The organism is Candidatus Hydrogenedens sp., assembly GCA_035378955.1.
Classification (GTDB): Bacteria; Hydrogenedentota; Hydrogenedentia; order Hydrogenedentales; family Hydrogenedentaceae; genus Hydrogenedens.
Genome location: DAOSUS010000008.1, coordinates 1 through 57,671, shown reverse-complemented (window position 1 = coordinate 57,671; position 57,671 = coordinate 1). Strand labels below are relative to the sequence as shown.

The following is a 57,671-nucleotide window of genomic DNA, read 5'->3' as shown; positions in this document are numbered from 1 at the left end:
TGGTCAGGTAGGTAGAATTACAAAGGTGGAAACCAAAATTATTCAGGTTTTATGCGAATCAGGTTTTATCCCGGTGGTTGCTCCGCTGGCAACAGATGAATTTGGAGGAGTATGGAATATCAATGCCGATACCGTAGCCGGTGATATCGCCTCTGCAATGAGGGCAGAAAAATTAGTGTTTTTAACCGATACTCCCGGTTTGCTTCGGGACCCTTCCAATCCGGAAACATTAATTCATCAATTGCCCTCTAATGAAGTTCAGCGTTTGAAGGAAGAAAAAATAATTAGTGGCGGAATGATACCTAAAATTGAATCATGTCTTAAAGCATTAGACCATGGGGTACGCAAAACTCATATTATAGATGGACGTATTCCTCATAGTTTATTGCTTGAAATATTTACCCGAGAGGGATTAGGAACCCTTGTATATCTTTCTTGATATTTTGTCGTAATAAATATTGTTAAAAAAACTTTAAAGTTATAAATCTATCTGAAAAGGAGATTATCTAATGCCAATGGACCCTCTTGAAATTATGTTTAAAGGTGGGATTTTAATGTGGCCTATCCTGCTTTGTTCTGTGATAGGTGTTTGTATTATTATTGAGCGATTTTGGTTTCTACGAAAGGCAGGAATTGATACGAGTGAATTTATGGACACAATTCGTCAGGTGCTTCGCCAGAATCGTATCCAGGACGCCGTAGATATTTGTAATCGCGTAGATGCCCCCGTAGCGAGAATATTAAAAGCAGGAATCTTAAAGTATAAGAAATCGAAGGAGGAAATTCGAGAATCCATAGAAGATGCAGGACAGATGGAAATTCCCCGTTTGGAAAGGTATCTATCCGCACTGGCAACATGTGCAAGTATAGCCCCTTTATTGGGATTGTTGGGAACAGTGCAAGGGATGATAAAGTGTTTCGCTGCTATTCAGAATAAAAGGGGACAGGTCAATCCTTCAGACCTTGCAGAGGGTATTTCCAATGCATTAATTACTACCGCCGCAGGATTAACCGTAGCCATTCCTCTATTAGTGTTTTATAACTATTTTGTATCAAGAGTAGATAATATGATTGTAGAAATGGAGATTAGTTCTTCGGAATTAGTAGATTTGCTAACACGGCATCAGGGAGACAAGGAGATTTAATATGAAATTTAAACGGAAACAAAGTCAAAATAAATTTGTTAAAGCGACAATTGACCTGACCCCACTTATTGATGTTGTATTTCAATTACTTCTCTTTTTCATGTTGACATCTACTTTTGTAGTGCAGGCATCTATCCCTGTAGAACTATCTAAAAGTGATTCATCGGAACAATTAGAACAAAAAGATGCTGCGGTAACCCTGGCCTACGGGGAAGGAGGACCGGATAATCAGGGAGAAATTTTTTACACGGAAGATAATGAAATCCCAATTAAAAGTTGGTATGAATTAACAAGAGCCATGGAAAGTTTTTATGAGAGAAGACCCGAAGGGCTTTTGCTTATTCGTCCTGACCGTCGGGTACCTACAGAGCGATTGGTTAAGGTGTTAGGTATTGCTAATTCTGTTGGGATTAAACATTACGGGATTGCAGCCATTCCATCAACTACTGAAGAAAAAACTCAATAACACACGGATTGATACCATGAAAAGGCGCACGCGAAAATCCGTGCGCAAGCACGAGAAAAATTACGAGATGGAAGAAAATATACAGGAGAATCCTGATTTTTCTAAAATTTCAGAGTCGCTTGTCTTACCGAAGACCGATGCAGAGATATTCCAATATGATATTTCAACAAGCCATCAGGGAGATTTACTGCTCCAGATAAAAAAGGACCGTAATCGGTTTTTTAAAACGATTATTTTTGCTTTCCTTCTGCATCTTTCTGCGGTAACTCTTTTTAAGATTGTAGTCTATATTCCTCGTTCTGATCTTCAATATCTGGATATTCGTGTTGTTCAGGCAGATACAGATAAAACGACCGATTCTATTTTAACATCGAGGCTAAGATTATCTAAGAATCTGGAAGATGATAATAAAAACAACGAGTTTGACATAAATGAATTAAAACAGTCAAGTGGTTTTGAACTCCCTAAAATTGAATTTGAAGAATTAGAAAAGTTAAAACTTCGTAGAACTCTGGTAGAGGATGAATCTCCTTCAAAACCTTTGGCTGAAGAATATAGGGACAGCTGGGCACAATTTGGGGCAGGGATAAATAGAATAAGAGAATCTATTACTGCTTTAAGTCCCTTTTCTCCATCTACAGAGCTTCAAAATAAAGAATCGGAAGACCATACATCAGCCCCTTTGATGAAACAAAATATAGGGAATGGAACAGAGATTATTTTCCGTTGGATTACCCCTCCTTATAATAGAACAATTCTGTTTTTCCCGGGTTTGTTGGAAATGTCAAAAAAATCTACGGTAGAGGGTGAAAAGAATTACGATTTTATGTTAACTGTATTACCAGATGGAACAGTTTCGCGGGTGATAGATTTGAATATAATTGAAGATGAAATGTCAAGATATATAGAAGGGGAAATCAATAAAATTCGTTTTGAGCCTTTGATAAATACTGATTCTGGAGAACAGCAGGTAACTATTCGTTACCATATATCCGGAGTTTCATTATGATTGAAATATCAATAACGGGAGCATTTATCATCTATTCGTTTATTATTGCTATTTCCGGTATTATTTTATGGGGATTATCCGAAGTTAGCACACGAAGAATTTATACTGCTTTTAAAAACCAAAATGTGTGGGAATGTAAATATTGCGCTTTTGTATATCTGGATACCGAAGCAGAAGAAATATCTCAATGCCCTCGTTGTTATAGTTACAACATTAATCCTGCTGTAACAAATACAATTCGAGAAGAAAAAAATGAAGAGATTATAGAACCTCGTCGGAATCCTTCGCATAAGAAGCATCCCCATGCTCGGCATCGAGGTCCTCGAAAAAGAAGATAAGGATTTATTTAAACGAGAAAAGATTAAATATTTTTTTGAGAAATGAGAGTTTCTTTTCAGGAGATACAATAGTCATTTTTTCATGTTGAATGATATCTTTGTGTTCCAATTCACCAATAATACGCACAGCAACAGCGGTTATATTATCGGGGGCTCCTTCTTGGATAGCAATATCTATGAGAGAATTCAAACCTAAAACAAGTTTTTCAGATGATAAACCTTGTTGTATTTGTTCTTCCGTTACCATGTTACTTAATCCATCCGAACAGAGAAGTAATGTATCACCCGTTTTTATTGTGAATGCATATAAATCTGTTTCAACAATTTCTTTAATTCCTAAGGCTCTTGTTATAAGATTTTTTAATATATGATTTCGGGCTTCTTCTTCATTAATTAATCCTTCTTTTAATTGCTCGGCAACAATGGAATGGTCCTCAGTAATTTGTTTTACAGGATAATCTTTTCTATAAAGGTAAATGCGACTATCTCCAACCTGAGCAACATATCCTACATCCCCATGAATAACTAAGGCAGATAGGGTTGTTCCCATTCCAAAATAAGAAGGGTCATTTTCACTCAAATTAAAAATATTTTCATTAATTTTTTGAATAGAATTGAATAATATTTCGGGTATATTTTCTCCTTCTGACGAAAAATAAAAATCGGATAGAAGAGTAACAGCCATTTTACTGGCATGTTCTCCGGCAACGGCACCTCCCATGCCATCGGCAACGGCAGTTAATATACCCAATCGTTCACGGTAGTCATTATCATTAGCCTTTGAAAAGAGACAATGGTCTTCATTATTGGTTCTGCGGCTTCCAATATCAGAAATCATGCAGACTTCAATAGTTTCATTAGTTAAATCATAAGTGTATCTTTTCTCGTCTTTAGGTCCGATTTCTTTCAGGATATTATGTTGGAAATCGCCCACAGGTTCTTCCTTATTTCGTTGTTAAGTTCATATTCATATTTTATCATGATTTCCATCGTTTGGACTATTAATCTTCGACTTATTTCCCTTCTGTAAACCTGAAGTCCGAGCGCAAATGTATAAAGGTCTTTGTTTCACTTCATCGTATATCCGTGCTATGTATTCGCCTAAAAGAGCAATTCCTATCAAATTAATTCCTCCAAAGAAGGAGATAGATATGAGTTGAGAAGCCCATGCTGTTACGGCAAGCCCTGTTATTAACTTATGGTAAAGAGCGAAAAGAATCAGAGCAAAACATAATAGCAAACTGACAACACCTGCAAATCGGAAAAAGAATAGGGGGACATAAGAAAAAGAGAAGAAAGCATTCATGGCAAGTGTCCACAGACCACGAAAACCCACACGGGGTTTCAAATCATAACGGGCTCTTCTCTCAACAACAAGGCCCGTTTGTTTAAAGCCAACCCAACTCCGTAAACCCGGAATATAACGGTTCCGCTCAGGACATAATTTAATGGCTTCAATTACTCTTTTGTCAATCAGTGCATAATTTCCTGCATCTATCGGAAGAGATATTTGAGCACTAATGGATAAAAGTCTGTAAAAAAGCCAGGAACAAAAACGAAAAAGGACGCCCTCTTTTCGGTTTGCTCTTTTTGCAAAAACGACATCATATCCCTTTTTCCATAACTCGATAAATTCGGAAAAACATTTCGGGTCGTCCTGTCCATCCGAATCCATAATAATCATGCAATCACCAGAAGAGTAGTGCAATCCAGCAGTTATAGCGGATGCTTGACCAAAGTTTCTTGCAAGGTGAATAGCATAAACAAGTCCTGGATATGTTTCAGTCAGAGTATCCAGATGCTTCTCGGTCTCATCTGTGCTCCCGTCATTTACAAGGATAATCTCACTATTTTGGGTTATCTCTAACTTATCCAATACTTCAATAATTTCAGATACAAAATTTTTTATATAAGAACCTTCATTGAACACAGGGGCTACAATGGATAGTTTGTAGTTTATAGGTCTGTTGTTTTCCATTTGTTTTCTTATGTAACAGAAGATGATGTGCTTACAAATGCTTTTATTATTATTTCAATGGGATTTATTCCTATTAACAATTGAATACCTATTATGATAGTTAATACCATAATAACAAAATTAAATGTTCTTTCTGAAATTTTATTATGAAGCCATACCCCAAGGAATGAGCCTATAGGGATAAATGGAATTAGAAATACATCAAATTTTAATACCGACCAATCTACAAGTCCTACCGCAATATAAAAAGGTAGTTTGGTAATGTTAATGAGGGTAAAGGTCCATGCAACTGTTCCTACAAATAAAGTTTTCCCTAAATTTTTTGAGAATAGAAAAAGACTTACAATAGGCCCTGCAGCATGAGCCAGTGTTGAAGTAATGCCCGCAAGAATTCCTGCAATAATCCCGGCACGAACTCCAAAACTCTTTTTCTCTACCCATTTTAAAGAAAATTCTCTTCCATATATATAGAAGGCAAAAGTAATAGCGATGATTCCTACAAATTGCTTCAATATTTTTTCATATTCTTTAATTCCTTTTTCTCCCATATACCACCACATAAAAGAACCTATAAGAATTCCAACAATTGCAGGAATATAAATTTCCATTATAGGTTTCCAAATTTTATTTTTTCGATGTATATAAATAGCGTTTAAGTCGCATAGGATTAGAAGGGGAAGTAAGGTGGCAGCAACTTTATCCGGGGGCATTACAAGCATCATAAGTGGAACAGAAATAATACCGGCACCACCAGCAAAGCCCGATTTGCTAATCCCTTGAATAAGAACACCCAGTGCAATGAAAATCCAAAATAAAACAACAGGAATATCTGGCAAAGCGTAGGCAGTCAAAAGAGTTCTCATATTATAATCCGAAAAATATATTATTAAATTAAAAAAATTTAAGTCTATACGAACAAATAATAAAGCAAGATTATATAACATTTATAGGAAGAGATTCCCAATACTTAATGGAATATCCCATACATGTCAATTTGCTTATCGCATTATTTTTCGGTATTATGTTTTTTACAGAATTATAGAATTTAATAAGGAGACAGGCTATGCTTAATCTCGGTTATGTATTGGAAGAAACAGCGAAAACTCATCCAGATATTACTGCTGTAATTTTAAACCAGATAAAAATCAGTTATGAACAATTGAATAAATACTCCAATCGCGTAGCAAATATATTAAAGCAAAAAGGACTCAAAAAGGGAGATAAAGTTGCAGTAATGATACCGAATCTTCCTTATTTTCCTATGGTGTATTATGGGATTTTAAAAGCAGGAGGAGTTGTGGTTCCTGTAAATGTTTTATACCAAAAAATGGAAATTGAACATTATATTCGTGATTCAGAAGCCGTTGCTTTCTTCGTATATCATGGTTGTTCTGAAGAGGCAATAAAAGCATTCCAATCTGTGGATTCCTGCAAGCACCTTATTATTATTCCTCCGATGGATAATATGGGAGATTTAGAAGCCGGGGAGAATTTTAATAAGTTGCTAATGGAAGCAAACGATACATTCGACATTGTGCAAACTATGCCCGATGACACTGCTGTTATTCTTTATACTTCAGGAACAACAGGAGCACCCAAAGGAGCGGAGTTAACCCATTTCAATATGTTTTTTAATGCTTATTATGCTTCACACGAAATTGTCCGAGTAAAACCAGGTACGGTGTCTCTGGTCGTTTTACCGCTGTTTCATTCCTTCGGTCAGACTTGTGTTATGAATGCCTGTATTATGCGAGGCGGAACCATGTCCATGCTTCCCCGATTTGAAACACAAAAAGCAATGGAAGTCATAGCGAGAGACCGTATCAATGTGCTTGCTATGGTTCCAACCATGTATGCATTTATTTTGAATGCGCCCAATTGGCAGGAGTTCGATTTTTCCTGTGTTACTTTGGCGGTGTCTGGAGGTGCTGCATTGCCTGCAGATATTCATCAAAGGTTCCAAGAAAGGTATGGGATTACAATTCTTGAAGGATACGGTTTATCAGAAACAAGTCCTGTAGCATCCTTTACTGTTTTAGGAGAAGAAGTTCGTGTTGGTTCGATAGGTAAACCTATTTGGGGTGTGGACATGCGGATTATGAGAGATGATGGGACATTTGCGGGACCGGATGAAATAGGTGAGATTGTAATTCGGGGTCACAATGTAATGAAAGGATACTATAAACGCCCGGAAGCAACAGCAGAAGTTATGTTAAATGATTGGTTCCACACAGGAGATATGGGACGAACGGATAAGGATGGATATTTCTATATTGTTGACCGCAAGAAAGAATTGATTATTCGGGGAGGAATGAATATATATCCACGGGAGATTGAAGAAATTTTATATACACATCCTAAAGTTTTAGAAGCGGCTGTAGTTGGTATTCCTGACAAATTACGGGGAGAAGAAGTCCGTGTTTATGTCTCTCCAAAGGAAGGAGAAGAAATTCATCCCGAAGAAATTATGCAATTTTTACAAGAGAAAATAGCGAAGTTTAAATGGCCTAAAGATGTTGTCGTTCTGCCTCAATTACCGAAAGGTCCTACCGGAAAAATCTTAAAACGCCAATTACGAAGTATGCCTATCGTTTAATTTTTCAGACTATAATTAATTATCATCAGTTTTTTACTATTTTTGATTGGTTTTTTATTTTATTCCTCTAAAAAATTATATAAATATTTCTTATAATCTCTATAAGTTTTTCTTATAACTTATTTTATATCTTTTTCAAAAAATAAAATTTATATGTGATAGAAAATTTGATTTCATAAGTTATTGATATTCAAGAAAATATAAATAAAACTGTTTTTGAATTGAATTAATGAAAAAAATGAACATAGATAAAATAATAATTTTATATAAAAATAAAAGTATTTAATGAATAGTATAAATTATGTTGACAAAGGGTATCTATATGTAGTATAAATATTATCGGTATACACAATATAAAAGTTGTGTATACCCTGGGCAACTTACAATTTATGTAAACTAATAAAAAGGAGAATGGAAATGGCTACAGCAAAGAAGGCCGCTGCAAAGAAGGCTCCTGCGAAGAAAGCCGCCGCAAAGAAGGCTCCTGCAAAGAAAGCAGGATGCAAAAAGTAAAGTAGGACAATAGTTACTACTCTTTCAAGCGCAGGTCACATTTTGATGTGACCTGTGCTTTTTTATTGTTCCTATGAATGATTGTTTTTTTCTAAATTTGATAATTTAAAAAGTCATTTCGTAATATTGAAGTCTAAGAAAAAAACATTATATAAAAGGAAAATGATATGAAAAAGACTTTATTTTTAGTCCTTTTAACTTTTAGTTTCCTCGTGATTTCAAATATCTGTTTTTTTGCTGAACAAGGTTTTGCAGAAGAAACAATTAAAGTAATGACTTTTAATCTTCGTTATGGCACTGCAATGGATGGTCCTAACCACTGGGACAAAAGAAAAGATATTCTTGTCGAGGTAATTAGAAATTATGACCCTGATTTATTAGGAACTCAAGAGTGTCTTGATTTTCAGGCGAAATATATTGCAGAACAAATTCCATCTTATTTATATGTGGGAAAAGGTAGAGAAAAAGACGGTTCCAGTGAACAAACAGCAGTATTTTATAAGAAAGATTTATGGGAAGTTTTAGATACAAAATATTTCTGGATTTCAGAAACTCCTGAAGAACCCGGTTCGAAATCATGGGATACTGTTTGCACACGGATTGTTACATGGTTAAAATTGAAGCATAAACCTTCAGGCAAAGAAATTCTTTATATCAATACGCACCTTGACCATAAAGGTGAGATTGCTCGGCAAAAAGGGGCAGAGATTATCTGTGAGAGAGTAAAAAAGGAAGGTGAAAATTTACCTGTTATAATTACAGGCGATTTTAATGCAGTAGGTGAAAAATCAGAACCATGGAAGATTTTTATGAGTAATGGTTTTAACGATTCTTGGTTGAAAGCAGATGAAAAAATAGGTCCTTTGACTACATGGTGTGGATTTAAAGACCCGGATTCAAATTCCGATTATCGTATTGATTGGATTTTGTATAAAGGACCCTACCATCCATTAAGATGCGAGACAATTGTCTATAACAAGAATGGCAAATATCCCTCAGACCATTTCCCTGTTATAACTGTTTTCAAATGGGGTTCATAATTGTTATAATTACACATCTTTCCCCTCTATAACTATAAACATTAAAATTGTATTTAAATAACAAAAAAATATTACAAACTGGAGAATAAATTGTGGCAAAGGTTAAGGTAGTTACCTTTGATTTATGGGATTGCCTTTTTATTGATGATAGTGATGAACCCAAAAGAGCAAAGGCGGGTTTACAAACTAAAAAAGTTTCACGGCGAGAAATACTCTATAATGCGTTATCAAAAATTGCACCGATTGACCGTATTCTTGTTGATACTGCTTTCGATGTGGTGGATGCTGCCTTTCGTAAAGTATGGCATGACCAACTTGTAACCTGGACGGTAGCCGAACGGGTTTCGGTTTTATTAGAAGGATTAGGTCGTTCCCTCCCGAAGAATATTTTTGATGAGATAGTTGTATCTTACGAAGATATGGAAGTTCAATATATGCCCGACCCTGTACCAGGTGCCGTAGATGCATTAAGAAAATTGAGGGAACAATACAAGTTGGCTATCATATCAGATGCTATTTTTACACCTGGCAGAAATTTGCGAATCCTATTAAAAGAAGCGGGTATGTATCCCTTTTTTGACTACTTTGTTTTTTCTGATGAAATAGGTGTATCAAAGCCCCATCCAGCAGTTTTTGAAGCAGTAGCCCGACATTTTGATATTGAACTACAAAATATTGTCCATGTTGGAGACCGTCCGCATAATGATATTTTAGGACCGCAAGCCGTAGGAGCAAGAGGTGTGCTTTTGACAGCAGTGAAAGAAAGACCTTTAGATGGTGCCTGTCCGGATGCTATTTGTAAAAAATATGAGGACTTGCCTGACATTATTCAAGAATTAGATATAGAAAATTAAGTGATGTTTCTAATGAATATAAAAATAAAAATTGTAGTATAAGGAGTAGTTCGTATGAGTAAAGCCCCACGATTTCTTATAGTAGATGGCTATTCTGTGAAAAGCCGTGAACAATTTGAACAGGTAGGCATGAAACTTGCCGGAGTGCTTTATGCTGATTTACTTATAAAATACTTGCCAGAGGCAGAATATGATATTTGGTATAGCAGTGATGAAGGTGCTGTCCCTCCGACCGATGAACAATTAAGTCAATACACTGGGGTTATCTGGCCCGGATGTAATCTGACAATTTATCATGAAGATGACCCAAGAGTTCAAGCCCATATACGCTTGTGTCAGCGTTGTTATGAAGCAGGAATTCCACAAATTGGAAGTTGCTGGGGAATTCAATTAGCCAACTATTCTGCAGGTGGAAAGGTTGAACCTCACCCCAAAGGACGCGAAATGGGAATTGCTACAAAAATCCGACTGACGGAAGAAGGGAAAAAACATCCCATGTTTCAGGGGAAGCCTGAAGTATATTCTCATTTTGTCAGTCATGATGACCAGGTAACAAAATTAGCCGATGGCGCAATCTTATTGGCAGGGAACGATTGGAGTACTGTTCAGGCATGTGAAGTACATTATAAAAAAGGAGTTTTTTGGGCAACACAATACCACCCTGAATACAATCTTCATGAAGTCGCACGGTTGATTATTGCTCGTGAGCCAAAACTTATCCAGCAAGGGATGTTTCGAGACCATGAAGATATGATGATATATGTAACGCGTCTCGAAATGGTACATGAAAATCCCTCCCTGAAGTATATTCGTTGGCAATATAAAATTGATGACGATTTAATTGATGATAAAATTCGTGAATGTGAATTTATTAATTGGATAGAACACATTATCAAACCTCGAATTCCCAAAAAATAAATTTTAAATATTCGGTTGTAATGTTATTCTAAAAAGGATAATCTTTCCATGGGGATAGTTCTGTATCGGGTGCAGATAATATTTTAATTGGATTATGTGAGTGGAAAGATTATGTTTATTAGAGAAATACGGGTATATTTAAACTACTATTGAAAACAAGATTTTATTATCAAAAGAGATACGATAAGTTTTGCTGTAAGTATATTGATAAATGAATTAAAAAGTTCGTGGTGTATTTCTGATGTATTCGCTATATCGGCAGAGGTGGGCAATAGCTTTGGCCATGTTGGTTGGATTTTGGAAAACATAAATGTTCATTTCTTCTAATCTTTTTAGCACGGGGTTTATATTTTGACCGTGAGATAGAATAGTTGTGTCGGAAGCTACAATAATAGGTTTTTGATAGGTTTGCATGAGTTTTGCAATTTCTTCTGCATCTTTTATCTCAAATTGAGTTCCGATTTCAGATAGCTTGTTAAGTCCCAAATTTTTTGCCCGTTCTGAATTTTGTAAACGGATATAGGCACTGCCAATGTAGCCAATACCTAAAATAACCAGAATATCAATTTCCTCGTCCTGAATTAGTATTTCCATAGAATTTTTGAATAAGTCCATATCTGTCCCTGCTACCATATCTACAGGATTTGTTCGGTTCCACCATTTAGGCATAATGGCATCTAATCTTTTTAATGTGTTTTCAGATAGAGGTATAACATTTAATCCTGCTTTTGTGCATACATCTGCAGAAATCACACCCCAACCACCTCCCTGCGATAAAATACCTACATTCCTTCCTCGGGGTAGTGGAACATTAGAAAGAAGGTGGGCTGTCTCTACGGCTTCATAAACATCTTCAGTTAGTAGGGCTCCTTGTTGGACACAAATTCCACGAAATAATCGGTAATCCGTGGCTAATGCTCCGGTATGAGAGGATGCAGCACGAGAACCTGCTTGTGTTTTACCACCTTTCAATATTATTACTGGTTTTTTCTGCGTTACATGTTTTAATTCGTTGAAGAAAAGATGAATATCTTTTGCACTTTCAATATAAGAAAAAATTACTTTCGTTTTGGGGTCAGAACCTAAAAAGTTTAGGTAGTGATAGTTCTTAATGACGGCTTCATTCCCTGTACTAATAAACCTTGACAGTCCTAAATGATGCTCCATAGCCCAACTCATTGCTGTATTACCGATATTCCCACTCTGAGATAAGATGCCTAATCCTCCGGGTTGTGGATATCTTCCTATCATAGAACAATACAGTTTTTTAGGGTCTGGACTAACGACGCCGGCACAATTGGGACCGATAAGATACAGGTCATTTTCAAGGGCAATTTGTTTTAATTTATCTTGAGCGGTTTGAGCCAATTCATCATTTAATTCCCCGAAACCTGCTGTTATGACCAATACAACTTGGATACCTTTTTGAATACATTCCTGAACCGAAGGCTGAACAGCTGGAGGCGGAACAATAATAACTGCTAAATCAACTACTTCAGGCAAGGCAGAAATTGAAGGATAGCAAGGAATATTTAAGACCTCACTCCGTTTCGGATTGACACCATATATTTTTCCTGTATATCCGCCTTCCAGAGTATTAAATAGAACACGAAAACCCCATTTGATTGGGGTATCTGTTATACCAACAATGGCTATACTTTCTGGTTCAAATAGTTTTAATAATTTATTAAAATCAAGTGAGGTAATTCTCGGCTGAATATCCTTTACAGGGGTATTTCCTTTAACCGTAAGTGCATCTACGGCAATAGGTGCATCATGATGTATTAAAATGGGATTTAATTCCAATTGACTAATTTCTGTTTCATTACCTAATAGATTTTCAATAGATTTTATTATGGCAAAAAGTTTTTGTGTATCAATGGGAGGGTCTCCGCGGAAAGATTGAAAGATTTTTTTGAAATGCAATTCTGAAATCATTTCTTGTAAATCAATTTCACTGATAGGGGCAGCACGGAAAGCCACATCCTCTACCGCTTCTACAAAAATACCTCCTATCCCAATGTAAACACATAAACCATATTCATTATGTTTCATTCCTCCAACAATAAGTTCTCGTTTCCCAAAAATATGTTTTTGTAATAAAAAGCCTGATAAACAATGATTTTGGGAGTTGTTCTGTATTTCTTTTGTTGCTGTTAATAAATCTTCTTCCGATTTTAAACCTGTTTTTACCAATCCCAAATCGCTTTTATGGGCAATCCCTTCTACCATCCCTTTAATTGTTATTGGAAATCCTAATTCTTTCGAGGCTGAAATAACTTCATTTAAATTATGGCAGATGCGAAAATCAGCAGCAGGTATTTTATATTTTTCTAATAAGTCTAATGTTTGTATATCAGAAAGGATATTTGTTTGTTTTTGCTTCATTAAGGCAACTCCTATGTCTGTATTTGAAAACTGGGTTTATATTAACAAATCTTTAAAAAGGATTTATATTTAAATATAAATTTTAATTTTCTCCTTGCCTACCTCGTCTCCATCGCTTGCGAATTTGTTGATGTTCTTTAGGGTTTGCATTTTTATTATTTTCTTCCTCTGTCAACTTTTTATAAAACAGGGCTTCCTTATCTGAAAGTTTGTTAGTTTTTATCATGCTTTTAATTTTTTCAATATCGGTTGCGGTTCCTGTAGGTTTAATTGAAGTTCCTTCTGTCTGTATAGAAGATAATTCTGCTGATGATTTTTCAGGTAAGACATGGTAAAGAAGGATAACAATAAAAGTAGTGGTGTAGAGTAATGAAACAGTTAAAAAAATAAAATCATTTCTTTTCATGTTTGTAGCACCGATTACATTGAATACAGTCTATTTCTTCAGTTCTTGATATTCCAAGGTCGCAATGTGCAGGGAAAGTTCTTTGCCAGAAGAATGAAAATATCCGAAAGGATTGGATTAAACTTAAAAAAGCACCTGTGGGACAAAGCACCCTGCACCAGAAACGGTTATAAAAAAGACTTGCCAGCAAAACACAAATTCCAAATATTGTTATATAGTTTGACATATCCAGGGTGAAAAAGGAAAGTAAAGGGTCAATGCTAATGAGTTTATTTTTTCGTATAAAAAAGTATATTAAGAAAAATAAAAAGGCAAGAATAAATTTAAATTGTCGGGCTGTATACCATGTTTTTTTCGTAGGAGTTATTCTTTTATTTATCCAATTAAATTTACTTATTAGTTCCGACAGTGCCCCGAATGGACATAAATATCCGCAGTAAATATTTCCATTAATAAGAACAAGAACTGGGATGCCGATGGTTAAAAGGGTTGAGATAGTAAAATGAAATTGTAACTTGTCAGCAGATAATAATTGAACGATAGAGTAAAGTCCGTATTGAATATTTAACCAGAAGCCTAAAATGACTACTACAGAAATTAACCATAATGTTCGAAGCAAGTCTTTATAGAAAAATCGAAAGATTATTGCCAGAAGAATAAATAATAGAAAGATATATACGGAATATGTTGTTGGGGTAGAGGTCCCATAGGTAAATAATGTTTCCGAGCGATTTATGTTATTGTTCTGGATAATCTGAGCAAATTCCTTTCCCGCAAACTGAACAGCTCTTTTTACAGCATCAGAGGTTGTTGTGGCTCCGCTAACGGCATCTATTACCGATATAGTTTCGGGTCGGAATATATTTTTCCCTTTATATGAAAAGAAGTAATTTTCAACAAGAGATAGATAATCAGGAGTTTCATTGGATTGAATGACCTTAATATTTTCAATGATTCCTTCCTGTGATACTTTAACTGCAATGTCTATTTCTCCACCATATCCAATTACCTTGAAAAGAGAGGCAGTGGAAAAGATGTAGGAAATAATTTCATTCTGGTTTTCATCCTTTTTTATAACGGAATAGTAACGAATTTCCCTGTTATCAGGAAGAGTTGTTGTTTCCGGTTGGAGTTTTCCCCCATCAGATAATTCCTGTGCGATTTTTGTAAATGTATCTTCGGGTAAAGGAACTGTAGAACGGTAATATATCTCTGTAGAGATAAAGCATAATACAAGAATAGGGAATAGCGTATATCCATAAATTCTTCCCCATGACGGAGACTGGGATGTGGGGATTTTTTGAAGAAGGGGAATACATAGAAGAATTAGGAGTAGAGAAAAAAGAATATATCCGATGGCATATTGTAATCCTAAAATCGGAAGTAGAATAATAGGGAATATAAAAGCCCCTATTCCTGCTCCGAGGTGGTCCCATACCTCTAAATTTACAGCAATTTGAGCGGTTTCTGCTTCTTTATCTAAGTTATTCAGGAACAGGGAGAGAAGAAAAGATAAAGTAAGCCCCCATAAAAAGAATATAGCGAGGTAAGTATAAAAATAGGGAGGTAAAACAAACAGTATTACAAGGGTATAGCAAATACAAATAGAAACAAGAAAGAGGAGAACAAAGAAAGGTCGTTTATTATTTTTGTCTGCATACAGAAAATTAAAAATAATAGGACTTATTGAAAGTCCCAGCATAAACATAGATGATAATAGCCCGATATAAGTTGAAAGAGTCCCATAACGGTATTGAAATTGTATAAGTAGTAGGATAGTAATCCCCATGCCAATGGTGCCAATAACAAAAATAGCAAAGTATGTCTCTAATGTAGTAGAAAGATATTTTTCTTTTCCTTTCTGAATAGATTTTCGTTTATATATTCCGCGGGCTAATATGAAACATAAGGGAGATGAGATTATAAGAAAAAGGGTAATTTGTTTAATGGTAATAATTTTATCTAATAATCCCGAATAACCCTGTTTCCAGAGATATAAAAGATTACTATATAAAAAGCCGAGATATTTGTTCTCTGTGGCAATTAAGTAGTCTTCATGGATAAATTTCTTTACTTCTTCATAACGATTTTTTTGAAAAATAATTCTATCTGCGGGATATAAGTCTCTTACAATATTGGGTTTGATTTCTGAAATTTGTTGAGATATGACGGACAATCGTTGTTCAAGGGTTGGTATATGCTCGCTTATAGGGTGAGTTAAAGAGCCGAATAACCATGTTTCATTACCGGGTTTCAATGCATTAACTTTAAATACCTGCTGAAAAGTAAAGTATATGGATGCGCCAAGTGTGGCTATTTCACCACCTAAAAAATTTTCTCCCCCCGAAATTCGAATACCTCCTATACCTTTATCTGCAAGATGAGTTTTGAGCAAAGTAAAAAAACTATCCGTTAAATATTGATTAGAAGAAATAGTTTGTGGGTCACTTGTATAGACAAGGATAATGTCAAATCTATCGTCCGTATTTTTCAAAAAAGAATGGGGTTCGGCTTGTGGAAATACGAGTTTTTTATTATTAAAAAGAGAATTTTCAGATAATAATGGAATAATTTTTGTGGATAGTTCAAAGTCAAAAGGTATCCATAAAATTTTTTCTATACTGTTGATATTTATTAAATAGGGTAATGTATAAAGAAAAGGTTCTCCTATAAGTAGAATGTTTTTTGCATCATTTTTCTGGGCAAGGAAAGTAGATAGTAAATGCAAACCGTATTCCTGATTTGGAAAACTTAATACGGGCTTGAGGTTTCGTAGAAGGATAAATTGGCTATTATCATACCCGTATAAATATTCCCCTTTTTGAGTAATTATTTTCCCTTTAAAATTTTCATTTTTTGTAATATGATTCCACAGGGATTTGTTTTCCCACGATTCCAGAAGGAATGTTGATAGTAGGAGTAATGGAAGAAGAGCAATAGGTAATACTTTTTCCAAGAATGGATAATCTAATGATAATAGAGAGGAAGTAATTAGAAACCATACGGAAATACAAAAGGGTATCCAATGAGAAAGTCCCAAAAAAATACTAATAGAGGTAATAACTCCACCCAATACTGCACCTAAAGCCTCATAAGCATATACATGACGAACTATTGTCGAAGGTTGGGAATTACTTGTTTTATGGATAAAATTGTTCTCCCACCATAAGACACAATGGGTAAATAAAAATCCTGTAAAGAAACTTATCCCTGCGGGTGCTATTGCAGAATATAAAAAGAGGTCGTGGATGTTAAAGAGTTCATATGTTGGGATATCCGAGATATATCGTGAATTACGAACCAGAAAATGACCCCATAACCATGATGGAATATAGAGAAGAGAGGTAATCGGAAAAAGGTAGGAATATTTGTAAAAAAGTTTTCCAACAAGAGAGCCGGGAATAATCCATAAAAACCAAAAGAAGTAAAGAATACCTAATGTAAGTTCGTTTTCTTCGATACAATGTAAGAAATCACGCACAAGCAATGCTTGTGCAGTAATTGAAAACAAACCTAATGAAATGGGTAATAGATATTTTTTCACAATTACTCTTCGTGGAATACTTCTGCTTCAAAAACTTCAAATTCAGCACCTTCTTTATATCCATCAGGTGGTAATCCTGCTTTCATGGACAGATGTTCTAATGTCTGCTGCAAATTCCAATTTTGTTCAGGGGCTACCTGCGGTAAGAATAAAGCCTGATAATAACCTTTTTTAAGAATAATTCCGTGTTTGCCTAATTCAATCTCGTTATAATGATTTATTTTTCGGGGATGGGTAAGAAGGGATATATCAATTTTAATTTTAGGTAACTCCTCTTTTGAAATAGGGTAAAATCGAGGATCTTTAAAACCTGCATTATATGCGTTTTGAAGAACAGATTTATACATAGGTTTTGTTGCAAAAATTTCGCCGATACAACCTCGAAGGTCCTCGTTTATTTTCAAAGTAACAAAGGCGGCTCGTGGTGTTTTCATTATTTCTGTTACTTTGATGGGTATTTCGTTATCAGATGGCAATTTGTTGTGTTCTAACACATATTCAAGTGTCCAGCGTGCTAATTTTAATAAGTCTTTTTTTTCTTCAGGTGTTAATGTTGTTGAAGTATTCATAGGTGTTCTTTCCTTCTTTTCCCATGTCCCAGTGAAAGCAATCCCGAAATAACTTACGGAATTCTGATAATCGTTTACAATTTCACCGGATTGTTTATATTCTACAAGATTTACTTGAGTATTTTCGGGTAATAGATACATTAAAACTCCAATTCCATACGGACCACAAATTGTAATCCCTGTTTTTTCAATATATTCATAAAACTTCTTTACATCCCGTTTTTCTATATATTGATATGCTCCCATATCCAGTTTTTTAAGATTTTTAGGAATGTCCTCACTAAAAGGTATGTAATTATAATTCGGTCCATAATGAGTGAAATCGCTACTGGCAATGACTAATGTTTTTTCATCAATGTAGTTTTGTAATATCTGTGCTATTTTTTGTGTAGTTTCTAAATCTAATTTTCCGCAAATTAGAGGAATTAATTTAAAGTCTTTTTTAACGTATTGAAGTAATGGCAACTCAATTTCAATACTATGTTCTCCCTGTTGAGCCAAAGGGACTTCTTTAAAATACGGAAATTTTTTTAAATCCTGAATAATTTCTACATCAATAGGTATTTGTCCTAAGGGTGTTTCATAAAAATCTACGGAGGGAATACTTATAATATTCTCCAAGGGTGCTCTATGACTGGTTCCCAAGATAATTATTCTGGAATATAAAGATTTATCTGTTGCCTTAATCCCTTTGCATGCAGTTAGTCCAGAATACATATAACCTGCATGAGGTAATATAAGTCCTATTACATTTTCTATAGGTTCTATATCTGCCTTATTAAACATTTCCGAAATCTGCTGCGTAAGTTTTTGAGGAGATGCGTCATACCATTGGCCGGCTATTAGTGATTTATAAACTTTTGGAGAACCAACTTCTTTCTCCTTATTCGAAGTGGAATTTTCTCCGCATGCAAATGGAATAACAACAATGAATAGAAGGAATAAAATTATATAGGAATAATTTCTCATCGAATATCCCCTTATTGACCTTTTATTATTATATTAAATTTCAACCTATCCATGATGAAGGTTTGGGTGAAAAAATATTATTTTTATTTTTGGTAGTAAAATGAATAAGAACTTTCTTATTAGGTAGTGGTATAGCATAAGTCTGTCGAATTAAAGAAGGCTTTTTTACACCATATTTCGTGATTACAGCAGTTAAAAAATATGATAAAAATCTTCGTCTATTTATTGCCATATTCCGTATATCTCCGTGTTACATTTGGGACATTTCCCCTGTGAAATATTATTTTGAAGAACATTGAAGCCATATCGTTCAACAAGTAAACTTTTACATGATGGGCAATAGGTATTAGAACTTTCTCTATGAATAATATTCCCAATATACACAAATTGCAAACCTACATTTAAGGCAATTTGACGCGCTTTCAGAAGGGTTTCTAAAGGTGTTGGGGGTAAATGTGTCATTTTGTAACGAGGATAGAATTGGGAGAAATGTAATGGGGTGTCTTTTCCTAAATTACTTACTACCCATTCGCATAGTTTTTGAAAATCTTCATCTTTATCGTTCATTGTAGGAATAACTAAATTTGTAACTTCTAATTCAACGCCCGCATTTTTAGTTAGTTCCAAAGTTTTTAATACAGGCTTTAAAGTTCCATCGCATACCGTCCTGTAAAATTCCTCTGAAAAGCCTTTTAAATCTATATTTGCAGAATGGACAAGAGGTAATAATCTTTTATAAGGTTCTTCGTTAATATATCCTGCGGTTACAAGAACATTCTTTAAGCCTTTTTCAGCGGATATTTTACAGCACTCGTAGGTATATTCATAGTAAGCCAATGGCTCTGTATAAGTATAAGCGATGGAAGGACATTGATACTGGATAGCCAATGTAGAAATTTTTTCAGGTTCTATAAATTCTGTTTCCAATTGATAAGGTTCTGTCTGAGATATTTCCCAATTCTGGCAATTTTTACAATGAAGGTTACAACCTACAGTGGCAAGCGATAAAATAGGTGTTCCCGGTAAAAAATGATAAAGAGGTTTTTTTTCTACAGGGTCAATATGGATAGAACAGGGATGACCATATGTAAGAGTATAAAGTTTCCCCTCTATATTGACGCGGATACGGCATTCGCCTTTTTGACCATTGTCAAGAATACAATAACGCGGACAAAGTTCACATTTTACTAATGCAGTCATTTTAATCAAAGATAGTTATTTACTTTAGTTTATATTATAACGATAAAAACCACATGAAGGGAACTTTCCTTTTATTTTTGGTGTTTTATTAATAAGAATATAAAATATTTTAATAATTAAATAATAAATAAAAAAAATAATTTGATTATTAAATTATTTTATGGTAAAATAATTAAAAAACTATTACTATAAGGATTGAGTTTATGCAATGTAATTGTTCTAATGAAGAAGGTGTTACTCTTATTTACTCTTGTTCTGGTGTCGCAAATACGGGGCTGATAGCAGACCGAGTTATGAGAAATTTAGTAAGAGAAAAAGTTTGTCGTGGTTCGTGTCTTTCAGGCGTTGCATCTGATGCATCTGGTTTTATACAGTCTGCATTAGCAGCAAACAAGAATGTGGTAATAGATGGTTGCTCTGTTGCCTGTGGGAAGAAAATATTTGAGAAGAGAGAAATACCCTTTGAACATATTGTAATAACAGATTTAGGCGTAGAAAAAGGGAAAACAATTGTTACCGATGAGTTGGTTCAACAGATGACGGAAGTAATTAAAGAAAAAATTCAAAAATAGGATTTTCGCAGATTTTGGAGATAAATAATGGAACGCTATGATGAGTTAGTCTACGAAATATTCAAAACAATTCAGATGATACAACGGTGGATGCATAACAGGTTCCATTGTTGTTCTGCCGATAAAGAAAAAATAAAGTTAGGGCATGACCTGACAATGCCGCAGTTCCAGATGTTGATTACAATAAAGGACTGTGAGCCATTAAAATTAAAAGAGTTAGCAGAATATTTATATGTATCACCTTCTGCAGCAAGTTTGATGTTAGACCGATTGGTAGAATTAGGTTTAGTAGTTCGCGAACAGTCGTCGGAGGACCGTCGTGAGATACAGATACGCTTAACACCGGAAGCCAGTGAAACTCTAAAATGGCATGAAAATCAGATTTTAACGGGGATAAGTGAATTGTTAAAGGGTTTAGGCGATGAAACGGCATCTCAATGGGTTGATGTTTATAAAAAGATAAGAGAATATTTAATAACCGTTCAGAATACCAATAAATAAAGAGAGGAAATTTTATGAGTAATGATGAAGTAAAAAGATATTTAACAATAGCAAAGTTATTCTCATTTTTTATCGCTATTTTAATTTTGTTATTAGGGATTATTTCATTCGTTTTCTTTTCCTCCCTTCGCAAGCCGCCTGCACAAGCGGAACAGGAAGAAATTCCCATTCCTGTTAATGTAATTCAGGCTCAGCCCGAAGATGTCCCGATTATATTGAACGGTTTTGGAGAAGTTCGGACCTTAGCGACTGTTCCTATATCCCCGGAAGTATCAGGACGCGTTATTCGCATACATCCAAGACTTGAAGCCGGTGAAGTTATTCCGGCGGGAGAAGTTTTATTTGAAATAGACCCCAGTGACTATCAGGTGCGATTAAAGTCTGCACAAGCAGGTTTAGAGCAATCGAGACAAACATTGAAAAGAATACAGGAACAGTTTGCCTCTGATAAGGAACGACTAAAAACATTAGAACGCACAAAAGACCTGGCTTATTCAGAGTTTCAGCGTGTAAAGCAGTTATTTGAAAGAGAAAAAGTAGGGACACAATCCAATGTTGAACAAACAGAGAGGGCTTATAATCAGGCATTGGATGCTTATAACCTATTGGTTCAATCCGTTGAGTTATATCCTTTAAAAGTTAGAGAATCCGAGGAAGCAGTAAAAAGCGCAGAAGCCCAATTATCTCAGGCTGAGATTAATTTATCACGGACCCAGGTGAAAGTTCCCTTTAATGCACGGATTAAAACAGTTAATCTTGAGGCAGGGCAGTATGTGAACCCTGGTGCTGTTGTAATGACTCTTTCAGATGATTCCATTCTGGAAATATCCGTTCCCTTAGATGCAAAACAAGCGACCCAATGGCTTCCGTTTCAGAAAGATAATATAAATATTGATTCTGCATGGTTTCCACCATTAGAGCCTAAAGAATGCGAGATTTTGTGGACAGAAGACAAGGAAAATCATAAATGGAAAGGATTATTAAACCGTATCGAAAGGTATGATGAGAAAACGAGGACAGTTTATACAGTTATTCGTATTGAGAAGGAAAATATTTTTTCAATAACGGATGATAAAATCCCATTGGTTCAGGGTATGTTTTGTCAGGTAAAAATTCCGGGAAAAGTATTGTCGGGAGTATATCGGTTGCCGGATACGGCTGTAAGTTTTGAAGGGATAGTTTATACGGCAGAAAATAACCGATTGAAATCAGTTCAAGTAGAGAGGTTATATATTCAAGGCGATGAAGTGATAGTGAGTGGTCTTAAAGCAGGGACTGTAGTTATTACAACCCGTTTAATTAATCCGATAGAAAATTCATTACTGGAAGTTCAAAAATTGGGAGATAAGGAAGCCGTTTCATGAATCAGTTTTTAGGGTATTTTGTCGGAAACCGTGTTTTTGCAAATATACTAACTGCTGTTATTCTTATTGCGGGACTAATTTCTTTGTTATTAATCCGAAGAGAGTTATTCCCGGAGTTCTCGTTGGATATGATAACCGTGCAGGTGCTTTATCCTGGTGCAGACCCCGAAGAAGTCGAAGAAGGAATTTGTCGAAAGATTGAAGAATCTTTAGACACTGTGGAAGGAATCAAACGATATACAACGGTTGCTTCAGAAAATATGGGAATGGCAAATATTGAGGTGATGGATAGTTATGATTTAAGCAAGGTTTATGATAAGGTTCGCAATGCTATTGATTCTATTTCTACATTTCCAAAAGATGCCGAGAAACCTATAACTAATGAAGTAACTATCCGCCGTGAGGTTATTCAAGTTGCCTTATCAGGGAATTTGCCGGATAAAATCTTAAAAGAGTGGGCGGAACAAATAAAAGATGAATTACAAGCCCTACCGGAACTTTCACAAGTTTTTATTTTTGGAGCGAAACAGTACGAAATAGGAATTGAGATTTCGGAAGAAAAACTTCAAAAATTAGGACTAACATTTTCACAGGTAGCATCAGCAATTCGTTCTGGAAACTTAAATATTTCCGGGGGACTTATTCGTTCGAAAGGAGCGGAAATACGAGTTCGAACAATAGGAAGAAAATATTATGCGGATGAACTGGCTAAGATAGTTGTGCTTGCCAAACCTACGGGTGAAGTTATTACACTGGACCAGGTAGCGGAAATACGAGATGATTTTAACGAAGACCCCTTAGAGGCAGATTTTAATGGGGAGAAGTCCGTTTTAATTTCGTGTTTCAAAACACAAGAAGAAGATGATATAGCCATATCCGATGCAGTTCATAAATATGTAGAGGCGAAACAAAAACAGTTGCCTCCCGGCGTAAAAATTTCTTTATGGAACGATGGAGCCCGGTTAATTCGAGCCCGATTGAAGTTACTTGAAGAAAATGGAATTCAAGGGTTAATTATTGTAATTTTAATGTTGCTGTTATTAATGAATGCTCGTTTATCCTTTTTTGTTACTTTAGGCATTCCTATTTCCTTTGCAGGGGCTATTAGCATTATGTATTATCTTGGAAGTACCATAAACATGATGTCATTATTTGGGTTAATCATGGTGTTAGGTATGTTGGTTGATGATGGGATAGTAATTGGTGAAGCGATATATTACCATCGTCAGCGAGGACTACCACCTATGAAGGCAGCGTTAACAGGTGTGGAAGAAGTGGGATTGCCTGTCATAGGGGCTGTAACCACAACAATAGCGGCATTTTTACCATTGATGTTTGTGAGTGGAATTATGGGCAAGTTTATCCGCATTTTACCAATAGTTGTTATTTCGGCATTAAGTATATCATTATCTGAAGCTCTTTTCTTACTTCCTGCTCATCTCAATGACCTCCCTGATTTATCTCATACTATTTCAAATTCCGATAATCGGAAACATCCTTTGAGAAAACTAAGATGGTTCTTTAGCGATTCTCTTGATGCTTTTATTGATAAAATATATCTCCCGATTTTAAATACTATGTTAAAACATCGTTATATTTCATTAACTGCTTTTATAGCCATATTATTAACGGTACTGGGACTTGTCCGAGGACAGATTATTAAATTTGAAGTCTTTTCTGACGCTGATGGAGATTCTTTAATGGCACAAGTTGAGTTCCCAGCGGGGACACCTTTTCATGTTACCAAAGATGCGGTAAAGAGGATGGAGGAGGCTCTTAAAAGGTTAGCAGAAAAGACAACTACAATAAGCGGTGAACCATTAATTCAGAATATCTATAGTGTCGTAGGGCAGAGTAGCAGTGGCTTTTCTGCTCAGGGTGGAAGTAATGTGGGTGAAATTCGAGTAGAGTTATTACCTACAGAACGAAGGGGGATTCATGCGAAGAAAATAAGTTCTATGTGGGCGAAAGAGACGGGGATAATTCCGGGGACATTAAAACAGAAATATGATGTAAGTGGTGGAGGTCCACGGGGAACGGGGATAGAATTATGGTTAAGAAGTGAAAATCTTCAAGATATAATTCATGCCAGTCAAGAGATAAAAGAAAAACTTAAGACTTATGAAGGGGTATATCAGATTGAAGATGATTACCGTCCTGCAAAAATTGAAGCGAGATTTTATTTGAAACCTGAAGCACAAACATTGGGAATAACCCTGGATTCCTTAGGCAGACAATTAGCCGGTGGTTTCTTTGGGGAAGAGGCTGTCCGAATACAAAGGGGTAGGGATGATATCCGCATACGGGTTCGCTATCCTCGTGAAGACCGTAGTTACCTTTCTATATTAAATCAAGTCCGTATAAGGACCAATCAAGGATATGAAGTTCCTCTATTTGCTGTTGCCGATGTAGATTTTACTCCTGGATTTTCTTCAATAACACGCGTTGATGGGATGCGAAGAGTGGTTGTTACAGCAGATATAGACTCAACAAAGACTAATTCAACAGAAATTATTAATGATTTAACAAATACTTTTCTCCCATCTCTTCAAAAGAAATATCCGGGATTAATATGGTCATTTGAAGGACCCCAACAAAGCAGTAGAGATGCTCTGGCTTCATTAAAAGTAGGGTTTCCGATTGCTTTATTGCTGATTTTTCTGATTATTTCATCCATATTCCATTCCTATACTCAGCCAATACTGATTATGCTTACAATTCCATTTGGAATTGTGGGAGCACTAATTGGACACTTATTATTCGGACAAATTGTAACACTCATGAGCTTATTCGGGATTGTTGCTCTTTCCGGGGTGGTTGTTAACGATGCCATTGTTTTTGTAGATTGTTTTAATGCAAACCTTAGCGAAGGAAATAGTTTTATTTCATCAATCCTTCAAGCTGGGAAGAGAAGATTTCGGGCTATTTTCTTAACTTCAAGTACTACATTCGGAGGACTTGTTGGATTGCTCTTTACGCGTGATATGCAGGCACAATTCATAAAGCCGATGGCCGTTTCTTTAGCAATTGGTTTAGTATTTTCCACTACAGTAACGCTTTTATTTATACCTACTATTATTGGTGTACTAAATGATATTCGAAGATTATTTTATATAATTAAAACTCGAAAAATTCCCAAACCTGAAGAAGTGGAACCCGTATTTTCAATGTTAGAACAAAAACGGCAATTAGAAAATAGTTCACTATAAGAATGGATGAAGGAATAATAAAACATGTTTGAACCTTTTTTAGTTCGCTGGCGAAGTTTCTATCATGGCTTAAAATTTGCCAAAAAAGGGAAGAGATGTCGTATTCAGGGGAAACACTTTACTATAGAGGGACATGTAGAATGTGGGGATTATTGTCGTTTTCGAGATTATGTGATACTTCGTACCCATAGAGATGGAAAAATAATAATGGGTACTCACTCCGTATTAAGTTACTATACAATTTTAGAATCTACTGCATTAATACAAATTGGAAGTAATACGGCTATTGCTGAATTTACAGTTATAAGAGATACTCACCATGTTTTTTGGGGAACAAAAGAACATTTTGCCTTAACACCACATATCGCTAAGCCGATAATTATTGGAGATAATGTCCTTGTGGGTAGTCGTTGTTATATACATCCGGGTGTAGAAATTGGAGATGGCGCTATTATTGGTGTAGGAAGTGTCCTTACAGAGGATACAAAGGTAGGACCTTTGGAGGTATGGGCAGGAGTCCCCGCACGAAAAGTGGGTCATCGTATTGAAAATGTTTCTCCTGAAAAATTACAACAAACAGAGGAGTTAATGAAAAAATATGGCATTCGCAAGTTTCGGTATTAAAAAATATTTAAGTGTATGTATTACAGGTATATGTATTTTTATGTGTTTTGTAGCCTATTCTCGAGATACAGGTGCAGATACTTTCCCATTAAAATCTGAAGATACAACTCAAGTCAGTCAGCAACTCCCTGAATATTTAGACTTACAAACAGCACAAAAAATAGCATTAGAGCAAAATCCTTCACTAAAAGCAGTGTCCGAACGAATAGAACAAGCAAGGCAGAAAGTTAAACAGGCATTAGCCCAATACTATCCCCAAATCATTGCCAATTATACGGCTTCACACACAGACTTATCAGATACGGCTATACGGCGTTCACAGAACGCTGTTTGGCAACAGAGTTCCAATGCTATTTCTCAATCTATGTTTAGAGGAACGGGAGGGACTAGCACGGATATTTTATCCTCAATCCCCTGGGAAACTGTTTTAAATTCATGGATTTCTGCATATCAAGCAAGTAATAGTATTCCCGAATCACAGAATAATTATGCGATAAATTTTATTATTCGATACACCTTATTTGATGGTTTTGCTCGTAAATATTCTGTTGCACTTGCAAAATTAGGTGAAAAAGCAACGCAAGAATCCCAGCAGGAAGCCGTACGCATGTTGTTATCAGCGGTAGCAAATAGTTTTTATGCTGTGCAATTAGCAGAAGAAAATATTCGAATAGCCGAAGCGGACAAAGCCTTTAATGAAAGACTCCTTTATGAGGCAAAGGTAAAACAAGAATTAGGAGCCGGTTCTTTAAGTGATGTCCTGAATTTTGAAGTTCTATTGAGGTCGGCAGAAGCACAGATTATCAATGCTCGACAGAATCGAGAAATTGCTCGTATATCATTAGCTGGTGTAATGGGTTTGAATGCAGGTATCCTTCCAGACTATGTAAAATTAACACCTCTGAAAGATGAGACCGATGAAGATTTGAAAAATCCGAATGTTGATGAATTGTTATCAGTTGCTTTACAAAACAGACCTGATTTAAAGATGTTAACCTTGATTATTCAGCAATCCGAAGCACAGGTTGGACAAAGTCGTTCTACACTATATCCCCAAATGAATGTATCCTTATCCCGTTCAGCAACGAGGACGGTAGATAGCGAATTTGGTTCCGATGATTTTGCTACAACGGTAAGTGTGGATGTTTCGTATAATCTCTTTTCGGGTGGTAAATACCGTGCATTGCGGGCAGAAGCAAGGGCAAAACTTCGTGAAGCAGAGCAAAATTATTATGCAGGTAGAATTGATGTTATAACAGATGTCCAAAGCACTCTGCAAGAACTAAAATCGGCACAGGAACAACTAAAATTACAACGAGAAAATGCACAATATGTTAGGAAAAATAGGGATTTGGTGGAACAGGAATACAAAGCAGGGCAAACTTCATTGGTTCGATTAAATCAGGCTCAAAAAGATTTGATTGAAGCAGAGGGAAGACTTGCTTCCGCACGGGTCGCTTTGTTCCGAGCATGGTATCAAATAAAGACCGCTACGGCACAGTCCCTCTTAGAATTAAAATAGTCCCTAAAATGTGAAATTCTTTGTCAAGTTGCCCCCTTCCTTTTTATGATTTGTTTTGGTTCGTTTCTCACTTTAATTAATACCTCTGTTTGCATTAGAATTGCTATATATTTTTGGTTGAATAATAAAAGTAGGATATTGGTTATTTAACATCTAACTGGAGTTTGCCCTATGAATAAATCAAATCATTACTCAAGAAGAACATTTATAAAAAATGTTCTTATGGGAACAGCAGGAATAACGGTTGCACCTGCAATTATTCCTTCCTATGTTTGGGGAGCCGAACCTTCTGCTTTGCCTAATGAACGAATTACCGTTGCCTGTATTGGCGTTGGAGGTCAGGGTAAGTATGATATGAAGGCTTTTTTAAGTCTACCTGAAGTCCAAGTGGTTGCTGTTTGTGATGTGGATGATAATCATGCGCAGGAAGCCCAAAAGATAGTGAATGATTTCTACGCCCAAAATAAAAATATACCGGATTATAAAGGCTGTGATGTATATCATGACTTTCGGGATGTAATTGCTCGTAAAGATGTTGATGCGGTAATGATTGCAACACCTGACCATTGGCATCCTATTATTTCTATCGCTGCGGCAAAAGCGGGGAAGGATATTTATTGCGAAAAACCGTTGGCCAATTCCATTCCAGAAGGGAAAGCAGTAGTGGAAGCAGTCCGTAAATATCGCAGAGTGTTTCAAACAGGTAGTCATGAGCGTTCTCGCGATAATGCAAGGTATGCATGTGAATTGGTAAGGAATGGAAGGATAGGAAAATTGCATACTATACGGGTAAACATGCCTGTGGATAATCATACTCCTATTCCTCCCCAACCTGAAATGCCGATTCCTCCCGGTTTTGATTATGATTTCTGGTTAGGTCCTGCTCCAAAAGAGCCTTATACAGAAAAGAGGTGTCATTTCTGGTTCCGCTATATTTTGGACTATAGTGGCGGGGAAATGACAGACCGAGGTGCGCATATTATTGATTTAGGTCAGTTAGGTAATGGAACCGATGATACCTTCCCCATCTCTGTGGAAGGAAAAGGTTTCTTCCCCAAAGAAGGACTGTTTAACACGGCAATGAGTTATGAATTCCGATTTGAGTATGCTAACGGTGTTGAATTGTTAGGGAAGAGTGTTGGTCCTCGCGGAATTAAGTTTGAGGGTGATAAAGGATGGATTTTTATTTATATTCATAGAGGTGACCTGCGAGCCAATCCTCCTTCTTTACTGCAAGAGACCATAGGACCTAATGAAATTCATTTGGGCAGAAGCAAGGGACATCATAAGAATTTCATCGAATGTGTTAAGTCCCGTAAAGACCCCACGGCTCCTGTTGAAGTGGGTTATCACACAGCGACCATGTGTCATATGGCAAATATTGCGATGAGACTTGGACGCAAATTGAATTGGGACCCTGAAAAGGAAATGTTTATCCATGATGATGAAGCCAACCGTATGATGCAACCTTCTATGAGAGCACCCTGGACTTTAGGTTAAACAAAAAAGGAGATAAAAAATGAAAAATAATTATATTTTGATTAATATATTCCTGACATTAATAGTTTTGGTATCGGTTGCCTTTGCTCAGGAAATTCCGAACATTAACGATGCCTTGAATTATTTGCAAACCTATAAGTTTGGAATGAATCGGGAACCCTTAGAGCCTATTCTGGAAGCAATAAAAACGACACAAAATAACCCCGCAAAACAAGAGCAGTTATCAAAACAACTTGTAGCGATTTTGCCCAAATGCTTTATTGATGGCAAGAGATTTATTGCTCGTCAATTAGTTGTAATAGCAACTCCATCCGTTGTTCCGGGAATAGAACCTTTATTGAAAGATAAAGAAACGATTGATATTGCTTGTCGTATTTTAGAGCAAATCCCCGGTAAGGAAGCGACACAATCCCTTATAAAGGTATTAAAACAAGAATCTATATCAAAAGATGACAAAGTCGCTATTATCAATTCTTTGGGGAGAAGGAAGGATGACTCATCTGTTGAAACATTAGCACAATATCTGGATAATCCATCACCGAAAATACAAAGTTCGGTGATAATCGCATTAGGTTCTATCGGTGGAAAAGAATCTGGAAATGTATTATGGAACTGGGCAAAAAATAAGTCCATGCTGGAAAATCTGGATGTTCAGTCTTCTCTTTTAAAGATTGCAAGCCAATTGGAATTATCTGAAAAAGATAGGGCTTTGGAAATCTACTCGTCATTATTTAATAATGACAAAGTAATTCCTGTGAGTAGGGGGTATGCTCTGAGAGGACTGGTTCAGTTGAAGGGTAAGGAAGCCTTTAATGAAGTCTGGCAGAGTGTAGATAGTGAAGATGCCATACTTTCGTCGACGGCTATTGATTTATTAAAAGACAAATCTTTTTCTGATGAATTGCTTTTAGAGAAATGTGTAAATACATTAAAAACAGCAAATCCAAGACTTCAGTTAGGAATATTGGAGGTTGTTGCCTCTCGTAAGATTTCAGGGGCTATTTCTCAGATTTTAGACCTTGCCGAGAATGCAGATGGAGAAGTAAAAATATCTGCAATTCAATGTTTAGGTCGAATAGGCGACAACCGTGCCGTAGAGCCATTAGTGAATATCGTATTAAATGGTCCTCGTGAAATTAAAGATATAGCCAAAGATGCGTTAATTAAATTGGATAATCCTGATACCAACAAGTACTTGATAGAAAAAGTTCAGAAAGGAAATGCCGAGGTTAAAAAATTAGCCGTTGATTTATTAACAGAACGCAGGTCAATAGAAGCCAAAGAAATTATTAAGAATGCCCTATCAAAGAATGATAAAGATATTTTGGATGGGGCGATTAATTATTATGCCGTTTTAGGAAATGAAGAAGATTTATCTTTTCTCTTTGATAAACTTATGGCAGATGCAGAGAATAGTTCTGCTTACCTTCCGGCTATTTCTTTAATTATTGATAGGGTAAGAGATGAAGGACGCAAAGTAACGCTTATAACGGATCAATGGAAAAAATGTAAGAATGATTTACAAAAGAAATCCTTAATAACTTTATTAGGGAATATTAAAAGCCCGGAAGCATGTGCAATGCTTGAAAGTTTATGGTCTAATGAACCTAACTTAAAGGTAAGTATTTTGCAATCCATAGGACAGTGTGATGATGCAAATACTTTGCAAAAGATAGTAGATGAAATTTCGCAGGAAGCCAATGAAGAGGTTAAGAATGTCGGTATTTTAAGTTCCTTAAATATATTGAGGACCTTAAATATGGCAGATAGACAAAAATATGATTACTATGTAAGTCTCTGGAAAATGGCAGGTGACAATCCATCGCTTCAAAAAAATATTTTGGGTGGACTTGCAAAATTGAGTTTATTAGAAGTATTGGATTTTATAGAAGGAAGGAATATTAACAATGCGGTAAAAGCAGATTGGGCAAACGCAAGATTTAGTGTAGCAAAGAATATCTGTTTTTCTTATCCTTCAAAAACGATACCGATTTTGGAAGAAATGCTTCCTAACCTAAAAGATAATCAAGCAAAAGAGTTAGAGTATTTGTTAAATGGCCTGAAGAATAAAGGAGAATATATTGGCTCGTGGAGTGTAAGTGGTCCTTACCGCATGGAAGATTACGGAGCCAGAAGATTATTTGATGAAGTTTCTTTCCCACCGGAAACGGATATGAGTTCTGTTAAAGATTGGCGTATTTTACCAATAAAAGTCCGTGGAGATGGTTTGATTTATGCAGATTTGGCAGAGTTCTCTGGTGGTGCAGTGGAATGTGTAGATTATGTAGCATGTAAGATTACAGTGCCTGAACCTGCTGAAGCAAAGATATTATTGGGAAGTAATGATGGTGTTAAAGTGTGGCTTAATGGAAATCTGGTTCACTCATTTGCAGAGGGAAGAACCATGACACCTGACCAGGACCAGTTCCCTGTTAAATTACAAAAAGATAATGTGTTGTTGATGGCTGTATACAATCAAGGAGCAGCCTGGGAATTTACAATGAAACTTCAAGGAATTGCTTCAGATAAAATATCTATAGAACCTTATATCCCATAATTGACAAAGAAAGTAAAAACTTTTTGTTAAATTAAATTTAAATATCAATTTCTATAACTATATGTTATTAAAAGGAGTTGGTATATTGTGCCTTTATTGATTATTGAACAACAGGGAATTTCTACACAGACGGTTCCTATTGAAGACAAAGAGATAGTTTTAGGCAGGTCGAATGACTGTGATGTGATTTTATTCACGGAAGAAATATCGCGACATCACGCAAAGATTTTTATTAAAGATGGAGCGTATATTATTGCTGATTTGAAAAGTTTGAATGGCACTTATGTAAATCGTCAAAGAATAGTGGAACATAAACTCAAACATTTGGATGAAATATGGCTTGGCAGTAAATGCAGAATTGTTTTCAGAGATGACATACCTAAAAAAGATTCCAAAACTTTTCAGGATAAGGACAGACATGAAAGTAAGTATATAGACCAGATGGAACATGTTCGTGAGGAAATAGAAGAGGTCAAAAATACTTTATTTAAAATATCCAAGGAAGAAGCGGAACCGACCCTACAAAAGACGAAAGAAGTCGTTACCCCCTCTATTGATATAAAGAAACTGACTCGTACTTATCGTCGGTTAGATGCGTTATATAAAGCAACACAAATTATGGGTTCTGCACATCACTTGGATTCAAAACTTGAACAAGTTTTAGACCTTGTGATAGAAGTTTTAGGTGCGGAACGAGGCTTTATCCTTTTGAAGGATGAAAATAAAAATACCTTAGTAACGAAAGTTGCACGGGCAATGGGTTCTGGATTAGAAGCGAATTTACCGAGTATGGGTATAGCAGGAAAGTCTGCCATAGATGGTGAACCCGTACTTATGATAGACCGTTATGCAGATGTGGAGTTTGGAAATAGGGAGAGTGTTATTGCCCGCAAAATAACAAGTGCTATGTGTGTTCCCCTAAGAATCGAAGATAGGATATTAGGTTCTATTTATATTGATACGATTAAAAAGAAGGCTTTTTTTGATGAGGGAGATTTAGATTTATTCTGTTCTATGGCTAATCAAATTGCCCTTGCTATAGAAAATGCTCAATTAAATATGAAGATGCTTGAAGAAGAAAGAAAGAGGGATAATTTCCGACGATTTCTGCCCGATATTGTTGTTGAGCAAATCATAAGCAAAGGTTCTGCTATTCAATTGGGTGGTGAAAAGAAAAAAGTTGCCACAATGTTTTGTGATATTCGGGGTTCATCACAGATGGCGGAGCGACTTTCTCCACAAGAATTACTCTTTTTGCTAAATGAACATTTTACGGCAATGACAGAAATCGTTTTTGCCTGGAATGGAACATTGGACAAATATATAGGCGATGAGATTATGGCTATATTTGGTGCACCTATTTCCACAGGAGATGATACATATTCTGCTGTGTGTGCTTCTTTAGATATATTAAAAAGAAACGAAGAACTGAATGTATTAAGAGTTTCTGAAGGAAAACCTGCTTTTCAATTGGGTATTGGTATCGAAACGGGAGAGGTAGTCGCGGGATTTATTGGTTCTCCGAAACGAATGGAATATACTGTTGTAGGGGATAGGGTAAATTCTGCAAAGCGTTTGTGTGATATGGCAAATCCAGGGGCAATTGTTGTGGGAAGTGGAGCATGGGCAGAGTTAAAGGGAAGGGTTAGAGGTTCTCCTATTGGTACCTTTAAAGTAAAAAATAAAGAACAATTCATTGTGGCTTATGAGGTTAAAGGGCTGATTTAGAAATAAATGGGAGTTTTTTATCTTATGATGAATGGGGAGTTAATAGGAACTTCCAGATAATAAAGGATAAACACAAAACACCTGAAATGATTATCAAAATATGAAAAATCCACTGTTTTATAAAAGTATTCCTGTTGGTGTTTGAATCCAGTTCTATTCCACTCGGGCTATATAGTAATTCAGGAGGCTGATTTTGCTGATAAATAGATTGAGCCATTTCGATTGCTCGTATTGCTTGCTTATAAATAGCCTCTTTTAACACCTTTTTCCCCTGAGGATTATCTAAAAGCACATAACCTGCTTTTTTCCAACCTTCCTCCAGTCTTTTTTTCCGCAGTACAGGTGCTTCATATGAAAGTTCAATCCGATGTCCTAATTCTCGGCGATGAATTTGCGGTGTTTCCCATGGAGTATCTACAACAATTTCCACCGATTTACTTTTTAATTCAGGAAGAGAAGCATTATCTACCCATTGCCCCTGAATAATAATACCCCCATAAAACTCAGATTGTTCTCGTTGAATTTTTATTAAGAATGTTGGGATATTTTCAGGGATTTCTCCGTAAAAAGTTTGTGCTCCATTAGACAAGCACCAAAGTATAATATAAACAGATAATTGAAACATAGCCTTAATAAGAAAAGAATTTTTACTTTTTTTCGTTATATGATATAAGATTGTATGATATTTGACCTTTAATTACATAATTAAAAAGTGTTGTATTACTTTATGAGAAAATCTATGCAGAAAAAAATATTATATTTCATTGGGATATGTATTCTTCTTATTTTTGTAAACCTATCTTGCAAATCTACTCCGAAAGAAGAACGAAGTAATTCCCTTGATGAGATGATACAAAATGAAAATGTTTTTGACCTTATTAAGGAATCGGCTTTATTAAATGTTATTGTCAGAAGATTAGGAGGAGAATACCCTATATCTATTTCCATTGTTAATGGTGCTGAAACACGATGGGTTCAAATTGATAAACCTGAAAAGGAAATGGCTAATTTAATTCAGCAAATATCTGAAAAGACAAATATGTCTTTGCAGGAAGTAAATGATTATTATTTTTTATACCCGACGGAACAATCTATATACGAAAACCTGACACGATTGTCTTTAATGGGTAAATTTCCCTCAAAATATGAACATATAACAGTAACAGCAGGGTTCGGAGCAGGGACGAAATTATTTAATGTTCTCAATAGTCTGAATTTTACTTATGGTTGTAATATTGTTGCCGATAATAGCATAGCAGAGTTACCCGTAGGGGAGGTGGTTATTTCTCAGAAGCCTTTAAGTATAGCATTGGAAATGATATTAAAGAGTGCCCGTATTGTTCCCCAGAATATTCGGTGGTGTGCTACTGACGATTTTATATTTTTCTATACTACATTAAATATGCGAATGGACCAACTTGTTGATTGTAAAATCTTCAACCCAGAGACAAAACAATCCTTATTGGATAAAGAAGTAATAATTTCCTTACCCAAATCCGTTCCGTTGGATAGAAAAGTTTCTCTTCCTTTTTATGAAGGAGCATTACCATTATCTAAAGTGGCTCCAGTTCTTGCAAATCAAACAGGACTGACCATTGAAATGATGCCCGGGACAGAAAATTTACCTGTGAACCCATGTTACTTAAATAAAATGAAACTCAAATTAGCCCTTGATTTGTTGACTTTTCAGTGGTTGGATATATCATATTCATATCTTGTTGAAAATGAAAAAATTATTTTTACTAAATTGGGCAAATAAACCCGAAAATAACTAACTTCTAATGAATGACCATTTTTCCTTAAGCCCAAACGGAAAGCAAATGAATTATACGAAAACAATGTTTGTTTATCTATTGTTTTCATTAATATTTCATTGCTTTATTCTTGGGCTTTTCATGGGAACCTCTTCCTATTCAAAATTAACCCCCTATATTTCAAAAGAAAAAATTATAAGGGTAGAATTTTTAAAACAAGAACAACAAGAATCAATTAAAAAACTGGTGGAAGTTGTAGAACCAACAGATGAAATTCCCTCAAAAACTGAAAATATTGCAGAGGCTAATTCGATATCTTCTGGTCCTGTTACAAAAGAAGGAGATACTCCTGGACCTCCGTTAATTGAAAATTCAAAAATTGAAACATTAGGTTCTAAAACGGAAAAAATCCAGGTTGCTAATGTTATTCCTCAGACGAAGAAACCGCCTAAAATACAAGCTAAGGAAACGGAGAAAAAGAAAAATGAACTCCCTGTTGAGGGAACACCTCATAAGGAAAAGGAGGAAGCAATACTATTAAAAAAAGAGGATAAAATAGACGAGAACCCATTAATAGAAAAGCAAAATCCAGAAGAAGTTTTAGAACCTGAATATTCAGGAAAGGCACTCCAGAAACCACAAGGGAAAATTTATAATCAAGTAAAAAAAATAGGAATACTGGGTTACGAAGCACTTCAAGACCAATTGGCGCCCTATTTGAAAGAAATCCAGCAAAGGGTAGAAAAATATTGGCGTCACTATTTATATACACGCTATTCTGGAACAAAACCTACAGAAGTTGTAATTGATTGTGAGATAAATCCAGAGGGTAAAATTGTTAGAATAGATGTAATTGGAGAACCTGAAGACCCATTATTTTTAGCTATTTGTAAACAATCGTTACAAAAATCGGCACCCTTTTCGCCTTTTCCGTTTCAGGTATCAGATATATATAGCAATAAAAATTTGCAAATTCGGTGGACATTTAGTTTTATGTATTGATAAAAGGAGTTTTATATGAATTGGATGAATATGATATATCAAGGTGGGTGGGTTATGTTTCCACTTGGGATATGCTCTGTAATAGCCTTAGCCATAATATTAGAGCGTTTTTTTGCATTAAGGATGAAAAAGAATATCCCTGAGAACCTTACTCAATTACTTTCTTATCCTAATATGTTAAAAGATTTAGAAACTATCCGTTCTGTATCTCAGCGGAATGTTTCACCTCTCGGCATACTTGTAAATGAAATAATCAATCTTCGTAGTGAGCCCAAAGATGTTCTTGTTGAACATATTAATACATTAGGTCGAACTCAAATAACATATTTAGAACGAGGTCTAACTGTATTACAGATAATATCTGTGATTAGCCCCTTATTGGGTTTACTTGGGACTGTTTTAGGTATGGTAGATATATTCAATGTAATCACAGTAGGTGGAATTGGAAATGCACAGATGTTGGCACAAGGGATATCCAAAGCACTTATAACAACGGTAGTTGGATTAATTATTGCAATTCCATCATTAGTAGCCTATCATCTATATTTAAGAAGGGTTGAAGAAATAGGAATAAAAATACAGGAACTTATTATGCCTTTTTTAATGAAAGTGAAGAGTATCGATAAATAATTTTTCTGTTTATTTATTCCTTTCCCATGAGAATAATCAAATTTTGTATAATAAATTATAAAATACGATTATGGAGACATTATTCATGAAAGAATTATTAAAAGAGTTCTGGGATTTCTTAAAGGTTAGAAAGAGATATTGGCTGGCTCCTATTATTATTACTCTGTTATTACTGGCTGCCTTATTTATCTTCGCGGGAAATGCTGGAGTAATCTCGCCATTTATATACGCTTTGTAATTTTGTTGGGTTTTTTATATTTTTTAATTTAGTTATCTTGCTCAGATAGATATATAAGGAAAAGTGTGTGAAGGAAAATAAAGTCAGGTTTGTTTTATTCCTTATCCTTCTCATCGCAACAATTTTAAGAGTTTGGTATCTTTATGAAGTATATAAATACGCTCCTGATTATTCAGCCCTTCAACAGGACCCGGAAGTACAGGATTATTTTGCTCGTGCTATAGTAACGGGGGATTGGAGTGTTCCTGAAGGTGTAACCGACCCAGAAATGCGAACGACTCCTTTTTTTCGTCCACCGGGTCATGGGTATTTTTTAAGTTTCCTTTATCGTTTTATTTCCGATAGTTATCTAACTCCTCGTATTGTTAATGCCATAGCAGGTATATTAACGGTCCTTTTGTCATTTTATTTAGGGAGGGCTATATTTAATGAAGTTGTGGGGCTCATTTTTAGTTTTTTAGTTGCTACATATAGTGTTTTTATCTACTGGGAAGGAGAAGTAAATGACCCTGCCTTATTCGTCTTTTTGGTTGTTCTTATTTTTTATATACTATATCGTTGGAGTATTCATAAAAAATGGTATTGGTGTATTCCTTTAGGGTTATCCATTGGTGCTTATGCAAGTATGAGACCCAATATATTATCTTTTGGACCTTTTATAGCCTTATGGATGGCATGGATTACATTTAAGAAAAAAAAATATTTTTTGTTTATTCCATCATGGATTGTTCTTTTTATTTTTACTTTTGTTCCCATTATACCGATTACTCTCCGCAACTATATTGCTTCAGGAGAATGGGTCCTTATTTCTACATATTTTGGTGAAAATCTTTTTATAGGTAATAACCCGGAATCCGATGGGACAACGCCATGGAACCAATATTTGCAGAAATTAGAAGGAACCGGGAACTGGACAGCCCGTGATTATGTGAATGTGGTGAAAGGATTAGGTAGAGAATTGGGGATAAAAAATTTGAAACATGCAGATGCTTCGAAAATATTTACACAAAAAGCAATAGAATATATTAAAACACATCCTAAGGAAACGATTATACAGGTATTAAAAAAAGCAATTCTTCTCTGGTGCCCTATCGAAATTACTTGTAATAAAGTTGTGTATTATGAGATAAAGCATTACCCTCCGTTGAAATATCTCCCTACTTTTCCATGGGCGGGAGGACTTTTTATTGCAGGGACCCTTCTCCTTCTTTTTAATATGAGATCTGGGTTGAACAAAGAAAGTATTTCTAATCTTCTTTTTTGTTCGAGTGGTTCTTATTCCGTTGAATTGCTGTTATTAATTTATTTATTCATTATTACCTATTTAGGTAGTTTCTTAATGTTTTTTGTGAACGGGAGAGCAAGAGTTCCTGTTCTTCCCCTATTCTTTTTAATAGGTGCTAACTTTATTTATTTCTTAGGGTTGTGCATTAAAAATAAAAATGCTTTATCCTTAACTCGTTGGTTGTCAATTCTCCTTATAAGTTTTATTTTAATTTCTGTCCGATGGGTTCCCTTTGAGCCTGATTTAGCACGATGGCATTATCAACGAGCAGATTCGTATTTAAGGAGGGGTGAAGTTCAAAAGGCTCTGGAAGAAGCACAAACCCTTCTTTACATGCCTAAAAGTTTGCCCTATATGCACCATCGTTTAGGTAAAGATTTATTTAAATCGGGTTACTTTAAAGAAGCAAAAGAACAATTTGAAAAAGGTATCCGATTAGACCCGAGTTATCAGGATATGTTTTATTATCTTGGAAAAACCTATCTTGCCTTGAAAGATGAAGTAAATGCGGAAAAATATTTTAAAAAATCTCTTGAATTAAATCCGAATGATGCCCGTTCTCACAATGAAATAGGAGAAATTTTAGAACATCAGGGAAATTGGAAGGAAGCCCTTTCTCATTATGAGAAGGCTTTACAAATCGTTCCTGATTTTACTTATGTCCTGGATAAATATGGCAGAATACTTTCATCACAAGGACGGTCAGAAGATGCCTTGGCTTTTTACCAGAAGGCATTAGAAACAGACCCTTCCTATCAGGATGTATACTTTCTTATAGGTCGAGAGTTGAAAAATTTGGGTCGAATTGAAGAAGCACGAGATACTTTGTTAAAAGCGGTAGAGTTAAATCCTAAGGATGCAAGAGCACTTTGTGAGTTGGGGAACATTCATGCAGATGAAGGGGAATGGGACACAGCAGAGAAATATTATCGGCAAGCAGTGTCCGTCAGACCTGATTTTGCCTATGCTTATGAACAATTAGGAAGAATTCTTTTTGCCAAAGATAATTTGACAGAGGCTGAAAATAACTTTAAAAAGGCCATTGAACTAAATTCGGAGTATCAAGATAGTGTTTATCTTTTAGGGTGTGTCTTAAAGAAACAGGAAAGAATAGATGAAGCAGAGAATTATTTTCGAAGGGCGATAGAATTAAATATTCGAGATGCTCGGGCATGGAATGAATTAGGGGAGATTATGGAATTGAAGAAGGACTACGAACAAGCGATTACCTGCTATGAAAAAGCATTAGAAGCCTATCCCCAATTTTGTTATGTGATTGCCAAAATGGGTGCTATTTATGCCAATAGGGGAGAATATGAAAAATCGTTAGAAAAGTTGAAGTTGGCGTTAAATATTGACCCGAATTCTCAAAATGTTTATTATATGATAGCGCAGGTATTGTCGAGAATGGGGAAAAAAGAAGAAGCGATTTCTTATTTTGAAAAAGCAATAGAAATGAACCCCAAAGATGCACGGGCACATCGAGAATTGGCTATCTTAATACAGGAAGATAAACCAGAAGACGCCATAGAACACTTTAAAAAAGCATTAGAAGTTGTTCCTGATTTTACATTAGTATTAAATAATTGGGGGAGTTTATTAGTTAAGTTAAACAAATGGGACGAGGCGGAAAATAAATTTTATGAAGCATTAAAAATAAGACCTAATGATGAATTGGCATACTATAATCTGGCTCAGTTGGCAGAAAAGAAAGGGAATACTGAGCAGGCAATAGAGTTGTATCAAAAGGCGATGGTAAATAGCCCCAATAATTCTTATATCCCTTATGACCTGGGGGTTTTATACGACCGAATGGGAAAATCAAAAGAAGCGGAAGATATGTATAACAAAGCGTTGGAAATAGATGACAAAAATCCACTGGCATATAACAATTTAGGGTATCATGCTTTTTTGTCGGGGGATGTTGACAAAGCAATAGAACTTTATCAAAAATCCTTGTCTATAAAACCCGACCTGATAAATGCTCTCTATAATATTGCTGAAGCTTTTTATGCAAAAGGTGAATTAGAAAAAGTTATTCCATATTTTGAAAAGGCATTAGAGAAACAACCTCAGGACCATAATCTTCATAATACATTAGGCTTTTATGCGTTTCAGGTTAACAGATATGATTTAGCAGAAAAACATTTAAAAGAGGCGGTAAATTTAGAATATAGATTTCCTCTTGCGTGGAGAAATTTAGGGAACTTATATAGAAAGCAGAAAAGATATGAAGAAGCCGAAAAGGCTTACAAGACCGCATTAGAAATTTATCCCAGTGATGGTGAAGGTTGGGCAATCTATGCTGGATTTAAAAAAGAGATAGGTGATTATCAACAGGCAATACAACTTTATCAAAAGGCTATTAAAGAACTAAAAGAAAAAGAGGCTCCAAAAGAGATAATTACAGAGGTATTAATAGAATTAGGGGAAACATATATAAAATTAAGTGATAAGGATAATGAAAAGAAGATATTTTCAGAAGTTATAGAACTCAATCCTCAAAACGAGGATGTAAAACAAAGGCTTAAACAAATGGGATTTTCAGATTAACAGTTTTTACTTATTCTACAAGTTCGTTCAGGCAATTACATATATATTCAATGGTATCTTTTGAAATAACATCATAGAAAGGTAACGCAAGTAAATAGGGATAAACTCCATTCGCATTTGGACAATGTGATTTTTCAACTAATAGGGACACATCATCTATAACCTCTTCTTTAAATGCGGTATCTATTCCATGGAAAAGGAGAGATCTACAGATGTTATGAGATTTTTTAGGAAGAATAACAACAAACATGTAATAAGAAGGTATACATTCAGAAGTTACATAAGGAATATCAATTTTATCGGATAATAATTTGCGGTATAATTGTGCTACTTCATTTCTTTGCGCTATTCTTGAATTTAGTAAAGATAACTTTTCTATACCTATACTTGCTTGTAAAGGTGTAAATTGGATATTTTCAGGGGGAACACTTTGAATTTTACGGTATACAAATTCCAGAGACTTGAAGAAAAATCGGAACAGTCTTAAAAAGAGAATGGGATACATAAGTTTTAATTTATATAGTGCCTGTTCTAACTTAATAGACTTTGCTTTTTTGGTTATTTCAGTTGTGTCTAAAATTAGTTTTTTATTATATTCTCTTACGAAATCAATTAGTGATAAGTCTTCACTAACAAGCATTCCCCCACCGTATGTATTTATAGGTTTAGATATATCAAAACTAAAAAAGCCCGCATATCCAAATGTTCCTACGAATTTATTTTGTATTTTAGCGCCACATGCATGAGCAGCATCTTCTATAACAGGGATATTGTTTTCCTGTCCTATTTTACATATTTCTTCAATTAGGCAGGGGTTGCCAAAGGTATGTAATGCGATAATGGCTTTGGTTCGAGGTGTAATTAAATTGCGTACCGATTCGGGGTCTATGTTTAATGTTTTAGGGTCTATGTCGGCACAAACGGGTTTAAGACCTAATGATTTGATAATACTTACCAATGCCTTCAATGTTAGGGCTGGAATAATTACTTCATCATTTTCTTGAAGGTTCAAATATTGTAAAATAAGTTTAAGTCCAATTCTTCCGGAGGGAAGTGCAACCGTATTGGGAGAACCTATGAAATTACCAAACTCTTTTTCCCATTGAGAAACAATATTGTAATTCGATAGTAATGGGTGGGAAGGATTTAGAACTTCGTTATATTCAGAGGGTAAAATATGTATCCATCTTCGTGGTATCATATACAATCCTAATTAAAGATAATTTAAGCAATGTTTAATTTTATAAAAAATAAAGACAAAATATTAAATTTACTTCATATATTTGGTTTTATTCTTCTGATTATAATAACCTGTTTTGGAATCTATCAGATAAGAGAAGAGAATCTGACAGATATAAAGAATTTAATCATAAATAGGTGGGGATTATTCTTATTTGCATGTATTTTACGATTATTAGATTGGATATTGGATTACTATTTGTGGAGATGTATGCTTAAGAAATATTCTGCAAATGTTCCTGTAATAAAATCTGTTTGGATTTACCTTAGTGCGGGAGCAGGCATTGTATTGCCAGCACAGTTGGGGCGGGCATTAAGAGGTTATGTAATTACAAAAACAACAGATATTCCCCTTTCAAAAGCAATGTCTTTAGAATTTTTATTTTTATTATGTGTTTTTGAAGGAGCGTTTGTAGTAACAATTATATCTTTGGGATTTTATGCGAATACTTTGTTATTGCCAATAATTCTTTCGTTATTATTATTAATTATGTTTCCATGGATGCTTAGAGTATTTAAACCCTGGCTAACGAAATTTAAAATATGGATATCAGAAGATTTAATTCGCCCTTTATTTCTTATGGTATTTTGTGTAGCTTGTTCAATAGGTTGGACTATTAATGGTTTTATCTTTTATTTATTATTAGGAGGAAAGGAATCGGGAATCTATTTAAGTCAAGCAGAAATTACTGTTTTGGGGAATCTGCTACTTGCGATATGTAGTGGTATTCCGGGAGGGATTGGAATTGTTGAAACGACAATGAGTATTTCCCTACACTGGCTACAGGTTCAATTACCAGAAATAATCCTTGTTATAGGACTGTTTCGTATACTTACATTCTGGATATGGATTCCTGTTGGTTGGGTAGCATTAATCCGATTAAAATTGTATAAAAAGATTGATTTGGGAAGTAGTATTCAATGAATAAAATAAAAAATATTCCTACCATATTAAAATCATGGATAAAAACAAAGGTTTTAGGAGTAAATTCGCCATTATTTGTGGAATGGAATATAACTTTTCGTTGCCCCTATCAATGCCTTTATTGTGGTTCAAGAGAAGTATCTGTGAATGAATTGGATACAAATGAAATATTAGAACGATTGGCGATTTTATATAAAACAGGGGTGAGATGGATTACATTTGGTGGAGGAGAACCTTTAATTAAAAAGGATATAATGAAAATTCTGGAACATGCAAAATCACTGGGATTAAATGTTTTTTTAAGTTCAACGGGTGTTAATATAGAAAAATATGATGGGATTGAAAAGTATATAGACCATATTAACTTGAGTTTTGATGGTCCTGAAGAAATACATGATGAAATACGGGGAAAGGGTACTTATAAGCGTTTATTTGAAGTAGTGCAATATTGCAAGATGAAAAATATATCCACCTCTTTTTTATGTGTAATTTCCAAACTAAACATAAATACAATAGATTTTGTTTTACAGAAGGCTCAGGAAGAACATACAAAGGTAATGTTTCAGCCTGCAACATTACATCTGGATTCATCGCTAAAACCCAATCCTATTGCTCCTGATAAAGAAGCGTATTATAATGCGATGCAGGATATAATAAGAAAGAAAAAAGAAGGGGCACCTGTCCGTAATTCATTTGCAGGCTTAAAGTATTTAAGTAACTGGCCTCATCCAACAAAAATATGGTGCTGTGCTGGTAGGTTAACATATACAATTGAGCCAGATGGAACCATACTTTCTTGTCATTTGTTTGGAACCCGAGAATTGTATAAACAGAAAAAAGATAAAGATAATGGAAAAGATTTTGAAAACTTAATAACTCATTTAACTGTACCCACAGGTTGTGCCACTTGTTGGTGTGCACCGATAGTGGAACTTGCTCTAATATGGAATTTAAATCCTTCAGCAATCTGGAATGCTCTCTGGATATAAATTGTTTTTATTTCAAAGGAATGATTGTTCATGATAATACTTGGAATTAGTGAAGATTTTTTCGATGCAGGTGTTACTATTTGCAATGATGACCAAATATTATTTATGTCCAATGAGGAACGATACACTCGACGAAAAAATGAGGGAGGATTTCCATACTTATCTCTGGAAAATGCTTTGAAGCAAACAGGTTTAACATGGAAAGACATAGAGGGAGTATGTGTTTCAGGTTTTGTAACCCCATTCCCTTTTTTCCGTTTATTCCCTAACTTGCAAAAAAAAGCATTTCTTTCCAGAAGAGAGAAAAATCAAAATAGTGAGACCTACTGGAATAACATTACAGAATGGGCGGTTTCCTATAATCCTATCAGCTATATCAATCCTTCAGACGGGATGAAAAAAAATCTATCTATCGTTTTAAGAAAAATAATTCGCAAACGCTTACCGTTTCTTCCTGCTAATATCCCTATTCATTTTATTGAACATCACGAGGCCCATGCATGGGGAAGTTATTTCTGTTCAGGTTATAATGAAGCCCTTATTGTTACTGCCGATGGAATGGGAGACGGTTTATCCTTGACTATTTCTAAAGGAAAAGAAAATACAGTAACGAGATTATGGAAATCCTCTGCAAAAAGTTCTTTTGGTTTGTTTTTTGAAAATCTGACAGAAGTGTTAGGCTTTGTCCCATGTAGAGATGAAGGAAAACTTACAGGACTTTCCGCCCATGGAGATGCAAACAAAATTGAAGATGAAAACCCTTTTTCATGGAACGAGGATTTCCTTTCGTATAAAGGCCCTTATGGTAAAAAGTTAAGAGAATGGCTTTTGCATTTATTAAATAAATATTCACGAGAGGATTTATGTGCATGGTCCCAAAATATTTTAGAACAGACAATTTGCTCTTTAATCCGATATTGGCTAAATAAAACAGGACTTAAAAAAGTAGCGGTTGCAGGGGGGGTATTTGCTAATGTGTTGCTAAATCAAAGAATACATGAGTTGCAAGAAGTCGAAGAATTATTTGTATATCCCAATATGGGAGATGGAGGATTGAGTTTAGGAGCGATATGTTCGCAATATCAATTCTATCCCAAATCACTTCCTCACGCATTTTGGGGAGATTACTTTAGTAATGAAGATATTAAAACAGCAATAGTTAAATTGGGTCTTCCATTTAAGGAACTTGATAGTCAGCAAATATTTTCGTTTATAGCAGAATGTATTTACCATAAAAAAATTATCGCACGATTTTATGATAAAATGGAATGGGGACCGCGTGCTTTGGGAAATCGTTCTATTTTATGTGATTCAACAATGCGGAATATAACGGAAAAATTAAATGCTATGTTAAGACGAAGTGATTTTATGCCTTTTGCTCCTGCTCTTTTAGATGAGGATACGGAACAATTTTTGGTAGGATATGAAAAGGCAATGCATGCAGGTGAATTTATGACATGCTGTTTTCGAAGTACCCCAAAAATGAAAGAACAACATGAGGCGGTCGTTCATATAGATGGAACAACACGAGCCCAAATTGTAAAAAAAGAAAATAATCCGACTTTTTACGAAATATTGAAGCATTACAAGAATTTATCAGGAACCAGTGTAGTGCTGAATACAAGTTTTAACATGCATGAATCGCCTATTGTTCGAACTCCAGAAGAAGCATTACAAACATTTAAAGAATCAGGATTGGATTATCTATTTTTAAATAACTTTGTGGTGGCACAAAGTCAGGATAATTTTAATGAAAACGGAAAACACACAAAATAACAAAATAAAAATTGGGATTATTGATTACTCGGCAGGAAATATACATTCTGTATATAAGGCTTTTGCAAAAAAAGGAGTTTCTATTGAAATTGTTAATAAAGAAACCGAACTGGATGTATTTGATGGTATTGTTTTGCCAGGGGTTGGTGCTTGTGGTAGTGCTATGGATTTTCTAACAAAGATAGGTTTGATCCGAAGATTAAATTATTATGTATTGGAATTAAAAAAACCTATTTTAGGTATTTGTTTAGGTTTTCAAATTATGACAGAATTTAGTGAAGAAGGTCCGTCGAAAGGATTAGGTTGGATACCCGTAAATGTTTGCCATATACGAAATGTAGTTAAAAGCCCTATTCGAGTGCCTCATATCGGTTGGAACGATGTAAAGGTTTATAAAGATGAATTGTCTTTATTATCCGGAATGATAGAAAATCCTAATTTTTATTTTGCCCATTCTTATTTTGTCCCTTTCAAAGAAATTGATGGAAATCTGGGGGTAACAGAATACGGCACTTCTTTTATTTCTTTATATCAAAATAAAAACATTTACGGAACACAGTTTCATCCTGAAAAGAGTTATATAGGTGGTGCTTTATTGTTACAAAATTTTTTGAACGAGGTGTTAAATGCTAAAAGTTAGAGTAATACCAGTCCTTTTATTGCGACATTGGGGTTTGGAAAAAACCATTCAGTTTTCAAATCCGAAATATGTGGGTTGTCCTATTAACGCGGCTCGTGTTTTTAATCAACATAATGTTGATGAATTAATACTTTTAGATATTGTGGCGACACTTGAAAATCGCCCTCCAGAAATAGAAGTTGTTAAACAAATATCGGCAGAAACATCCATGCCGTTTACCGTCGGAGGTGGAATTCGCGATATTCATACCATAAGAGAATTGCTGAATGCAGGGGCGGATAGAGTAGTCCTTAATACTTCAGTAGTAGAGGTTCCTAATTTATTGCAGAAATCAGCCGAACAATTTGGGAGACAGTGTATCGTAGTGTCAATGGATGTTCGTAGAATAAATGGTAAATATGAAGTGTTTACACATGGAGGACGAAAATCGACAGGTCTGAATCCTGTGGAATTAGCAAAAAGAGCAGAGGCGGAGGGTGCAGGAGAAATATTGATTACAAGCATTGATAGAGATGGCACACTTGAAGGGTATGATTTAGACTTAATAAAAATGATTACAGATAATGTTCAAATTCCAGTAATCGCATGTGGAGGGGCAGGTTCTGTTAAGGATTTGGCAGATGCCTATTACCAATCGGGAGTTTCTGCAGTGGCATGTGGAGCCTTTTTCCTTTTTTACGGTCCGCGGAGGACTGTTTTGATCACTTATCCCACAGAAGAACAACTATTAGAGTATTTTAAACCCGAGCATGTTCGAAAAAGAGACCCCAAAAAGCCTATTGATTTAGAATTATCACGATTATAAATAGAGGTAGTATATGTATGATTCGTCAAAATGAAGATAAAATATTATGTAAGCGATGTGTAATGGATACATCTATTCCCGGGGTTTATTTGGATAATCAAGGAGTATGTAATTTCTGCCACATGCATGATAAGTTAGATAAACGGTTCCCTGTTGGGGAACAAGGAGCCATGATATTACAAAAGATAGCAGAGAAGATAAGAAGAGATGGACGGGGGAAAAAATATGATTGTGTGGTGGGTGTCAGTGGAGGAAGAGACACTTCCTATTGTTTGTATTATGTAAAAGAAATTATGAATTTACGCCCTCTGGCTGTCCACTTCGATAATGGTTGGGATTCAGAAATTGCCAAAAGCAATCTCGCAAAACTTTGCGATAAATTGGATGTGGAATTACATACCATAATTATGGATTGGCCTGAATCACGAGAATTAACCAATGCAACTATCCGTGCCTGCGTCCCTTATATAGACCTGACAGATGATATAGGAATTGCAAGCAGTTTATATAGGACTGCAGTTGCAGAAAATGTTCGTTATATTATTTTAAGCCATTCTTTCCGTGAAGAAGGGGTAACCCCACTTATGTGGAATTATATTGATGGGAAATACACAAGGGCTATTATTGAACGATATTGTAAAATCCCATTAAAACATTTTAAGAATGTTGAACTTTGGGATATGATTTATTGGATATTATGGAAAAGAATTCGAGTAATTAACATTACAAATTATTATGATGATACAGGAGAGAAAATCGAAACCTTGCTTAAGGAAAAGTTCGATTGGCAGGATACAGGACAACATCACTTAGATAATGAACTGTTTACTCTTGTTTATTACTATGCTCGAAGGAAATTTGGCTTTGATTGGCGTGTTGTAGAATTATCAGCAAAAGTCAGAACAGGTGTAATATCACGCGAATCCGCATTAAAAGCATTACAAGAAATTCCGTTTTTTGAGGATGAAGAAAGAATTGAACATTGTTTGAGAAAACAGGGTATAAGCCGAGAAGAGTTTGAGGCAATTGTTAATGCTCCAAACAAATATTTCACAGACTATCCTTCATATTATCCTTTATTACGAAAATTTAAATGGTTTGTGTGGATTTTGTGTAAATTGCACACTATACCAGCACATACTTATGAAAAATATTTTCATGCTATCTGAAATGATAAAAGTATTTGATGTGAAATCTTAACATTTTTGGGGTAAGACAAATGGAAAATATTCATTAGATAAATCCCTAATATATCTTTATCCCCATCCTTGAATAGTATTAGCGTTTCTATATTTCCTCAATGTGCTACAAAAGGCTATGGAATTTGCGAATATTCAATTGCTAAACTGTGAGTATAAAAATTCTATTTTTAATATCACGATTGAAGGCAATACTGTGGAAAGAAAAGAAGAACAACAAAAATATAATATACAACTATTTGCTTTTGGGTTACTTATTGTTTTATTAGCCTTTGGGGTTCGTATATATAAAATTTCCGATGAGTCGGTTTGGTGGGATGAGTATTCAAGTTTAGTTCATATTAATTCGGACTCTTTAAAGGAGTTTATTTATTTAAATCCCCTTTATGACCCTGCAACCATGCCTGTTTATTATGTACTCGAATACCTTTTCTGGCATTATGTATCCCCGTCTATTCTAGGTCTTCGTTTGTTTTCTATTCTGTTAAGTGTGATAACAATCCCTGTTCTATTTCTTATAGGTAGAAAATTAAATTTAGAAAAGATAGGTTTGGTGGCAGGATTATTTTTTGCTATATCCCCGATACATCGTTTTTTTGGTCAGGGAATACGAATGTATGTTTTACTGACTTTTTTATTCGCTTTGTCTATATACTATTTGCTTTTATGTGCTGAGAATAGTAATAGGAAAAATTGGATTGCCTTAACATTAGTAAATGCACTTCTATTATGGACACATCCTTTTGCTGTGATTATTGTTGGTATAGAAGTTTTATGGTTGTTTTATATCTTTTACATTGATAACAAAGAAAAATATTTACCTGTTATTCTGCAAATATTAATTAGCATTCCTTCTGTTTTGTATGTAATGAGCATAAATTATTACTCTAAAGAACAATCTTTCTGGTTTAAAAAGCCAACTTTATATGAATTCATCGGAGATTTGTTTGCAGATGATGCTGTAGGAATGACATATCAGGTAAGAATTATAAAAGAGGTATTGCCCCAATATTTAATAAATATACATCCAGTTATGGATTTGTTTTTGTTATCAATAACTATCCTGGTGATTGTTTTATCCATTAGGTATATTTTCAAAAGGGTAGGAAATGATGAAGAATTAGATACAAAAAACAAGGTAATACTTTTATTGCTGATAGCATTCGTTCCCCCGATATTTTTATATATTCTTTCTATTTTATGGAGACCATGTATTTTTCCACGATACACATTGTATAGCAGCCTGGCAATATATTTTCTTTATGGCTATTTGATTAAGATAAATAAAAAAAGGAGATTAAATTATATTCTCATATTTTCTTTGATACTCATATTTTTTTATCAATTACTGATTACTCTTCCTGGACCTCAAAGAACAAATTGGCGAAATACGGCTCGTTTTATAGAACAACAGTCATTGAATACAGAAAAGGTTTCTGTATTTGTATATCAAGCAATAAATAAAGATGTTTTTACATTTAACTTTAAAAATAAAAACATACCAATATCATTTGTCGAAGATATAGATTCATTTATTTCAATTGCCCAGGAACTGTTTCAGAAAAAATCAGGTTGTTTTACGGATAAGATTTGGTTTGTTTATGTTTCTTTTTATTTTGGGGAATTTGGTTCTCATGAATTAGAGCAATTGTTAAATAGCAACAAAATCCGATATGAGACTTATGATTTCTATGGGATAGAACCTATTCGGTTATATAAAATTTTACCTCAAGAAGAAATTACATATTCTTGTTGGACGGGCAAAGAATTAGAGAACGATTTTTTAAAGTTCACAATATCTGATTTTGCTCTTGCTAATGTTGAAACAGACCATAAAGAATGTGCCATGTATCTAATTGAAAGATTAATAAGTAATGACCCATTACAAAAGTTGCAATTTCAAAATTTATATAATGCTCTAAAAGATAGAGGGGATGTGCCAAAACTTACAAAATCTCTGAGGTATTACCAAACAAGCCAGAGAAGTATAAGTCCGAGATATAAAGAATATTTTCTTAAGAAAGCAATTCAGTTGGATAAGAATTTGGAGTTAGCATACCTTTGTTTTGATGCTATTATGACATCTATAAATGGAGATATTAAAATTACAAAAGAAAAACTTTACCATATTGTTGATATAAATCCTGATATTGCTCTTCCTCGAATTGCCTTAGGTGTGATTGCTCTATCTGAAAATAATGAGGAGGAGGCGAAGAAATGGTTCTATTCTGCTATACAAAGTGAAAATGGACTATATCAGTCATGGAAATACCTCCTCGATGATATTTTTATAGAAAAAGACTATAAAAAAGCATTGCAGGAATATTATGATTTGAAGAATAAAGGGATTTTTGTGGAATCCTTTTTTGAGGAGTATCTAACTAAAAAATTAGCAGGTGGAGACAATTAATTTATTTAGTGTTCCAACCTAAATATTTATCTAAAAAACAATAGGCTTCTTCTCGTATTTCCGGTGGAAAATCATGTCCACAGTCAGGATGAATAACTTTTAAATGTTCTTCCACATTGTAAAGCGCATAAATTTTTTTTGCAGATTCGACACAATCATCTACCCCGGACACTTCAAAATTATTGTCGTGAAGGGGAGCATTAATGAACACAGGACGAGGAGCAAGAGTCCCGAGAATTTCTGTAAAATCAAAAGGGAGTAGGTCTGGATTACATTGATATTTTTCTTTTATTCTCGGCATATAACCTTTATGAGACCATCCCGTTAAATCGCCACCGTAATACTTTTTCATACGGGTAAAACCGCAACTGGTAACCATTACTTTAATCCGTTCATCAAAAGCCCCTAAAAAGAGGGCATTGTGTCCACCTAAAGAATGTCCAACAGCAGCAATTTTATCTTTGTCTACTTCTTCTAATGTTTGTAGTAGGTCAATACAACGACGATGATTTCCAATACCTTTTGCAGTGGCACTCGCATATCCCATGGAATATACATCAATTTTATAATCACCAAACCCAGGGTAATCCGGGGCAATAACAATATATCCTCTTTCTGCCAGTTCTTTAGCGAGATGTCTGTTTTTAGCATCGCCTATACCAACAGGACTGGCTTTCCCGATATCTATGGTTTGATGTAAACATACAATAGCCGGTCTTTTTCCGCTAATATTTTTAGGCATTAATAAGTAAGCAGGTAATCGGTCGTTGTTTTCTGCGTTAAATGAAATTTTTTTTCGCCAATAGGAACCCATATCCTCCGTAGTTTCTACTTGCATATCCAATGGCGGTAAATGAGAACGGTTAGGTAGGGAACCCATAACAAGGAGCATGTTTTGCAGTATATGATTTTTCCTTATATCCCATTCTTTTAAACTTTTTATTTCACAAATTTCTCCGCTTTCCCCTATATAATAAAGCAAATTAGATTTGTCCTTATAAAAAGGAGGTTCACCCACCATATATTGTTGATTTAAGAAAAAAATAAGAAGTAATATAGGTGCTTTATTGAGCATATTTGTCTCCTTTATTACTTAAATTGTATTGCATATAAATCTGTATCTTTCATTTTAAAGGATAAACGAACAGGGATTCCTTGAAGTGATGATAAATTGCTGATATTATTCCAGGAGGCTTTGAAGTTAATTCGATTCCCCTTCAATGGAATAGAATTACTAAATTCATATCCGGATATTGGATTTCCATTTATGTCCTGAATTTCTATATTTATATAACCTGCAGCAGAAGTAGCAAAATTAAGAAACAGATTATCCCCTTTAAAGATTATGGGTACGGTTGTGATAATACCTTCTATATATCCGGCAGAAAGACAGGAGAAGCCATCTAACCTGAGCAAATATCGCTGGATATATGCGGTATCCTGAGCATAATTTTTTTGAATATAAAAAGCCATTTGATAATCGCCTGCTGGAACGATTCCCCGCACAGGATAATTGGTTCTGGATACCCAACTTTCAATGGGGTACTCAGGCTTAAAGAAAGCATTTAAGAAGAATCTGTTATATATATTATCTCCTCGACTACTCATAAAAATTACATCAGAACAATCATGACTATAATCAATTTCTACTCCTATGGATTTTATTTCTTCATCGGATAGCACCTTACATCCCGGAACAAATCGGGCTGCTAATGATACATATATATGAGGAGCATTAAAATAAGGGACTGTTTGATTGGTATATATATGTTCCCAAGGTGCATTTCCTTTGTCCATTACTACAGGTTTTTCCCAATTCAAAAAATCCGAACTGGTTGTTCTACTTACCCAACGATATTCATCATTTGGACCATTCCATGTTCTAAAATACAAAACATATTTCTGTTCAGAAATAGACCAAAATGCTACATTTTGCGAGTCGAAGGCAAATTCTTTCCATGATTTTCCTTTAAGTATTGGCTTATCTGATAGTTTCTGCCAGTAAAGCCCATCTGCAGAAACAAAAACAAATAGTCCACTATCGAAAGTTCCTGCCACTGCTTTATAGCGTTCCTCTTTTGGAACATCAGGATTTTCATCTATGAACGGTGCGAAGTTATGTGAAAAAGGCGGGTTATTTGCAAGAACTACATTATTATCTCGACTTCCTGCAATTTCAAAAAGACCTAAAGAAGGTTTTGTAAAATGAATACCATCGGGACTTTCTGCATAGCAGGTAACTTCTGCATTGGAACCATCCGATTTTGAGACAGGTAGTCCCCGATAATAAAGGCGGTAAATATCTTTATCATGGATTAATGTTACATATCCACTAAATTTACCTTCCCATGGCTTATCAAAATATAAAACTTTCTCCGCAGGAATAGGCTCACATAACTTAAAAGATACATTTTCTAATTTATCAATTATTTTGTTGTCAATAAAGATTTCTCGACGATTTTCTATGTTATATATCTCTTCAGTTATTCCTGTATGTTGAAAGATTATCAAAAGGAATCCTACAACGATTAAGTTAGTAGAAAATTTACTAATTTTCATAGCCTATTCTTTATTTTAAGGTTGATTAATTACTTTTTATTGCTTGTCCACTTTTTTAGAGTTAACCTAAACCAATAATTGAATGCCTTTATTTGGTTCTTCAAATGATGAGGACGACGAATTGTCCTTGCAATGGTTCGGGCAAAATATTGAGGTCTGAGGTAATATCTTCGATATGCAGATTGCACCTTTTTTGTTAGAGTATCTAAATCAGGGTATGTATTAGGGAGATAGGAAGGTAGGTGTTGCCCTATAAATTCAAAGCATTGTCCTTCTTTCATGGCGATTTCTGCAAGTAATGTTCCAGGGGCTACATAATAAGAGAAAAAAACAACATAATCTATATTTAGTTCACATGCAAATCGTATTGTTTCTTCGCTCATTGCAGGTGTTTCCGTAGGAAACCCCAAAACAAAGAAAGCCCTTGTTTCCATTCCGGCAGATTTTGCCCATTGAACTGCATCACGACATTGTTCTAATGTATGCCCTTTACGAATAAGTTTCAGTATTTCTTCATTTCCGGATTCAATACCAAATTGAATACTATAACACCCTACTTCTGCCATTTCATTTAACATTTCCGGAGTTACTGTATTTACTCGTGATAAAACAGACCAGTCTAATTTTACTTTTTCCTGTTTTAGAAGGGAACAAAAATTGTGTATCCATTCGGGATAGATACAAAAATTATCATCCCAGAACACAATATTTTTGACCCGATATTTTCCAATGAGGTCTTTTAATTCTGCTACAACATTTTCGGGAGACCGACGACGAAATGGAGAAGCATATTTCCCCCCTTGATAACAAAATTTACATCGTGCCCAGGGACAACCCCTTGCCGTAATCATTGACATGGCGGGTCGTTTAGGACTTAAACTTGGCAAAGGTTCATATAATTCATGGTTATAGATATGTCGAGAAGGAAAAGGTAAAACATCCAGATTATCTATTGGAATAGAGCAACCTGTATCCACGATTTCATCATTTTTATTTTTATAAATAATTCCCTTTACATTTTTATATGTACCCCCAAAGAAAATCTTTTCCAATAACTCTAAAAGAGGAACTTCTGCGTCTCCAGGTATAACATAGTCTATATAGGGACAATCCTTTAATACCTGTTCTCCAAAGGAGGTAGTATGAGGACCTCCCATTAATAATGGAATAGTTGGGCATTCCTCTTTTAATTTTCGAGCAAGTTGGTATGAAGAATTGAGAAGGAAAGTAGTGAAAGATGAAATTCCAATAACATCGGGTTTGAGGGATAAAACGCGGGAAACAGTTTCTTCAATAGATAACCTTTCAGCAACAGCATCAACAAAATGGCAATGATATTTCCCCGTTTGTTCTAAATATGCAGTAAGATACCCCACACCCAATGGTGGCATTAACCCGATTTGCCTTTTTCCTTCTTCCTGCCCAATAGAACGGGAATAAGGATATGGTGGCATTACAAACACAACATGTATCATATTATTATTATAACTCTATGACTTTCTAAAAAATTCTTCTTCTTCAGAGACACGAATTCCAAATAATCCTATTAGGATAGAACTAAACAAAACCTGAACCCCTTGAATAAAGCAAAGAATACCCCAGAAAAAATTTTTAATATTTATATTCACTATATCTGTTTTATAATAAAGGGCATAAAGCATTACAAATATACCTAAAAAGCATATTCCCAATCCTAAAAGCATTCCTTTTTCTACTTTAATTATTTTGGATAAAAAAAGTAGATATTTTGAAGGCGTATATCTGAATTTTGAACCACGAACTCTGCCTTGAGCAATCACACCAATTAATAAAATTTGAGTTGCAATAATATTTGTCAACAGAGAGATAAAAAAAGAGGTATAAATATCTATATAGTTAGGCAGAATAAACAACGCAAGATAAGAAAATCCCAATAATAAAAAACCGGGTATAAGGAACCAATTAATAGAGCAATAATGAAACATAAGTTGTAGATGTCTCCATCCATCACGGACTGAATGTAGGTGGGGGTGTCTACCTCTCTGATCACAGTGAAAATGAATAGGAACCTCGGTTATTTTAATTTTAGTCCAGTGTGCTTTCGCTATCATTTCGGAAGCAAATTCCATTCCTTCCGAGTGCAAATCTAATTTATCAAACGCTTCTCGGGACATTCCTCGCATACCAGAATTAATATCCGATATATTTGCTTTAAAAAAAATATTCGCAAGGAAAGTCATAATAGGAGTGCCTACATATCTATGTAACCACGGCATTGAACCGTCATCAATAGTTCCTTTTTTACGAGACCCAAGAACAAGGGGATACCCACCCCGCAATTTTTCTAATAATTGCGGAATATCTTCAGGGTCATAGGATAAATCAGAATCAAAAAAGATAATATATTTTCCTTTTGCTTGTTTTATACCATTTCGAAGAGCATTCCCATATCCTGGAATGGTAACTTTTACTACTCTTGCTCCTGCTTGTTCCGCAATTAAAGAGGAGTTATCCGTAGAGTTGTTGTCTGCAACAATAATCTCACCGTTAATATGGTTTTTAACTAAAATCTCTTGTATCTTTTTTATACATTGCCCTATAGTGCGTTCTTCATTCAAACAAGGTAATACAATACTTAACTCTATTTCATCAGAATGTTTCATTTATCGGTATTTCCTTGTTTTTCCAAAATAAGGGAAGATAAGGATTCAATCTGTTCAGGGTCTTTGATGTTTTGTTTTGCCTTTTCAAAGATTTCCAATGATTTATTAACATCCCCTTTATCTATATAAATTTCCATCAATTTCCTATATGCAGGTATAAACGAAGTATCCATAGTTAATATTTTATTATAAATATCAATAGCCTCATTGTTTTGATTACTTTTATTATAGATATTTCCAAGAGTAAACCATAAATTAATAGATTCCGAATGTGTTTTTAAAACTTCTTTTAATTCCCAAATACCTTTTTCTGGATTTCCCATCTCTGTGTAAAGCAAAGATAAAGCAATACAAAGTCCTATATGTTCCGGATTTGTTTCAAGACCTTTATCATAGTAATATAAGGCTTTTTTTGTATGGTTTTCTGAATAGAAAATATCTCCTAAATTTGCGTATGCAAGTGTAAAAAAGGGGTTTTTATGTATACACTTCATTAATAAGTTTTTGGCTTTTTCCCAGTCATTTTTTTCTGAATAAATCATGGCAATATTATTGAGCGTATTAGGTTCTTTATTATCATAGGATAATACTTGCTCATAATATAAAAGTGCTTTTTCATATTGTCCCGAATTGTGATAAACAAATCCTAAATTATAGAGTAGTTCTATATTGTGAGGTTGTAATTTTAAGCTATTTTCCAACAATTCAATGGCTTCAGTGTATTTCTTCTGTTGGATATATAATTCTGCCAGATTAACTATGGCGAGATTGAAGTTAGGTTCTATTTCAATAGCATACTTATAATGATTTTCAGCTTTTGGCAAATCATTTTGTTCCTTGTAAATAACACCTAAGTCATTATGAACCCTTGGGTCTTTGGGATTTAAGGATAGGGCGTTTTTGAATTCTTTGATGGCTTCATCATATTTTTTTAATTTCATGTATAAAGCCGCAATATGGTAATAAATATCTTCTCTATACATAGAAGGTTGTTCGGAAGGGTCCGGACTAAGTGCAAGTCGTAATAAATCTATTGCTAATTCAGAATAATTTAATTTTTTAAGTGCATGTCCCAGTCGGAATGGCATATAAGTCATAGGGCGTTCGGGTCGAGACATAAGTGCTTGTACTTCCTGTAAGGCTTCGTCAACTCGCCCTACACGAAGATAAGAATCGGCACGGTCGTAATGCCAGCGACACATATCCGGTTTATAGGGAATAATGTCAATATGAGTTATAAAGAAGAGTAGGACTAAAACAAAAATACTTATAAGTGAGGAAATTATTTTTTTCTTTACCAATAAATTCCGAATTTCCGAAAAAGCATATCCACCTATAACAAACATCAATCCTAATATAGGAACACGAGCCCTTGCATTTACGAAAAAAGGTAGAAAAGAAGCAAAATAGGTAAATATAAACAATAAAATTAAAGTCAGGAAATAAATATTTATATTTGTATCTTTGGATGTTTTGTTTAAAAATATATTTGTTATCAAAAAGAACAAACCTAAT

The 57,671-nt window shown here is 34.9% G+C and carries 46 protein-coding genes (1 of these 46 running past the window's edge); 30 read left to right on the top strand and 16 right to left on the bottom strand.

The features are described from left to right. The 5 genes from argB to PLA12_03300 all read left to right on the top strand — a co-directional run. On the top strand, positions 1-439 hold the 3' portion of the coding sequence (argB, locus tag PLA12_03320) for an acetylglutamate kinase (protein ID HOQ31523.1). It extends 431 nt beyond the left edge of the window; the window shows 439 of its 870 coding nt (coding positions 432-870); the start codon falls outside the window, past its left edge; it ends in the stop codon at positions 437-439. A gap of 70 nt (positions 440-509) precedes the next feature. After that, a complete protein-coding gene (locus PLA12_03315) occupies positions 510-1,145 on the top strand; it encodes a MotA/TolQ/ExbB proton channel family protein (GenBank protein HOQ31522.1) in 636 nt (211 codons plus the stop codon). Between the two features lies 1 nt (position 1,146). Next, positions 1,147-1,611, top strand: coding sequence for a biopolymer transporter ExbD (locus PLA12_03310; GenBank protein HOQ31521.1), 465 nt, complete (start codon positions 1,147-1,149; stop codon positions 1,609-1,611). A 16-nt stretch (positions 1,612-1,627) separates the two neighbouring features. After that, positions 1,628-2,620 carry a hypothetical protein gene (locus PLA12_03305; protein HOQ31520.1) on the top strand — a complete coding sequence of 331 codons (993 nt, stop codon included), beginning with the start codon at positions 1,628-1,630 and terminating at the stop codon, positions 2,618-2,620. Beyond that, a complete protein-coding gene (locus PLA12_03300; GenBank protein HOQ31519.1) occupies positions 2,617-2,958 on the top strand; it encodes a hypothetical protein in 342 nt (113 codons plus the stop codon). The genes PLA12_03305 and PLA12_03300 overlap by 4 nt, the downstream gene beginning before the upstream one ends. A gap of 4 nt (positions 2,959-2,962) precedes the next feature. On the opposite strand, the gene PLA12_03295 is transcribed toward PLA12_03300, so the two are convergent. Genes PLA12_03295 through PLA12_03285 form a run of 3 tightly spaced genes read right to left on the bottom strand, consistent with a single transcriptional unit; the run spans position 2,963 to position 5,799 of the window. Beyond that, positions 2,963-3,892, bottom strand: coding sequence for a Stp1/IreP family PP2C-type Ser/Thr phosphatase (locus PLA12_03295; GenBank protein HOQ31518.1), 930 nt, complete (start codon positions 3,890-3,892; stop codon positions 2,963-2,965). A gap of 33 nt (positions 3,893-3,925) precedes the next feature. Continuing rightward, a complete protein-coding gene (locus PLA12_03290; GenBank protein HOQ31517.1) occupies positions 3,926-4,936 on the bottom strand; it encodes a glycosyltransferase family 2 protein in 1,011 nt (336 codons plus the stop codon). Between the two features lie 8 nt (positions 4,937-4,944). Then, complete coding sequence (locus PLA12_03285; GenBank protein HOQ31516.1) at positions 4,945-5,799, bottom strand: sulfite exporter TauE/SafE family protein; 855 nt, start codon at positions 5,797-5,799, stop codon at positions 4,945-4,947. A 200-nt stretch (positions 5,800-5,999) separates the two neighbouring features. Here PLA12_03285 and PLA12_03280 point away from each other — a divergent pair, with 200 nt between their 5' ends. The 4 genes from PLA12_03280 (at position 6,000) to PLA12_03265 (ending at position 10,857) form a co-directional block, all read left to right on the top strand. After that, on the top strand, positions 6,000-7,532 hold the full coding sequence (locus tag PLA12_03280; GenBank protein ID HOQ31515.1) for a long-chain fatty acid--CoA ligase: 1,533 nt from the start codon (positions 6,000-6,002) through the stop codon (positions 7,530-7,532). Positions 7,533-8,212: 680 nt separating this feature from the next. Continuing rightward, positions 8,213-9,085 carry an endonuclease/exonuclease/phosphatase family protein gene (locus PLA12_03275; protein ID HOQ31514.1) on the top strand — a complete coding sequence of 291 codons (873 nt, stop codon included), beginning with the start codon at positions 8,213-8,215 and terminating at the stop codon, positions 9,083-9,085. A 92-nt stretch (positions 9,086-9,177) separates the two neighbouring features. Further along, positions 9,178-9,939, top strand: a complete 762-nt coding sequence (locus PLA12_03270; GenBank protein ID HOQ31513.1) for an HAD family hydrolase — start codon at positions 9,178-9,180, stop codon at positions 9,937-9,939. Between the two features lie 54 nt (positions 9,940-9,993). Beyond that, complete coding sequence (locus PLA12_03265) at positions 9,994-10,857, top strand: type 1 glutamine amidotransferase (protein HOQ31512.1); 864 nt, start codon at positions 9,994-9,996, stop codon at positions 10,855-10,857. A 216-nt stretch (positions 10,858-11,073) separates the two neighbouring features. On the opposite strand, the gene PLA12_03260 is transcribed toward PLA12_03265, so the two are convergent. From PLA12_03260 to amrS, 6 genes are all read right to left on the bottom strand, one after another. Beyond that, positions 11,074-13,245, bottom strand: a complete 2,172-nt coding sequence (locus PLA12_03260) for an acetate--CoA ligase family protein (GenBank protein HOQ31511.1) — start codon at positions 13,243-13,245, stop codon at positions 11,074-11,076. Positions 13,246-13,327: 82 nt separating this feature from the next. Next, on the bottom strand, positions 13,328-13,651 hold the full coding sequence (locus PLA12_03255) for a hypothetical protein (protein ID HOQ31510.1): 324 nt from the start codon (positions 13,649-13,651) through the stop codon (positions 13,328-13,330). After that, complete coding sequence (locus tag PLA12_03250; protein ID HOQ31509.1) at positions 13,638-17,195, bottom strand: FMN-binding protein; 3,558 nt, start codon at positions 17,193-17,195, stop codon at positions 13,638-13,640. Before PLA12_03250 ends, PLA12_03255 begins: the two co-directional genes overlap by 14 nt. A gap of 2 nt (positions 17,196-17,197) precedes the next feature. Next, a complete protein-coding gene (gene amrB, locus PLA12_03245; GenBank protein HOQ31508.1) occupies positions 17,198-18,733 on the bottom strand; it encodes an AmmeMemoRadiSam system protein B in 1,536 nt (511 codons plus the stop codon). 40 nt (positions 18,734-18,773) lie between these two features. Then, complete coding sequence (locus tag PLA12_03240) at positions 18,774-18,965, bottom strand: hypothetical protein (protein ID HOQ31507.1); 192 nt, start codon at positions 18,963-18,965, stop codon at positions 18,774-18,776. Next, positions 18,956-19,933 (bottom strand): AmmeMemoRadiSam system radical SAM enzyme, encoded by a 978-nt coding sequence (gene amrS, locus PLA12_03235; GenBank protein HOQ31506.1) that lies wholly within the window; start codon positions 19,931-19,933, stop codon positions 18,956-18,958. Before amrS ends, PLA12_03240 begins: the two co-directional genes overlap by 10 nt. A gap of 203 nt (positions 19,934-20,136) precedes the next feature. On the opposite strand from amrS, the gene PLA12_03230 reads away from it, so the two are divergent. From PLA12_03230 to PLA12_03190, 9 genes are all read left to right on the top strand, one after another. Continuing rightward, complete coding sequence (locus PLA12_03230) at positions 20,137-20,505, top strand: putative zinc-binding protein (GenBank protein HOQ31505.1); 369 nt, start codon at positions 20,137-20,139, stop codon at positions 20,503-20,505. A gap of 27 nt (positions 20,506-20,532) precedes the next feature. Then, the gene (locus PLA12_03225) at positions 20,533-21,006 is read left to right on the top strand and encodes a MarR family transcriptional regulator (protein ID HOQ31504.1); all 474 of its coding nucleotides are present in this window, start codon (positions 20,533-20,535) and stop codon (positions 21,004-21,006) included. A 14-nt stretch (positions 21,007-21,020) separates the two neighbouring features. Next, entirely contained in the window at positions 21,021-22,370 is a 1,350-nt protein-coding gene (locus PLA12_03220; GenBank protein ID HOQ31503.1) for a biotin/lipoyl-binding protein, read from the top strand. After that, positions 22,367-25,579 (top strand): efflux RND transporter permease subunit, encoded by a 3,213-nt coding sequence (locus tag PLA12_03215; GenBank protein HOQ31502.1) that lies wholly within the window; start codon positions 22,367-22,369, stop codon positions 25,577-25,579. The genes PLA12_03220 and PLA12_03215 overlap by 4 nt, the downstream gene beginning before the upstream one ends. Before the next feature lie 24 nt (positions 25,580-25,603). Beyond that, positions 25,604-26,203 (top strand): acyltransferase, encoded by a 600-nt coding sequence (locus PLA12_03210; GenBank protein HOQ31501.1) that lies wholly within the window; start codon positions 25,604-25,606, stop codon positions 26,201-26,203. After that, positions 26,178-27,725, top strand: coding sequence for a TolC family protein (locus PLA12_03205; protein HOQ31500.1), 1,548 nt, complete (start codon positions 26,178-26,180; stop codon positions 27,723-27,725). The genes PLA12_03210 and PLA12_03205 overlap by 26 nt, the downstream gene beginning before the upstream one ends. A 171-nt stretch (positions 27,726-27,896) precedes the next feature. Then, the gene (locus PLA12_03200; GenBank protein ID HOQ31499.1) at positions 27,897-29,225 is read left to right on the top strand and encodes a Gfo/Idh/MocA family oxidoreductase; all 1,329 of its coding nucleotides are present in this window, start codon (positions 27,897-27,899) and stop codon (positions 29,223-29,225) included. A gap of 19 nt (positions 29,226-29,244) precedes the next feature. Continuing rightward, positions 29,245-31,782, top strand: coding sequence for a HEAT repeat domain-containing protein (locus PLA12_03195; GenBank protein ID HOQ31498.1), 2,538 nt, complete (start codon positions 29,245-29,247; stop codon positions 31,780-31,782). Positions 31,783-31,869: 87 nt separating this feature from the next. Next, complete coding sequence (locus PLA12_03190) at positions 31,870-33,510, top strand: adenylate/guanylate cyclase domain-containing protein (GenBank protein ID HOQ31497.1); 1,641 nt, start codon at positions 31,870-31,872, stop codon at positions 33,508-33,510. Between the two features lie 22 nt (positions 33,511-33,532). Here PLA12_03190 and PLA12_03185 read toward each other — a convergent pair whose 3' ends face one another. Then, positions 33,533-34,135: a hypothetical protein gene (locus PLA12_03185; GenBank protein ID HOQ31496.1), complete on the bottom strand. Its 603-nt coding sequence runs from the start codon at positions 34,133-34,135 to the stop codon at positions 33,533-33,535. 114 nt (positions 34,136-34,249) lie between these two features. Between PLA12_03185 and PLA12_03180 the strand changes: the two genes are divergently transcribed. The 5 genes from PLA12_03180 to PLA12_03160 all read left to right on the top strand — a co-directional run bounded on the left by PLA12_03180 (position 34,250) and on the right by PLA12_03160 (position 40,972). Further along, positions 34,250-35,269, top strand: a complete 1,020-nt coding sequence (locus PLA12_03180; protein HOQ31495.1) for a hypothetical protein — start codon at positions 34,250-34,252, stop codon at positions 35,267-35,269. A 61-nt stretch (positions 35,270-35,330) separates the two neighbouring features. Then, on the top strand, positions 35,331-36,266 hold the full coding sequence (locus PLA12_03175) for a hypothetical protein (protein ID HOQ31494.1): 936 nt from the start codon (positions 35,331-35,333) through the stop codon (positions 36,264-36,266). 15 nt (positions 36,267-36,281) lie between these two features. Next, positions 36,282-36,896: a MotA/TolQ/ExbB proton channel family protein gene (locus PLA12_03170; protein HOQ31493.1), complete on the top strand. Its 615-nt coding sequence runs from the start codon at positions 36,282-36,284 to the stop codon at positions 36,894-36,896. A gap of 85 nt (positions 36,897-36,981) precedes the next feature. Beyond that, entirely contained in the window at positions 36,982-37,134 is a 153-nt protein-coding gene (locus PLA12_03165) for a DUF5989 family protein (protein ID HOQ31492.1), read from the top strand. A gap of 67 nt (positions 37,135-37,201) precedes the next feature. Further along, the gene (locus tag PLA12_03160; protein ID HOQ31491.1) at positions 37,202-40,972 is read left to right on the top strand and encodes a tetratricopeptide repeat protein; all 3,771 of its coding nucleotides are present in this window, start codon (positions 37,202-37,204) and stop codon (positions 40,970-40,972) included. Positions 40,973-40,982: 10 nt separating this feature from the next. Here the strand turns inward: PLA12_03160 and PLA12_03155 are convergent, their stop codons facing one another. Beyond that, positions 40,983-42,173, bottom strand: coding sequence for a DegT/DnrJ/EryC1/StrS family aminotransferase (locus tag PLA12_03155; GenBank protein ID HOQ31490.1), 1,191 nt, complete (start codon positions 42,171-42,173; stop codon positions 40,983-40,985). 30 nt (positions 42,174-42,203) lie between these two features. On the opposite strand from PLA12_03155, the gene PLA12_03150 reads away from it, so the two are divergent. The 7 genes from PLA12_03150 (at position 42,204) to PLA12_03120 (ending at position 50,955) form a co-directional block, all read left to right on the top strand. Then, positions 42,204-43,136 (top strand): lysylphosphatidylglycerol synthase transmembrane domain-containing protein, encoded by a 933-nt coding sequence (locus tag PLA12_03150; protein HOQ31489.1) that lies wholly within the window; start codon positions 42,204-42,206, stop codon positions 43,134-43,136. Next, complete coding sequence (locus tag PLA12_03145) at positions 43,133-44,125, top strand: radical SAM protein (GenBank protein HOQ31488.1); 993 nt, start codon at positions 43,133-43,135, stop codon at positions 44,123-44,125. The genes PLA12_03150 and PLA12_03145 overlap by 4 nt, the downstream gene beginning before the upstream one ends. Before the next feature lie 30 nt (positions 44,126-44,155). Then, entirely contained in the window at positions 44,156-45,901 is a 1,746-nt protein-coding gene (locus PLA12_03140) for a carbamoyltransferase C-terminal domain-containing protein (GenBank protein ID HOQ31487.1), read from the top strand. After that, a complete protein-coding gene (gene hisH / locus PLA12_03135) occupies positions 45,876-46,541 on the top strand; it encodes an imidazole glycerol phosphate synthase subunit HisH (GenBank protein HOQ31486.1) in 666 nt (221 codons plus the stop codon). The genes PLA12_03140 and hisH overlap by 26 nt, the downstream gene beginning before the upstream one ends. After that, on the top strand, positions 46,528-47,346 hold the full coding sequence (locus PLA12_03130) for an AglZ/HisF2 family acetamidino modification protein (protein HOQ31485.1): 819 nt from the start codon (positions 46,528-46,530) through the stop codon (positions 47,344-47,346). Before hisH ends, PLA12_03130 begins: the two co-directional genes overlap by 14 nt. Positions 47,347-47,363: 17 nt before the next feature. Next, entirely contained in the window at positions 47,364-48,515 is a 1,152-nt protein-coding gene (locus PLA12_03125) for an N-acetyl sugar amidotransferase (GenBank protein HOQ31484.1), read from the top strand. A 148-nt stretch (positions 48,516-48,663) separates the two neighbouring features. After that, a complete protein-coding gene (locus tag PLA12_03120) occupies positions 48,664-50,955 on the top strand; it encodes a glycosyltransferase family 39 protein (GenBank protein ID HOQ31483.1) in 2,292 nt (763 codons plus the stop codon). A 1-nt stretch (position 50,956) separates the two neighbouring features. Here PLA12_03120 and PLA12_03115 read toward each other — a convergent pair whose 3' ends face one another. From PLA12_03115 to PLA12_03095, 5 genes are all read right to left on the bottom strand, one after another. Beyond that, complete coding sequence (locus tag PLA12_03115) at positions 50,957-52,030, bottom strand: alpha/beta fold hydrolase (protein ID HOQ31482.1); 1,074 nt, start codon at positions 52,028-52,030, stop codon at positions 50,957-50,959. 14 nt (positions 52,031-52,044) lie between these two features. Continuing rightward, positions 52,045-53,514 (bottom strand): hypothetical protein, encoded by a 1,470-nt coding sequence (locus PLA12_03110; protein ID HOQ31481.1) that lies wholly within the window; start codon positions 53,512-53,514, stop codon positions 52,045-52,047. A 29-nt stretch (positions 53,515-53,543) separates the two neighbouring features. Next, positions 53,544-54,989 (bottom strand): radical SAM protein, encoded by a 1,446-nt coding sequence (locus PLA12_03105; protein HOQ31480.1) that lies wholly within the window; start codon positions 54,987-54,989, stop codon positions 53,544-53,546. 15 nt (positions 54,990-55,004) lie between these two features. Beyond that, the gene (locus PLA12_03100) at positions 55,005-56,156 is read right to left on the bottom strand and encodes a glycosyltransferase family 2 protein (GenBank protein HOQ31479.1); all 1,152 of its coding nucleotides are present in this window, start codon (positions 56,154-56,156) and stop codon (positions 55,005-55,007) included. Next, positions 56,153-57,671, bottom strand: a 1,519-nt coding sequence (locus tag PLA12_03095) for a tetratricopeptide repeat protein (protein ID HOQ31478.1), incomplete at its 5' end; no start/stop codon positions are given. The genes PLA12_03095 and PLA12_03100, both read right to left, overlap by 4 nt.

Bases quoted from the DNA above. Each gene is read 5' to 3' on its own strand.
- PLA12_03315 (HOQ31522.1), top strand. From the start codon at position 510: ATGCCAATGGACCCTCTTGAAATTATGTTTAAAGGTGGGATTTTAATG.
- PLA12_03310 (HOQ31521.1), top strand. From the start codon at position 1,147: ATGAAATTTAAACGGAAACAAAGTCAAAATAAATTTGTTAAAGCGACA.
- PLA12_03305 (HOQ31520.1), top strand. From the start codon at position 1,628: ATGAAAAGGCGCACGCGAAAATCCGTGCGCAAGCACGAGAAAAATTAC.
- PLA12_03300 (HOQ31519.1), top strand. From the start codon at position 2,617: ATGATTGAAATATCAATAACGGGAGCATTTATCATCTATTCGTTTATT.
- PLA12_03290 (HOQ31517.1), bottom strand. From the start codon at position 4,936: ATGGAAAACAACAGACCTATAAACTACAAACTATCCATTGTAGCCCCT.
- PLA12_03285 (HOQ31516.1), bottom strand. From the start codon at position 5,799: ATGAGAACTCTTTTGACTGCCTACGCTTTGCCAGATATTCCTGTTGTT.
- PLA12_03280 (HOQ31515.1), top strand. From the start codon at position 6,000: ATGCTTAATCTCGGTTATGTATTGGAAGAAACAGCGAAAACTCATCCA.
- PLA12_03275 (HOQ31514.1), top strand. From the start codon at position 8,213: ATGAAAAAGACTTTATTTTTAGTCCTTTTAACTTTTAGTTTCCTCGTG.
- PLA12_03265 (HOQ31512.1), top strand. From the start codon at position 9,994: ATGAGTAAAGCCCCACGATTTCTTATAGTAGATGGCTATTCTGTGAAA.
- PLA12_03260 (HOQ31511.1), bottom strand. From the start codon at position 13,245: ATGAAGCAAAAACAAACAAATATCCTTTCTGATATACAAACATTAGAC.
- PLA12_03255 (HOQ31510.1), bottom strand. From the start codon at position 13,651: ATGAAAAGAAATGATTTTATTTTTTTAACTGTTTCATTACTCTACACC.
- amrB (HOQ31508.1), bottom strand. From the start codon at position 18,733: ATGAGAAATTATTCCTATATAATTTTATTCCTTCTATTCATTGTTGTT.
- PLA12_03240 (HOQ31507.1), bottom strand. From the start codon at position 18,965: ATGGCAATAAATAGACGAAGATTTTTATCATATTTTTTAACTGCTGTA.
- amrS (HOQ31506.1), bottom strand. From the start codon at position 19,933: ATGACTGCATTAGTAAAATGTGAACTTTGTCCGCGTTATTGTATTCTT.
- PLA12_03230 (HOQ31505.1), top strand. From the start codon at position 20,137: ATGCAATGTAATTGTTCTAATGAAGAAGGTGTTACTCTTATTTACTCT.
- PLA12_03225 (HOQ31504.1), top strand. From the start codon at position 20,533: ATGGAACGCTATGATGAGTTAGTCTACGAAATATTCAAAACAATTCAG.
- PLA12_03220 (HOQ31503.1), top strand. From the start codon at position 21,021: ATGAGTAATGATGAAGTAAAAAGATATTTAACAATAGCAAAGTTATTC.
- PLA12_03215 (HOQ31502.1), top strand. From the start codon at position 22,367: ATGAATCAGTTTTTAGGGTATTTTGTCGGAAACCGTGTTTTTGCAAAT.
- PLA12_03210 (HOQ31501.1), top strand. From the start codon at position 25,604: ATGTTTGAACCTTTTTTAGTTCGCTGGCGAAGTTTCTATCATGGCTTA.
- PLA12_03205 (HOQ31500.1), top strand. From the start codon at position 26,178: ATGGCATTCGCAAGTTTCGGTATTAAAAAATATTTAAGTGTATGTATT.
- PLA12_03200 (HOQ31499.1), top strand. From the start codon at position 27,897: ATGAATAAATCAAATCATTACTCAAGAAGAACATTTATAAAAAATGTT.
- PLA12_03195 (HOQ31498.1), top strand. From the start codon at position 29,245: ATGAAAAATAATTATATTTTGATTAATATATTCCTGACATTAATAGTT.
- PLA12_03185 (HOQ31496.1), bottom strand. From the start codon at position 34,135: ATGTTTCAATTATCTGTTTATATTATACTTTGGTGCTTGTCTAATGGA.
- PLA12_03180 (HOQ31495.1), top strand. From the start codon at position 34,250: ATGCAGAAAAAAATATTATATTTCATTGGGATATGTATTCTTCTTATT.
- PLA12_03175 (HOQ31494.1), top strand. From the start codon at position 35,331: ATGAATTATACGAAAACAATGTTTGTTTATCTATTGTTTTCATTAATA.
- PLA12_03170 (HOQ31493.1), top strand. From the start codon at position 36,282: ATGAATTGGATGAATATGATATATCAAGGTGGGTGGGTTATGTTTCCA.
- PLA12_03165 (HOQ31492.1), top strand. From the start codon at position 36,982: ATGAAAGAATTATTAAAAGAGTTCTGGGATTTCTTAAAGGTTAGAAAG.
- PLA12_03155 (HOQ31490.1), bottom strand. From the start codon at position 42,173: ATGATACCACGAAGATGGATACATATTTTACCCTCTGAATATAACGAA.
- PLA12_03150 (HOQ31489.1), top strand. From the start codon at position 42,204: ATGTTTAATTTTATAAAAAATAAAGACAAAATATTAAATTTACTTCAT.
- PLA12_03145 (HOQ31488.1), top strand. From the start codon at position 43,133: ATGAATAAAATAAAAAATATTCCTACCATATTAAAATCATGGATAAAA.
- PLA12_03140 (HOQ31487.1), top strand. From the start codon at position 44,156: ATGATAATACTTGGAATTAGTGAAGATTTTTTCGATGCAGGTGTTACT.
- hisH (HOQ31486.1), top strand. From the start codon at position 45,876: ATGAAAACGGAAAACACACAAAATAACAAAATAAAAATTGGGATTATT.
- PLA12_03130 (HOQ31485.1), top strand. From the start codon at position 46,528: ATGCTAAAAGTTAGAGTAATACCAGTCCTTTTATTGCGACATTGGGGT.
- PLA12_03125 (HOQ31484.1), top strand. From the start codon at position 47,364: ATGATTCGTCAAAATGAAGATAAAATATTATGTAAGCGATGTGTAATG.
- PLA12_03120 (HOQ31483.1), top strand. From the start codon at position 48,664: ATGGAATTTGCGAATATTCAATTGCTAAACTGTGAGTATAAAAATTCT.
- PLA12_03115 (HOQ31482.1), bottom strand. From the start codon at position 52,030: ATGCTCAATAAAGCACCTATATTACTTCTTATTTTTTTCTTAAATCAA.
- PLA12_03110 (HOQ31481.1), bottom strand. From the start codon at position 53,514: ATGAAAATTAGTAAATTTTCTACTAACTTAATCGTTGTAGGATTCCTT.
- PLA12_03105 (HOQ31480.1), bottom strand. From the start codon at position 54,989: ATGATACATGTTGTGTTTGTAATGCCACCATATCCTTATTCCCGTTCT.
- PLA12_03100 (HOQ31479.1), bottom strand. From the start codon at position 56,156: ATGAAACATTCTGATGAAATAGAGTTAAGTATTGTATTACCTTGTTTG.